The 42444-nt window shown below is 65.2% G+C and carries 35 protein-coding genes; 29 read left to right on the forward strand and 6 right to left on the reverse strand.

Annotated elements, in window-relative coordinates:
- The first annotated feature begins 178 nt into the window (after positions 1–178).
- The 24 genes from VGV07_RS26430 (at position 179) to VGV07_RS26545 (ending at position 27693) form a co-directional block, all read left to right on the forward strand.
- Entirely contained in the window at positions 179–604 is a 426-nt protein-coding gene (locus VGV07_RS26430) for a hypothetical protein (RefSeq protein ID WP_326871724.1), read from the forward strand.
- A gap of 5 nt (positions 605–609) precedes the next feature.
- Entirely contained in the window at positions 610–837 is a 228-nt protein-coding gene (locus VGV07_RS26435; protein ID WP_326871725.1) for a helix-turn-helix transcriptional regulator, read from the forward strand.
- Positions 837–1796 carry an NAD(P)-dependent alcohol dehydrogenase gene (locus tag VGV07_RS26440; protein WP_326871726.1) on the forward strand — a complete coding sequence of 320 codons (960 nt, stop codon included), beginning with the start codon at positions 837–839 and terminating at the stop codon, positions 1794–1796. The genes VGV07_RS26435 and VGV07_RS26440 overlap by 1 nt, the downstream gene beginning before the upstream one ends.
- Before the next feature lie 96 nt (positions 1797–1892).
- Positions 1893–2879: a 16S rRNA (cytosine(1402)-N(4))-methyltransferase RsmH gene (gene rsmH, locus VGV07_RS26445; protein ID WP_326871727.1), complete on the forward strand. Its 987-nt coding sequence runs from the start codon at positions 1893–1895 to the stop codon at positions 2877–2879.
- Entirely contained in the window at positions 2876–3250 is a 375-nt protein-coding gene (ftsL, locus tag VGV07_RS26450; protein WP_326871728.1) for a cell division protein FtsL, read from the forward strand. The genes rsmH and ftsL overlap by 4 nt, the downstream gene beginning before the upstream one ends.
- Complete coding sequence (locus VGV07_RS26455; RefSeq protein ID WP_326871729.1) at positions 3251–4975, forward strand: penicillin-binding protein 2; 1725 nt, start codon at positions 3251–3253, stop codon at positions 4973–4975.
- A gap of 19 nt (positions 4976–4994) precedes the next feature.
- Positions 4995–6443, forward strand: coding sequence for a UDP-N-acetylmuramoyl-L-alanyl-D-glutamate--2,6-diaminopimelate ligase (locus tag VGV07_RS26460; protein WP_326871730.1), 1449 nt, complete (start codon positions 4995–4997; stop codon positions 6441–6443).
- A gap of 5 nt (positions 6444–6448) precedes the next feature.
- Entirely contained in the window at positions 6449–7873 is a 1425-nt protein-coding gene (locus VGV07_RS26465) for a UDP-N-acetylmuramoyl-tripeptide--D-alanyl-D-alanine ligase (RefSeq protein ID WP_326871731.1), read from the forward strand.
- 35 nt (positions 7874–7908) lie between these two features.
- Complete coding sequence (mraY, locus tag VGV07_RS26470) at positions 7909–8994, forward strand: phospho-N-acetylmuramoyl-pentapeptide-transferase (protein ID WP_326871732.1); 1086 nt, start codon at positions 7909–7911, stop codon at positions 8992–8994.
- A gap of 345 nt (positions 8995–9339) precedes the next feature.
- On the forward strand, positions 9340–10500 hold the full coding sequence (locus VGV07_RS26475; RefSeq protein ID WP_326871733.1) for a putative peptidoglycan glycosyltransferase FtsW: 1161 nt from the start codon (positions 9340–9342) through the stop codon (positions 10498–10500).
- The gene (gene murG / locus VGV07_RS26480) at positions 10497–11600 is read left to right on the forward strand and encodes an undecaprenyldiphospho-muramoylpentapeptide beta-N-acetylglucosaminyltransferase (RefSeq protein WP_326871734.1); all 1104 of its coding nucleotides are present in this window, start codon (positions 10497–10499) and stop codon (positions 11598–11600) included. The genes VGV07_RS26475 and murG overlap by 4 nt, the downstream gene beginning before the upstream one ends.
- Positions 11597–13021 (forward strand): UDP-N-acetylmuramate--L-alanine ligase, encoded by a 1425-nt coding sequence (murC, locus tag VGV07_RS26485; protein ID WP_326871735.1) that lies wholly within the window; start codon positions 11597–11599, stop codon positions 13019–13021. The genes murG and murC overlap by 4 nt, the downstream gene beginning before the upstream one ends.
- Positions 13018–14010 carry a UDP-N-acetylmuramate dehydrogenase gene (gene murB, locus VGV07_RS26490; protein ID WP_326871736.1) on the forward strand — a complete coding sequence of 331 codons (993 nt, stop codon included), beginning with the start codon at positions 13018–13020 and terminating at the stop codon, positions 14008–14010. Before murC ends, murB begins: the two co-directional genes overlap by 4 nt.
- Positions 14011–14231: 221 nt before the next feature.
- Entirely contained in the window at positions 14232–15152 is a 921-nt protein-coding gene (locus VGV07_RS26495) for a D-alanine--D-alanine ligase (protein ID WP_326871737.1), read from the forward strand.
- Positions 15140–16132, forward strand: coding sequence for a cell division protein FtsQ/DivIB (locus tag VGV07_RS26500; RefSeq protein WP_326871738.1), 993 nt, complete (start codon positions 15140–15142; stop codon positions 16130–16132). The genes VGV07_RS26495 and VGV07_RS26500 overlap by 13 nt, the downstream gene beginning before the upstream one ends.
- A 5-nt stretch (positions 16133–16137) precedes the next feature.
- Entirely contained in the window at positions 16138–17451 is a 1314-nt protein-coding gene (gene ftsA / locus VGV07_RS26505) for a cell division protein FtsA (RefSeq protein ID WP_326871739.1), read from the forward strand.
- A 182-nt stretch (positions 17452–17633) separates the two neighbouring features.
- Positions 17634–19283, forward strand: a complete 1650-nt coding sequence (gene ftsZ / locus VGV07_RS26510; protein ID WP_326871740.1) for a cell division protein FtsZ — start codon at positions 17634–17636, stop codon at positions 19281–19283.
- Between the two features lie 107 nt (positions 19284–19390).
- On the forward strand, positions 19391–20347 hold the full coding sequence (lpxC, locus tag VGV07_RS26515) for a UDP-3-O-acyl-N-acetylglucosamine deacetylase (protein WP_326871741.1): 957 nt from the start codon (positions 19391–19393) through the stop codon (positions 20345–20347).
- Positions 20348–20430: 83 nt separating this feature from the next.
- The gene (locus VGV07_RS26520) at positions 20431–21270 is read left to right on the forward strand and encodes an outer membrane protein assembly factor BamD (RefSeq protein ID WP_326871742.1); all 840 of its coding nucleotides are present in this window, start codon (positions 20431–20433) and stop codon (positions 21268–21270) included.
- Between the two features lie 209 nt (positions 21271–21479).
- A complete protein-coding gene (recN, locus tag VGV07_RS26525; protein ID WP_326871743.1) occupies positions 21480–23150 on the forward strand; it encodes a DNA repair protein RecN in 1671 nt (556 codons plus the stop codon).
- Complete coding sequence (ligA, locus tag VGV07_RS26530; RefSeq protein ID WP_326871744.1) at positions 23147–25363, forward strand: NAD-dependent DNA ligase LigA; 2217 nt, start codon at positions 23147–23149, stop codon at positions 25361–25363. The genes recN and ligA overlap by 4 nt, the downstream gene beginning before the upstream one ends.
- Before the next feature lie 31 nt (positions 25364–25394).
- Positions 25395–26657, forward strand: a complete 1263-nt coding sequence (locus VGV07_RS26535) for a hypothetical protein (protein WP_326871745.1) — start codon at positions 25395–25397, stop codon at positions 26655–26657.
- A 13-nt stretch (positions 26658–26670) separates the two neighbouring features.
- Positions 26671–27123 carry a DUF3828 domain-containing protein gene (locus tag VGV07_RS26540; protein WP_326871746.1) on the forward strand — a complete coding sequence of 151 codons (453 nt, stop codon included), beginning with the start codon at positions 26671–26673 and terminating at the stop codon, positions 27121–27123.
- Between the two features lie 78 nt (positions 27124–27201).
- The gene (locus tag VGV07_RS26545; RefSeq protein WP_326871747.1) at positions 27202–27693 is read left to right on the forward strand and encodes a hypothetical protein; all 492 of its coding nucleotides are present in this window, start codon (positions 27202–27204) and stop codon (positions 27691–27693) included.
- Positions 27694–27976: 283 nt separating this feature from the next.
- Here VGV07_RS26545 and VGV07_RS26550 read toward each other — a convergent pair whose 3' ends face one another.
- On the reverse strand, positions 27977–29806 hold the full coding sequence (locus VGV07_RS26550; RefSeq protein ID WP_326871748.1) for an aminopeptidase P family protein: 1830 nt from the start codon (positions 29804–29806) through the stop codon (positions 27977–27979).
- A 133-nt stretch (positions 29807–29939) separates the two neighbouring features.
- Between VGV07_RS26550 and VGV07_RS26555 the strand changes: the two genes are divergently transcribed.
- Together VGV07_RS26555 and VGV07_RS26560 are read left to right on the forward strand one after the other, a co-directional pair.
- Positions 29940–30068: a hypothetical protein gene (locus VGV07_RS26555; protein WP_326871749.1), complete on the forward strand. Its 129-nt coding sequence runs from the start codon at positions 29940–29942 to the stop codon at positions 30066–30068.
- 141 nt (positions 30069–30209) lie between these two features.
- Positions 30210–30344, forward strand: a complete 135-nt coding sequence (locus VGV07_RS26560; protein ID WP_326871750.1) for a hypothetical protein — start codon at positions 30210–30212, stop codon at positions 30342–30344.
- Between the two features lie 252 nt (positions 30345–30596).
- Here VGV07_RS26560 and VGV07_RS26565 read toward each other — a convergent pair whose 3' ends face one another.
- The 3 genes from VGV07_RS26565 to cls form a co-directional block, all read right to left on the reverse strand.
- Positions 30597–31466: a 50S ribosomal protein L11 methyltransferase gene (locus VGV07_RS26565; RefSeq protein WP_326871751.1), complete on the reverse strand. Its 870-nt coding sequence runs from the start codon at positions 31464–31466 to the stop codon at positions 30597–30599.
- 69 nt (positions 31467–31535) lie between these two features.
- A complete protein-coding gene (locus VGV07_RS26570) occupies positions 31536–32249 on the reverse strand; it encodes an endonuclease/exonuclease/phosphatase family protein (protein ID WP_326871752.1) in 714 nt (237 codons plus the stop codon).
- Positions 32250–32267: 18 nt separating this feature from the next.
- Positions 32268–33725: a cardiolipin synthase gene (gene cls, locus VGV07_RS26575; RefSeq protein ID WP_326871753.1), complete on the reverse strand. Its 1458-nt coding sequence runs from the start codon at positions 33723–33725 to the stop codon at positions 32268–32270.
- A gap of 176 nt (positions 33726–33901) precedes the next feature.
- Between cls and VGV07_RS26580 the strand changes: the two genes are divergently transcribed.
- Positions 33902–34831 (forward strand): DMT family transporter, encoded by a 930-nt coding sequence (locus VGV07_RS26580; RefSeq protein ID WP_326871754.1) that lies wholly within the window; start codon positions 33902–33904, stop codon positions 34829–34831.
- A 92-nt stretch (positions 34832–34923) separates the two neighbouring features.
- Here VGV07_RS26580 and VGV07_RS26585 read toward each other — a convergent pair whose 3' ends face one another.
- Entirely contained in the window at positions 34924–35376 is a 453-nt protein-coding gene (locus VGV07_RS26585; protein WP_326871755.1) for a thiol-disulfide oxidoreductase DCC family protein, read from the reverse strand.
- Positions 35373–37772, reverse strand: coding sequence for an ATP-dependent helicase (locus VGV07_RS26590; protein WP_326871756.1), 2400 nt, complete (start codon positions 37770–37772; stop codon positions 35373–35375). Before VGV07_RS26590 ends, VGV07_RS26585 begins: the two co-directional genes overlap by 4 nt.
- 164 nt (positions 37773–37936) lie before the next feature.
- On the opposite strand from VGV07_RS26590, the gene VGV07_RS26595 reads away from it, so the two are divergent.
- Both VGV07_RS26595 and ilvD read left to right on the forward strand, forming a co-directional pair.
- Positions 37937–40096, forward strand: coding sequence for an esterase-like activity of phytase family protein (locus VGV07_RS26595; RefSeq protein WP_326871757.1), 2160 nt, complete (start codon positions 37937–37939; stop codon positions 40094–40096).
- A gap of 599 nt (positions 40097–40695) precedes the next feature.
- Positions 40696–42420 (forward strand): dihydroxy-acid dehydratase, encoded by a 1725-nt coding sequence (gene ilvD, locus VGV07_RS26600; protein WP_326871758.1) that lies wholly within the window; start codon positions 40696–40698, stop codon positions 42418–42420.
- Positions 42421–42444: the final 24 nt, after the last annotated feature.

A 42444-nucleotide genomic window follows, 5' to 3' on the forward strand; every position in this document is an offset into this window, starting at 1 on the left:
CCCTCCACCACGCTTGCGCGTGGTCCCCCTCCCCCGCAAGCGGGAGAGGTTGCGCCGACTGCCAGTCAGGTGCACGTCGTAAGTCACATATTTACGACTCTATGTATGAAAAACTTGACACTATGTCTGTTTCATCTTACATGCCTCCCAACACTGAGCTAAAGGCTGGGAGGCCTCGATGAGCTACAAGGAATGGGAAGCGGTGGTGGGCATCATCGCGTCGATCGTGATTGCCGCCTGGGTGATTTTCGAGGCGCTGACCAACCCACCTGCGACGGTCGTAACGGTGGCCAGCCGGCTGCTCTGGGCCATCCTCTACGGCGTGCTGTTCAATATCGCGGCCATGATCGTGACGGCGATCCTCGTCTCGATTGCGCGGCGCAGCGAGTTCAAGGACGAGAAGGCCGACGAGCGCGACAAGGCGGTGGGCCTGCGCGCCATGCGCAACGGCTATGTCATCGCCTCGATCACCGGCATCGCAACCCTGTTCTATCTGGCTTTCGGCGCCGACCCCGCGTTAGCCGCCTATGTGCTGTTCGGCGGGCTGATGCTGGCCGGGTTGGTCGATTCGACCTCGCGGCTGATCTACTACCGGATCGGTTGAGCGCCATGGGCAAGGGACAGGCGCGGATCGACAACACCATTCGCACGCTGCGCTTCAATGCCGGCGAGATGACGCAGGCGGCGCTGGCCGACAAGGTGGGGGTTACCCGCCAGACCATCGTCGCCATGGAGCAGGGGCGCTATTCGCCCTCGCTGGAAGTCGCCTTTCGGGTGGCGCGTGCCTTCAATGTGCCGCTCGAGGAGGTGTTTCAGTATCGTGGGGAGGGCGAGTGATGCGTGCTGCCATCGTCGAGCGCTATGGCCCACCCGAGGTCCTCGGCATCCGTGAGGTACCGACGCCGGAGCCCGGGCCGGAACAGGTGCTGGTCGAGATCCACGCCAGCGTGGTGACGCCGTCGGACATCGCTTTCCGCAGCGGCGAATTGTGGATCGCCAGGCTGTTCGCCGGTCCGTTCAAACCGCGCCTGCCGATCCTCGGCGATGCCTTTGCCGGAACGATCGTCCGGCTCGGCGCCGGCGTCACGCGCTTCGCGGTCGGCGACCGGGTGGCCGGTTCGACCGGGCCGGAACTTGCGGCGCATGCCGAGTTCGCAGCCGTCGACCAGAGCGGCGCCATCGTCAAGCTGGCGGATGGCGTGGCGTTCGGCGCTGCGGCGGGGCTCGCCGATGGCGGGCTCGTCGCCCTGCCGTTCCTGCGCGACCAAGGACGATTGCAGGCGGGCCAGCATGTGCTGATCAACGGTGCATCGGGCAGCATCGGCACGACCGCCGTGCAGATTGCGCGGGCCATGGGCGCGGTGGTGACCGGCGTTACCAGCACCGGCAACCTCGAGCTGGTCCGCTCGCTCGGGGCCGATCGCGTGATCGACTACACCGCCGAGGATTTCACCGCTGCGGACGCCGCCTATGACGTGATTTTCGATACGGTCGGCAAATCCAGCTTTGCCCGGTGCCACGATGCGCTGAAGCCGGATGGCGTGTACCTGACGCCAACCCCGATGCTGTCGCCGGCCATGCTGCGCAAGTCCGGTCGACGCGCCCGCTTCGCCGCGACCGGCCTGAGGAAGCCGGCCGACAAGGCCAAGGACCTGATCCAGCTGTTCGACTGGGTGCAGGAGGGCAGGCTGCGCACCGTCATCGAGCGCGAATATGCGCTGGCCGAAATCGCGGCAGCGCATGCCCGGGTCGAGACCGGTCACAAGGTCGGCTCCATCGTGGTGAACGTCTCGTAACCTCAATGGAACCTTAACCTAACCGCCGCAAAGTGCGCCGATACCCAGTATGGGTGATTTCTTGTACCGGCGGTGCCGGCGTGGAGTTCGAGCGGGATGAGTGAGCCCAAGGGCAGCGACAGCCAGGCGCCGCATGTGCCGGTGCTGCTGGCCGAGGTGCTCGATGCGCTGGCGCCGCTCGAGGGCGCCCGCATCCTCGATGGCACGTTCGGGGCCGGAGGCTATTCCCGCGCTTTGCTGGAAGCCGGCGCCTCGGTCGTGGCGCTCGACCGCGACCCCACCGTGCTGCCGCATGCCGAGCGGCTGGGCGCCGATTTCCCGAGTCGATTCAAGTTCGTGGCGGGAACCTTTTCCAACCTGGATGAGCTGGCGGGTGGCCCCGTCGACGGCGTGGTGCTCGACATCGGGGTCTCCTCGATGCAACTCGACCAGGCGCAGCGCGGCTTCTCGTTCATGCAGGAAGGCCCGCTCGACATGCGGATGTCGTCGGATGGCGAGTCCGCGGCCGATCTGGTGAACACGCTCGATGAAGCCGACCTCGCCAACCTGCTGTTCGCTTTCGGCGAGGAGCGCAAGTCGCGCCGCATCGCCAGCGCCGTTGTCGCGGCACGCGCCACAGCGCCGATTTCCACCACGACGCAACTGGCGCGGCTGATCGAAAAGACCATTGGCCGGAAGCCCGGCGATGCGCATCCGGCGACCCGCAGCTTCCAGGCACTGCGCATCGCGGTGAACGGCGAGTTCGATCAACTGGTCGAGGGGCTGTTCGCCAGCGAGCGGCTGCTGGCCGAGGGCGGGCGGCTGGCGGTCGTCACGTTCCACTCGCTCGAGGACCGGATCGTCAAGCGCTTCTTCGACCCGGAGAAGGGGGCGCCAACGCAGTCGCGTCACCTGCCGCAGGTTGTCCTCGAGGCGCCGCGCTGGGCGCGCGCCGGCAAGGCGCTGAAGGCGTCTGCCGCCGAGCTTGCGCGCAACCCGCGCTCGCGCTCGGCGACGCTGCGCGCCGGGGTGCGGACCGGTGCTCAAGCTCGGGCCACCAGCTATGCCGGGCTGGGCGTGCCGCTGTCGCGAGGTGCCGCATGATCAAGATGCTCAATGCCGTGATGGTCTGCACCAGCCTTGTCGGGCTGGTCGGCGTCTATGCGCTGAAATACTCGGTCGAAGATATCGCCAGCGACAAGGTGGCGCTGGAGCGCAAGATCGACCGGCAGGAGGGTGACCTGAGCCTGCTCAAGGCCGATTGGTCCTATCTCAACCAGCCGGCGCATGTCGCGCCGATCGTGGCGCGCCACCAGGAAGCGCTTGCCCTGGTGCCCACGGCGCAGGATCAGTTCGGCCGCATGGACAACCTGCCGATGCGACCGGCCGCACCCGATACCCAGGCGCTCGACGCGCTACTGTCCTCGCTCGATGCGGGCATCGACCCGATCGAGCAACTGATCGAGGCCAACTAGATGGCGATCATCACCGAAGGCGCCGAGACCATCTCGCTCGACGGCGGGCGGAAGTCCCGCGGCAACCTCACCAAGGCACGGATCCGCTGGGTCATCGTCGCCCTGCTGCTGGTGTTCGGCACCGTAGGCGGCCGGCTGATCCAACTCGGCGCCACCGTCACCGATTCCACCATCGAAGGCATCGAACGCGACGTCATCACCGCCAGCCGCCCGCCGGTGCTCGATCGCAACGGGTTGGAGATGGCGGTCGATATCCGCGTGCCGTCGCTGTTTGCCGAGCCGCGGCGCATCATCGACGTCGAGGAAGCGGTCCAGAAGCTCCGCACCGTGCTGCCCGACCTCAACGAGGATTGGCTGCGTAAGCGCCTCACCGGCGACAAGGGCTTTGTCTGGGTGAAGCGCGAGCTGACGCCGGCGATCGAGGAGAAGATCTTCCAGCTCGGCATTCCGGGGCTCGATTTCGTCACCGAGAGCAAGCGCTTTTACCCCTCGGGGCAGGAGGCTTCGCATATCCTGGGGTCGGTCAATATCGACAACCAGGGCACCATGGGCATCGAAAAGCACATGGACGACGACAGCCTGGCGCTGCTGCAGTCGATCGGCCTGGCCCGCGGCAATGAAATGACGCCGGTGAACCTGTCGATCGACCTGCGTGTGCAGCACGTCATGTACGAGACGCTGCAGGATGCGCTGGTGCGCTACAAGGCCATTGCCGCCGCCGGCGTGATGATGGACGTGAAGACCGGCGAGATCGTCGCCCTGGCATCATTGCCGGATTTCGATCCGAACAACCCCTCGACCCTGTTCCAGGACTATAACGGGGTAAAGAACGATCGCTTCAACCGCATCACCTCGGGCATCTACGAGCTCGGCTCGACCTTCAAGACGATAACGCTGGCCGGTGCGCTGGACAGCGGCAAGGTGCGGATCACCGATCGGTTCGACGCCCGTTTCGGGGTGCGCTTCGGCCGCTTCACCATCGACGATTTCCACGGCAAGCACCGCGTCTTGAGCGTGCCCGAGGTCTATAAGTACTCGTCCAATATCGGCACCATCAAGATCATGCAGCAGCTGGGCAAGGACGATTTCCGCGCCTTCCTCGGCAGGATCGGCATGGACAAGACGGTGCCGTTCGAGCTGCCGGAAATGCGCAAGCCCAAGGTTCCGGACAAGTTCTCCGAGATCGTGGCCGCGACCTCGAGCTTTGGCCACGGCCTGTCGGTATCGCCGCTGCACATGGTTCGGGCCGTGGCAGCCTTCGTCAACGACGGCAACATGGTGCCACCTACGCTTTACAAGCGGAGCGAGGCCGAGGCGCGCCAGCTCTACGAGCGGGTGATCTCGCCTTCGACCAGTGCCGAAATCCGCTACCTGATGCGCCTCAATGCGCTCGAGGGCTCCGGCACGCAGATGAACAAGCTGGCCAACGGCTATCGCGTCGGCGGCAAGACCGGCACCGCCGAAAAGGTCGTCGGAAGAACATACTCTTCGGACAAGACCTTCGCGGTGTTCGCGTCAGCCTTCCCGCTCGACAACCCACGCTATGCCATGGTGGTCATCGTCGACGAACCGCAGGACGAAAATGCCCAGTCGGGCCATACCGCCGGCTGGAATGCCGGCCAGGTGACCGGTCGCGTGGTGCAGCGGGTTGCGCCGATGCTTGGAATCGCGCCCGACTTCAGCGAAATGTTGGATACAAGCCTTGTCCCAGTCGAACTCCGCTGAAGCCATTCGAGAAGAAAGCGTGGACGTGCCTTTCGCGCTCACAGAACTGTTGAAGGGGGCAGGAGCCCCGTCGGTCCCAGCCATCGAAGTCGAGGGCATCAACGCCGACAGCCGCGCCATCGGGCGCGGTGAGGCGTTCTTCGCGTTGCCCGGCACGCGGGTGCATGGCGATGGCTTTGCGGCGCAGGCGGTTGGCCGCGGCGCCAGCGTGATGATCAGCGATCGCCAGCCGGAGGCCGATCCGGGCATTCCCGTGGTGCTGGTCGAAGATGTGCGCTCCGCCTATGCGCTGGCCGCCGCCCGCCAGTTCGCGCCGCAGCCCGACGTTTCGGTGGCCGTCACCGGCACCAACGGCAAGTCCTCGATCGTCTCGTTCGTGCGCCAGATCTGGGATGCCTGCGGGATCGCCGCGGCAAGCCTCGGCACGGTGGGCGTCGAAACCCGCGCCGGCATCCGGCCTCGCGAACTCACCACCTCGGACGCGCTGTCGCTGCATCGCGACCTCGGCGAACTCAGGGCCGAAGGCATCGGCCACATCGCTATGGAGGCCTCGAGCCAGGGGCTCGACCAGCGCCGGGTCGATGGCATCCGTTTCAACGCGGTGGCCTTCACCAATCTCAGCCGCGACCATCTCGACTACCATCGCGACATGGATGACTACCGCGATGCCAAGCTCCGGCTGTTCACCGACCTGATCGCCGATGGCGGCGCGGCGGTGGTCAATGCCGACGATCCCGAGCACATGCCATTCCTGTTCGCGGCGCTCGATCGCGGCGCGACGCTGATGACGGTCGGCAAGGAAGGCGCCTTCCTCGAACTCACCAACATCCGCAACGAGGGTTATGGCCAGCGGGTTACCGGCCGGATGGTCGGCGAGCCGGTCAGCTTCCTGTTGCCGCTCACCGGGGCCTTCCAGGTCAACAATGCCGCCGTGGCGCTGGCGCTCGCCGTCGCCACCGGCGCGCCGGCCGACAAAGCTGTGCGGGCGCTCGAACACCTGAAGGGGGCCAAGGGCCGGCTGGAGCTGGTGGGCGAGCACAATGGCGCGGCGATCTTCGTCGACTATTCGCACAAGCCGGTGGCGCTGGAGACCGCGCTCGAGTCGCTCAGGCCCTATGCCACGAACAAGCTGCGCGTGGTGTTCGGCTGCGGCGGCGACCGTGACAAGGGCAAGCGCCCGATCATGGGTGACGTGGCGGAACGGTTGGCCGACGACGTGATCGTCACCGACGACAACCCGCGCACCGAAGATCCGGCGACGATCCGCGCCGAAATTCTCGCCGCGGTGCCCAGGGCGCTGGAAATCGGCGACCGCCGCAAGGCGATCGAGACCGGCATCGCGCGCCTGGAGCCGGGCGATGTGCTGCTGATTGCCGGCAAGGGCCATGAGGACTATCAGATCATCGGCACCACCAAGCACCATTTCTCCGACCACGAAGTGGTGCTGGAGACGCTGAAAGGACTCTAGCGCCGATGCGACCGCTCTGGACCGTCGCCGAGGTCGTCAAAGCCACCGGCGGCCGGCCGGAAGGCCTGTCGGATGGCCCGATCTCTTCGATCTCGATCGACTCCCGCGAGATTGCTCCCGACGCCTTGTTCGTCGCCATCCGCGGCGACACCCATGACGGGCACGATTTCGTCGACAAGGCGATCGATGCCGGCGCGACCGCAGCGCTGGTCTCGGAGGCCTATCACGCCGCGCATGGCGGCAAGAACCTGATCGTCGTCCTCGATACCCTCAATGCCCTCGAGCAGCTCGGCATCGCGGCGCGGGCGCGCAATCGTGGCCAGATCATCGCGGTGACCGGCAGCGCCGGCAAAACCACCACCAAGGAAGCGATCCGCACCGTGCTCGCGGCCTTCGGCGAGACGCATTACTCGATCAAGAGCTTCAACAACCACTGGGGCGTGCCGCTGATGCTGGCACGCCTACCTCGCGAAGCGCAGTTCGGGGTGTTCGAGATCGGCATGAACCACGCGGGCGAGATCACCCCGCTGGTCAAGATGGTGCGCCCGCATGTCGCGGTGATCACCACGGTTGCCGCGGCCCATCTCGAGTTCTTCAACTCGGTTGCCGACATTGCCGTCGCCAAGGCCGAGATCTTCCTCGGGCTTGAACCGGGCGGCACGGCGCTGCTCAACGCTGACCACGATCACCTGCATATCCTGTTCGCCCATGCCCGGGCCGCAGGTGTCGGCAAGGTCGTGACCTACGGATTCGACGAAAGCGCCGACTGGCATATCGGGCGAGTAGACACCTCGGCCTCGATGACCCTCGCCGAAGTGACGCATGGCGCCGAGCACTATGACCTGCGCCTGCAGGTGCCGGGGCGCCATATGGTGGCCAATGCAGTGGCGGCGCTGGCAGTGGCGCAGATTTCGGGCGAGGGCACGCGCACCGCGGTGGCGGCGCTGGCGAAATTCGGCGCGCCCGAGGGCAGGGGGCTGACGCTGCGGCTCGGGCCCAACGCCAAGCCGTTGCTGCTGGTGGACGAGAGCTACAATGCCAATGTCGCCTCGATGACCGCGGCGATGGACCTCTACAGCTCGGTGCGGCCACCCGAGGGCCGCAAGTTCCTGGTGCTCGGCGACATGCTGGAAATGGGGCCGCAAGGCCCGCAACTGCATGCCGGGCTCGCCAGCGCGGTACTGAAGACCGGCGCCACCGAGATCTACCTCGTCGGGCCGGCAATGCGTTCGCTCGCCGATGAGTTGCGGCATCGCGCCGAAGCCGACCGCGAGATCCCCGGTGTGACGCATATGACGACCGCCGAGGAGATCAGTGATACCGTTCTCTCGGCGCTTGCCTATGGCGACGCAGTTATGGTCAAAGGGTCGAAAGGCGTCCGCCTCTCACCTTTGGTGCAGAAGATCCGCGAGCGCTTCCAGAACGCCTAGAGCGCTTTCAGTCCGACGGGTGGGACACCGACAGCATGCTGTATTTCCTCGGGCAGTTGGGCGATAGCCTCGCCGCCTTCAACGTGTTCCGCTACATCACTTTCAGGACGGCCGGTGCGGTGATGACCGCGCTGTTCTTCGTCTTCCTGTTCGGCCCCGGCATGATCGCGGCGCTGCGCATCCGCCAGGGCAAGGGCCAGCCGATCCGGGAAGATGGCCCGGCCGGGCACCTGTTGACCAAGAAGGGTACGCCCACCATGGGCGGCCTGATGATCCTGTCGGCGACGGTGATCTCGATCCTGCTTTGGTCGAACCTTTCGAACGGTTATGTCTGGGTGGTGCTTGGCGTCACCGTTTCGTTCGGCGCCATCGGGCTCTACGACGACTACCTCAAGGTAAAGCGCATGTCGCATGCCGGGTTTTCCGGCCGGCAGCGGCTGATCCTCGAGGCGATCATCGGCGCAGTGGCGTGCTACTTCATCTCGGTGCTCGGCGACCCCGCGACCTCGACCTCGCTGTTCTTCCCGTTCGTCAAGGGGCTGGCGGTGAACCTCGGCTGGTTCTTCGTCCTGTTCGGCGCTTTCGTCGTCGTCGCGGCCGGCAACTCGGTGAACCTCACCGATGGGCTCGACGGCCTCGCCATCGTGCCGGTTATGGTCGCTGCCGCCTGCTTCGGGCTGATCGCCTATCTCGTCGGCTCGGCCACCTTCTCGGAATACCTGTTCCTCAATCCGGTCCCCGGCACCGCCGAACTCTCGGTAGTCTGTGGCGCGCTGATCGGGGCGGGGCTCGGCTTTCTGTGGTTCAACGCCCCACCGGCGCAGATCTTCATGGGCGACACCGGTTCGCTGGCGCTCGGCGGCGCATTGGGCACTATTGCGGTCGCCACCAAGCACGAGATCGTCCTGGCCATCATCGGCGGGCTGTTCGTCCTCGAAGCCGTCTCGGTGATCGTCCAGGTGGTGTCGTTCAAGCTCACCGGCAAGCGGGTGTTCAAGATGGCGCCGATCCACCACCATTTCGAGATGATGGGCTGGACCGAAAGCCAGGTGGTGATCCGCTTCTGGATCATCAGTTTTGTGCTGGCGTTGATCGGGCTGAGCTCGCTGAAGCTGCGCTAGAGTATTCGCTATCGAGATGGAAGCGACGCGCAGTTGAATCGCGGAGCGGCTGCGCTATCGGGCAGCACACGGACGTCATTCCCGCGTAGGCGGGAACCCAGTGGGATGCTGCGGCGTCCGCTGAGGCTGAGAGATCCCACTGGGTCCCCGCCTTCGCGGGGATGACGCCGGTGGGCAAGGCCAGGGACGAGCACTGCGGCGACAGCATCACATCGCTCCGGCGCCTTTAGGCGCCCCCCGACTCGCAAAACGCGAGTGCCGTTGCGAACTTGGTAACCAACCGGGCGCTACAATTTGCATCTAGTTGTGCGTACGGGAGGCCGTCCCGATCAGGCGGCATCAAGCATGTTTTCACGCGAGCGTAAGACCCCCATCGCCGAGTGGTGGTGGACGATCGACAAATCTTTGCTGGCGGCATTGATCCTGCTGCTGCTGGTCGGCGTGCTGCTGAGCTTTGCGGCGAGCCCGCCGGTTGCCGAGCGCCTCGGCCTCGGGCCGTGGCACTTCATCATCCGCCAGGCGATCTTCGCGGCGCTGGCGGTGCCGGTGATGATCGCAGCGTCGATGCTACCGCACCGGGCGGCTCGCTTTGCGGCGCTGGGCGTGCTGGTGGTGTCGATCATCATGCTCTGGCTGACCTTGCGGTTCGGCGTCGAAGTGAAGGGCGCCAAGCGCTGGATCTCGATCGCCGGCAACACCGTGCAGCCGTCGGAATTCGTGAAGCCCGCCTTTGCGGTGATCGGGGCGTGGTTGTTCTCCGAAAGCATGAAGCGGCCGGGCGTGCCGGCCCGCATCATCGCCACCGGCATCATGCTGACGATCGTCGGCGGGTTGCTGCTGCAGCCCGATATCGGGCAGACGGCCCTGGTGCTCGCCACCTGGGGCGTGCTGCTGTTCCTCTCCGGCATCTCTTGGTTCGTGATCTTCGGGCTTGGTGCCGCCGGCGTCGGCCTGTTGTTCGCCGCCTATATGTTCTTCCCGCACTTCGCCAAGCGCATCGACAGTTTCCTCAACCCGGAAGGCGGCAACACCTACCAGGTCGACCGGGCGCTGAGCTCGTTGCTCGAGGGCGGCTGGTTCGGGCGTGGCCCGGGTGAATCGTTCGCCAACAAGCGCATCCCCGACGCGCATGCCGATTATGTGTTCTCGGCGGCGGCGGGCGAGTTCGGCGTGCTGTTCTGCCTGTTCATCGTGGCGCTGGTCGCCTTCATCGTGATCAAGGCGCTGATCGGGGCGCAGCAGCAGTCGAGCCTGTTCTCGCGGCTTGCGGCATCCACGTTGGCCATCCAGTTTGGCCTGCAATGCGCCATCAACCTGGCGGTCAATCTCAGCCTGATCCCGCCCAAGGGCATGACCCTGCCGTTCGTCTCCTATGGCGGCACTTCAATGCTCGCCATTGCCTTCGCCATGGGGTTGATGCTGGCCCTGACCCGCAAGAAGCCGGAAGAGCGCCTTGCGACCGGGCTTCCCGTCTATCGCAGCGGAGTGCTATCCCCCGCCGAATGAGCAGATTCGTCCTTATGGCCGGCGGTACGGGAGGCCATCTCTTCCCGGCAATGGCGTTGGCGCAGGAACTGCGTCGGCGAGGTCACGATATCCAGTTGATGACCGACCATCGCGTCGCCTCCTATGGCGACGGGTTTCCGGCCAGCGCCACCCATATCGTGCCCTCGGCGACGCCCTCGGTCAGCAACCCGATCCGTTTCGTTACCGCGGGCTTCAAGATTCTGAGTGGTATCGGTGTGGCGCACGGGGCGCTCGGGCGGGTGAAGCCCGATGCGGTGATCGGCTTTGGCGGCTATCCGGTATTTCCGCCGTTCGTCGCTGCGAGCCTCCGCGGTATTCCCGGGATCCTCCACGAACAGAATGCGGTGATGGGGCGGGCCAACCGGGCGCTGGCCAGGATGGCCAAGCTGATCGCGCTCAGCTTTGCGCGCACCCTCAAGGCCGAGGCCTTTGCGGAGAAATCCGTACTGGTCGGCAATCCTGTACGCGACCGGGTGCGCAACGTCGCCAAGGTGCCGTACCCCGATCTCGAAGCCGGCGGGTCGATCCGCCTGCTGGTGTTCGGCGGCAGTCAGGGAGCACGCGTGTTTGCCGACCTGGTGCCGCCGGCGATCGCTGAGCTGCCGCCCGAAATCCGGGCCCGCCTGCGCGTCGTGCAACAGTGCCGGGCCGAGGATCTCGACCGGGTGGCCGAGACCTATCGGCAGGCCAAGGTGAATGTCGAGCTGGCCGCGTTCTTCGACGACCTGCCGGAGCGCATGGCGGCGTCGCACCTCGTGGTGTCGCGCTCGGGCGCTTCGACCATCGCCGAACTCACTGCCATCGGCCGGCCCGCCATCCTGGTGCCGTTGCCGGGGGCGATCGACGCCGACCAGAAAAACAATGCGCTGGTGATGGAGGCCGCCGGCGGCGGCTGGATCGCCGAGCAGGCCACGCTTACGCCACTATCGCTTGGCACTCGCTTGGCATCACTTCTGGGTGACCGGGATGTGCTGCAGCGGGCCGCAGCCGCGGCCAGGTTGCTGGGCCAGCCCGACGCCGTCACCAAGCTCGCCGACGCGGCAGAACGCCTCGCGGCCAAGGGGAACAAACCACAATGAAGATGCCGCGCAATATCGGACCGGTGCACTTTGTCGGCATCGGCGGCATCGGCATGAGCGGCATAGCCGAAATCCTGCACAACCAGGGCTACAAGGTCCGCGGCTCCGACAGCGCCGAGAACCCGAACGTGCAGCGGCTCAGGAAAATGGGCATCGAGGTGGAGATCGGCCAGAGCGCCGAGAACCTCAAGGATGCCGCCGTGGTCGTCATCTCTTCGGCGATCAAGAAGGGCAACCCGGAACTGGCCGCTGCCCGGGCGCGCGGCCTGCCGGTGGTGCGCCGCGCCGAAATGCTGGCCGAGATCATGCGGTTCAAGAACGCCATCGCCATCGGCGGCACCCACGGCAAGACCACCACCACGACGCTGGTGGCGACGCTGCTCGACGCGGCGAATTACGACCCCACTGTCATCAATGGCGGCATCATCAACGCCTATGGCACCAATGCGCGCCTCGGCGACGGCGAGTGGATGGTGGTCGAAGCGGACGAGTCCGACGGCACCTTCGTCAAGCTGCCGGCCGATGTCGCCATCGTCACCAATGTCGATCCCGAGCACCTCGACTATTACGGCGACTTCGACAAGGTGAAGCAGGCCTTCATCAACTTCGTCGAGAACGTGCCGTTCTACGGCTTTGCCGTGATGTGTCTCGATCACCCCGAGGTGCAGGCGCTGGTCGGGCAGATCCGCGATCGCCGGGTCATCACCTATGGCCGCAACCCGCAGGCCGATGTGCGGCTGGTGGATCTCGAGAACCATGATGGCGTGCAGCATTTCTCGGTCGAGATCCGCGACCGTATCCGCATGACGCATTTGCGCATCGACGGGCTCGAACTGCCGATGCCGGGGGAGCACAATGCGCTCAACGCCACGGCGGCCATTGCCGTTGCCGACCAGCTGAAGGTGCCGGCAGAGGCGATCCGCAAGGGGCTGAAGAATTTCTCTGGCGTGAAACGCCGCTTCACCAAGACCGGCACGGTTGGCGGCATCACCGTCATCGACGATTATGGCCACCACCCGGTGGAGATCGGCGCGGTGCTGAAGGCGGCGCGGCAATCGAGCCGGCGCGACGTCATCGCGGTGGTGCAGCCGCACCGCTATTCGCGCGTCCACGACCTGTTCAACGAGTTCGCCACCTGCTTCAACGACGCCGATACGGTGATCGTCGCGCCGATCTATGCGGCCGGCGAGACGCCGATCGACGGGGTGACGCATGAAGAGCTGGTCGCCCGCATCCGGGCCCGCGGCCATCGCGATGCGCGGGTCATCGACCGGCCGGAAGCATTGGCGCCGCTGATCGCCTCGCGTGCTGCCGAGGGCGACTATGTCGTCCTGCTCGGCGCCGGCAACATCACGCAGTGGGCGGCCTCGTTGCCCGCCGAACTTGGCGCCCTGATCGGCAAGGAGCCTGAGCTCACATGAACATCCATGTTCCCCAGTGGCCTGACCTGATCCCGACGCTCGGCAGCTGGACCGCCGAGATCCGCGGGCAGCTGATCCCGAACCAGCCGCTCGACGAAATGACGACGCTGAGGGTAGGGGGGCCGGCGCAGCTGTTCTTCCGCCCGGTCGACGAAGACGACCTGGCGTTCTTCCTCAAGCACCTGCCGGCCGAAATCCGTGTCACGGTGATCGGGCTCGGCTCGAACCTGCTGATCCGCGATGGCGGGCTCGACGGCGTGGTGATCCGGCTGCCGGCCAAGGGCTTTGGCGCCATCGACATTCTCGAGGGCCACCGCGTGCGGGCCGGCGCTGCCGTACCAGACGTGAAGGTTGCGACCGCTTCGGCCGAAGCGGGCATCGATGGGCTGTGGTTCTATCGCGGCATTCCCGGCGGTATCGGCGGAGCGCTCTACATGAATGCCGGCTGCTACGGCACCGAGACGCGCAACCGCATGGTCGAGCTGCGCGCCGTGACCCGGCAAGGCGAGATCATCACGCTCACGAACGAGCAGATGGGCTACCTCTACCGCAAGTCGAACGGCCCGCGCGGCGCGGTGTTCACTTCCGCCACCTACCAGGGTTTTGCCGGCGATCCCGAGAAGATCCTCACCGAGATGCGCACCGTCACCGAGCGGCGCGAAAGCACGCAGCCGACCCGCGCCAAGACTGCCGGCTCGACCTTCAAGAACCCCGAGGGGCATTCGAGCTGGAAGGTGATCGACGAGGCCGGCGGCCGCGGCTTCACCTTCGGGCGAGCGCAGATGAGCGAGATGCATTCCAACTTCCTCATCAACATGGGTGAAGCGGATGCGTTCGAGGTCGAGACCGTCGGCGAGAGCATTCGCCAGAAGGTGCGCGACAAGCACGGCATCGAGCTGAAATGGGAAGTCCGCCGCATGGGACATTTCGTGCCCGGCCGCGAAGTTCGCGAGTTCATGGACGGCGCGCCGTTCACGGGAGCGGTCTGATTGGACATGCCGCAACCTATCGGTGATCGCCTTCTCCCCTTGTGGGAGAAGGTGCCCGAAGGGCGGATGAGGGGCGTCTCTCCTCCGCACGAGCCGTTCCTCACTTCGCTCGGACCGCGCAACCTGCGGTTGCGTACCCCTCATCCGGCCGTTGGCCACCTTCTCCCACAAGGGGAGAAGGCGATCGCAGCGCGCTCGGGGCGTGCGGACAGGACCAAACAATGACCAAGCACGTCGCCGTCCTGATGGGCGGCATTTCGAACGAGCGGCCGGTGTCGATCTCGTCGGGCACCGAGTGCGCGCGGGCGCTGCGCAATGCCGGCTATGCCGTCACCGAAGTCGACGTCGGCTACGACATTGCCGAAGTGCTGCGCGAGCTGAAGCCCGATGTCGCCTTCAACGCGCTGCACGGCCGGTACGGCGAGGATGGCACTATCCAGGGTGTGCTCGAGTTCCTGCGTATCCCCTACACCCATTCGGGCGTGCTCGCCTCGGCGCTGGCGATGGACAAGCACCAGGCCAAGATCATGTTCAAGGCGGCGGGTATCCCGGTCACCGATCACACCATTGCCAACCGCGCCGAAGTCGCCCGCGCCCATGTGATGGCGCCGCCTTATGTGGTGAAGCCGATTTCGGATGGCTCGAGCTTCGGCGTGTTCATCGTCAAGGCCGATCAGTCGCACCCGCCGCAGGAGTTGCTGCGCGAGGATTGGAACTCGGGCGAAGAGGTGATGGTCGAGCGCTATATCCCTGGTCGCGAGCTGACCTGCGCCGTAATGGGCGACGTGGCGCTCGGGGTGACCGAGATCGTGACCGACCTCAGCTTCTACAATTATGAGGCAAAGTACGCTCACGGCGGGTCGCGCCACGTCATTCCGGCTGAAATTCAACCGAAAATTTACGACAAAGTGCAGAAGATGGCGCTTAAGGCGCATGCTGCGCTTGGGTGCCGGGGCGTGTCGCGGAGTGACTTCCGCTACAACGACCAGGCAGGGCCGGACGGCGAGCTCGTCTGCCTCGAGATCAACACCCAACCAGGCATGACCGAAACGTCACTGGTTCCCGAACAGGCCCGCCATGCCGGCCACTCGTTCGAGGAGCTGGTTGCCTGGATGGTGGAGGATGCGAGTTGCAACAGGTAGGGGCCAAGAGTTTCGCCAACGCCCAACCTGTCGATCCCCGTCATTTCCCCGTTCCGCTTCCCCGCACCAGCCGACGTGCCCTGGTCAAGGCCGGTCACGTCTGGGTGCTGCACAAGCAGGTCATTACCCGCATCGTCGGCGTGATCCTCGCGCTGCTCGTTGCCTTCGGCCTCTATGAAGCACGCGACGTGATCGGCTCGGCGGGCCTTACTGCCTATCGGTTCGTGCAGGGCGAGTTCGCCCAGGCCGGCTTTGGCATAGACGCCATCGAGATCACCGGGCAGACGCTGACCGACGACAAGGACATCATTACGCTCTTGACCGTCGGCACCGGCAATTCGACGCTGACCTTCGATGCGCAGAAGGCGCAGGCGCGGCTCGAGTGGCTGCGCGCCGTCAAATCGGCCACCGTCCGCAAGGTCTACCCGAACCGGGTGATCGTCTCGATCGTCGAGAAGGTGCCGGTGGCGCGCTGGCGCATCGGCGATACCACCTGGCTGATCGATGAGACCGGCAGGAAGATCGGCACCGATATCAGCTCCTATACCGACCTGCCGCTATTGATCGGGGAGGGGGCCGGCGACGATGGCGTCGCCATGGTGCGGGTGCTCGCCCGGCATGAGGGGCTCGACGATGATCTGGCGGCGCTCAGCCGCATCGGCGATCGCCGCTGGGACCTGATCTATCGCAATGGCCTGCGGGTGCAGCTGCCCGAAAGCGGCGTGGCGCAGGCGCTGGACCAGCTCGAAATGTACCAGACCGACTATGCGCTGCTCGAGCGCGACGTGTCGGTGATCGACCTGCGCGTGCCCGGCCTCGTCACGCTGAAGCCCGGCGAGATTGCTGCGGCGCAGATCGCCGAAACCAAGGGCAGCAAGGGCAAGAAGCCCGCCAAGAAACTCTCCGCCCCTGCGACGACCGCTCCTGCTGCCGCGCCGCAGGCCGCGGCCCCCGTCGTGCCTGTAACCCGGACTCAGTGAAGACCATGATGACCGATGCCCTGACCGCGCGGCTCAAGCCAGTTCAGCCGGGCCGCACCTCGCTGGTGACGGTGCTCGATATCGGCTCGACCAAGATCTGTTGCGTCATCGCCCGGCTGGTGCCGCGCCCTGAAGGCAAGTCGCTGCGTGGCCGTACCCACAATGTCGAGGTGATCGGCTTCGGCTACGGCCCGTCCTCGGGCATCAAGAGTGGCGTCATTACCGACCTCGACAAGGCCGAGCAGGCGGTGCGTACGGTTGTCGGCATCGCCGAGCGGGCTGCCGGCGTCACCGTGCAGTCGGTGATCGTCAATGTCACCGCCGGCCGGCTCGGCTCGGAAACCTTCTCGGCCGGCGTCAACCTGGGTGGCCAGGAAGTGGAGCGGGCCGATATCCAGCGCGTGCTGCGCGCGGTCAACGAACGGTCGGTCCGTCCGGAGCGGTCAATCGTCCACGCGCTGCCGATCGGCTACGCGCTCGATGGCCAGAAGGGCATCAAGGATCCCAAGAACATGGTCGGCGAGAAGCTGTCGATCGATGTGGCGGTGATCTCGGCCGAAACGCTCGCCATGCGCAATATCGAGCTGGTGCTGCATCGCTGTCACCTGCAGATCGAAGCGCTTATGGCGACGCCCTACGCTTCGGGTCTTGCGACGCTGGTGGATGACGAGAGCTCGCTGGGCGTTGCCTGCATCGACTTCGGCGGCGCCACCACTACCGTTTCGGTGTTCTCCGAGGGGCAGCTCGTCTATGCCGATGCCATCGCCATTGGCGGGCACCACCTGACGCTCGACATTGCCCGCCAGCTGTCGGTCGGCATAGCCGACGCCGAACGACTCAAGACCATGTATGGCTCGGTGCTGCCGGGGCAGGCCGACGAGCGCGACATGATCGCGATTACTCCGGTCGGGGCGACTCGCGATGAGGCGCCGGGGCAGATTCCGCGCTCTCACATCACCCGCATCATCCGTCCGCGCGTCGAGGAAGTGCTCACCGCCATCAAGGATCGCATGCAGGCGACCGGCATGATGGATATCTGCGGACGTCGATTCGTCCTCACCGGCGGGGCCAGCGAGCTCACCGGCCTGCCGGAGGTGGCGCGCCGGGTGCTGGCCCGCAACGTGCGCAACGGCCGCCCCATGGGCATTTCCGGGCTGCCCGAGATGGCCAAGGGCCCGGGATTCGCGACTGTCGCGGGGATGCTGATCTACCCGCAGGTCTGCGCCCAGGAGTTCGTCGAGCCGCATCGCTCGGCCCGGCTCACCGGCACCGACGGGTACTTCGCCCGCGTCGGCAACTGGCTGCGCACGAGCTTCTGAGTCTCGGTCGTCCCGGCAGGGGACGGTACGATGCCCTCATCTTCATGCTTAACGTAAGGTCACCAAGCCGTTAGCTCGGCTTGCAAATTGCCATCACGTTAACGGTTTTGAGGGCATTGTTAGGGTCTGATTAACGAATTGGCGACTAATACTTGTCCCACACGCCACGCATGGGGCCATTCATGACCATCAACCTCACCATCCCGGACATTCAAGAACTGAAGCCGCGCATCACCGTCTTCGGTGTGGGCGGGGCTGGCGGCAACGCGGTCAACAACATGATCGCCTCGGGCCTGTCCGGAGTGGACTTCGTCTGCGCAAACACAGACGCACAAGCCCTGGCGCTCTCAAGCGCGCAGCGGATCATCCAGCTCGGCGTCTCGGTGACCGAAGGGCTCGGCGCCGGTTCCCACCCGGAAGTGGGCAGGGCGGCAGCCGAAGAGAGCTACGACGAGATCAACGATCACCTGAGCGGCGCGCACATGGTGTTCATCACCGCGGGCATGGGTGGCGGTACCGGTACCGGCGCCGCGCCGGTGGTGGCCCGTGCAGCTCGCGAACAGGGCATCCTGACCGTCGGCGTGGTGACCAAGCCCTTCCAGTTCGAAGGCAACCGTCGCTCCCGCCTGGCGGAAGACGGCATCGACGAGCTGCATCGGCATGTCGACACGCTGATCGTCATCCCGAACCAGAATCTGTTCCGGGTGGCCAACGAGAAGACCACCTTCGCCGACGCCTTCAAGATGGCGGACCAGGTGCTCTACTCGGGCGTCGCCTGCATCACCGACCTGATGGTCAAGGAAGGCCTGATCAACCTCGACTTCGCCGACGTGCGCGCCGTGATGCGCGGCATGGGCAAGGCGATGATGGGGACGGGCGAGGCCTCCGGCGAGGATCGTGCGCGGCACGCTGCCGAGGCGGCAATCGCCAACCCGCTGCTCGACGATGTGTCGATGCAGGGGGCGCGTGGCCTCCTGATCTCGATCACCGGTGGTCCGGACCTTACCCTCTACGAAGTCGACGAGGCGGCAAGCCGTATCCGCGAGGAAGTCGACTCGGACGCCAACATCATCCTCGGCGCCACGTTCGATCCGGATATGACCGGCACGATCCGCGTCTCCGTCGTTGCCACCGGCACCGATGCGACGATGGTCCAGGCGCTCGAGCCGATGAAAGCCAATCCGGCCCGCGTGCCGCTGCAGGCCGCAGTGATGCGCCAGGCCATGCCGGAACGTACTGCGGTGGTTGCGGAAGCCCAGCCCGAGCCCGAGTTCGAGACCCAGGTGGAGCAGGCGGTCGCCGAGGCGATCTCTTACGCCGAGCCGACTTACCAGGAGTACCAGGAAGACGACGGCATCACCGTCGAGCCCTATATTCCGCAGGCCAGCCACACCCACCTCGAAGAAGCGCCGCGACTCATCGAGGCGCCGATCCCCAGTGCCTACGTGCCCTCCAGTGCCGAGCGTCCCGACGGTCAGCGCCGGATGCCGCGCACCGAGGAGTTCCCGGCTGTTGCAAGGCAGTCACTCACGGCCCAAGAAAAGCAGGAACCGGAGCCACGCAATGCGCGTGCCCTGTTCAAGCGGCTGGCCTCCAATGTCGGCATCAGCCTTAAGTCGAATGAGCCGCAGCGGGCCGAGCCTGCCGTCGAGCCGAGCGCCGACGATGCCGCCGCGCGCAGCGCCATCGAGGCCGGAGGCGCCCGGAATTCGCGGGTTTCCGGCGGTGCAGAAGGCGCCCGCGGCAATGCCGACCAGTATGGTCGTGCACAGTCGCAGCCGGCTCAGAAAGAGCACATCGAGATTCCTGCCTTCCTCCGCAAACACGGCTGATCGTCGCGGGGGAAAGCCCGAATACACGCACCCGGCGCGGCTTCCGCGCCGGGATTTTATTGTCTATGACTGCACCGGGTCGCAGACGGGGCTGGAGTCCTTAGAGCATGCATAAACTTTCGACGCGGCAGCGGACTTTGGCCGATGCGCTCGAATTCAGTGGGTTCGGTGTTCACTCCGGCGCCCCTGTTACCCTCACTCTCGAGCCTGCTGCGCCCGATAGCGGTTATACCATCACGCGCCTGCTCGATGACGGTCGCCGTCATGGCCCGGTGCCGGTGCATTTCTCCCGCGTGACTCGTACGACGCTGTGCACCACGCTCGACCTCGGCGACAGCGTCTCCGTCGCGACCGTGGAGCACGTGGTTTCGGCGCTGTCCGGCATGGGCGTCGACAATGCGCACATGGTGCTGACGGGCGGCGAATGCCCGATCCTCGATGGCAGCGCCTGGCCGTTCGTCGAAGCCATCCAGCAGGTCGGCCTCGTGGTGCAGCCGGCGCCGCGCCGCTATATCAAGATCATGCGCCAGGTGCTGGTGCGCAACAACGAGGCCTCCGCCGCGCTCGAGCCATATAATGGCCGGCTGCTGGACCTCGAGATCGATTTCGACAGCCGGGTCATCGGCCGCCAGCGGATGATCTTCGACTGGACGCCGCGCAAATACTACGAGGACGTGTCGCGGGCCCGCACCTTCGGGTTCGTGCGCGACGCCAAGATTCTCCGCCAGGCGGGCTATGCGCTCGGCTCCTCGATGGAAAATTCGATCACCGTGCACGAGGATCGGATTCTCAATCCGGGTGGCCTGCGCTACGAAGACGAGTTCGTCCGCCACAAGCTGCTCGACGCCATCGGCGACCTGGCGCTGTGCGGTCTGCCGATCTACGGCCGGTTCCGGTCCTACAAGGGTGGCCACGCCCTCAACGCCCTCGTGCTTCATGGCCTGTTCGCCAGCGAAGCCAACTATGAGATCGTCACGGCGGATCAGTTGCCGGCGGCTTTCGATGCGCTGGACGACATGCCTGAAGGGCTCAATGTACAATCCTACCTGCGGTCGGTTGGCTGATCTGCCAACGCCACAGTTTTGATCTTTTTTGTCAGTAGTTCGCCTGCCACGTTAGGGTAGTGCGTTAAGGGATGGGGCAGGTCGTGACGATCTCTCAGCATGCAGGTATTTCGAGCCGGTTCGCACGTTTTGTGCTGATGGGCGCTGTCGTGGTGCTGCTCGCCGGCTGCAACCTGTTTGGCCAGCCCAAGATCAAGGAAGAGGCGATCGTTCCGCCCGAGACCCTGTACCAGCAGGCGCTCGACGAAATGGACAAGCAGCGCTACGTCACTGCCGTCAAGACGCTGGAAAAGCTCGAGCGTCAGCACCCGTTCTCGGAGTTCAACGAGAAGGCCAAGCTGATGCAGGTGTACGGCAACTACCGTATCGGCAAGTTCGAAGAAGCGATTCTCGCCGCCGACCGCTACACTGCGCTGTACCCGGGCTCGAAGGAGCTGCCCTACGTGCTCTATCTCAAGGGCAACTCGTATTTCGGGCAGATCAAGGACATCACGCGCGACCAGCAGATCTCGAAGAACGCCATCGAGACCTACAGCCTGATCATCGCCAACTATCCTGACAGCAAGTACGCCAAGGATGCGCAGGAGAAGCTGGTCGTCGGTGTCGACCAGCTCGCCGGCAAGGAGATGTCGGTTGGCCGCTACTACCTCGGCAACGGCAATTATCCGGCCGCCATCAACCGCTTCCGTGTCGTCGCAGAGCAGTTCCAGACCTCGACCCATATCGAGGAGGCGCTGTTCCGCCTGACGGAAGCGAATCTTGCGCTCGGCCTCATTTCCGAGGCGCAGACCGCCGCCGCGGTGCTCGGCCACAACTATCCGCAGAGCAGCTGGTACAAGCAGGCGTTCGACCTCTTGGCCAAGCAGGGGATTTCGCCGCAGGTGAATGCCGGCAGCAGCCTGGCCCAGCTCAAGAAAAGCTAAGGCGTCCCGAAACGCTTCAAACAGGCAATTGAAATGTTGCCTGTTTGTTCCCCTTTAGGCTAGACTGGAGTGCCTTCAGGAAGAGTTGCAGACTTTTCCGGTTCGAAGGCGCGACAAATCCAGAACTGCGAGCATTTCCGCGAAATGCTCCAGACGGCGCGCGTTAGTTCGGCCTCGCTGGCCGGTCGACCATCGAGGGGCCATTCCGAATGCTCAATGCGCTTTCGGTTCGAAACATCGTCCTGATCGATCAGCTCGATCTCACGCTCGAAGAGGGGCTCACCGCGCTGACCGGTGAGACCGGGGCGGGCAAATCCATCCTGCTCGATGCCTTGACGCTGGCGCTCGGCGGCCGCGGCGACGCGTCCCTGGTGCGGGCGGGGGCGGAAAGCGGGCAGGTGGTGGCGGTGCTGCAATTGCCCCGCAATCATCCGGCGCGCGAGGCGCTGCGCGAGAATGCCATCGCCGACGACGAGGATGTCATTCTGCGCCGGGTGCAACTGGCCGATGGCCGGACGCGCGCCTTCATCAACGACCAGCCGGTTTCCGCCGGGCTGCTGCAGGCCGTGGGACGGCTGATCGTCGAGATCCACGGTCAGCATGACGACCGGGCGCTGATCGATGTGGCGACCCACCGTGCGGCGCTCGACGCGTTCGGCGGCCATGAGGCGATGGTCAGCGCGGTGTGGAGCGCCCACGAGGCTCTGGTCGAAGCCGATGCCGCCGTGGCGGGGCAGCGCGCGGTGATCGCCGAGGCCCTGGCGCGCGAGGAATATGCCCGTCACGTCGTCACCGAACTGGGCGAGTTGCATCTCGAAGTGGGCGAGGAGGAAATCCTGGCCGAGCGTCGGCAACGGCTGATGACGCTGGAGAAGGCCGCCGAGGAAGTCCGCGACGCCGACGAAATTCTCAATGGTCCGACTGCGCCCGGTCCGGTCCTGGCCGGGCTGATGCGGCGGCTGATGCGCAAGGCCGATGCCGGCGCGGCGGTGTTCCAGCCGATTGTCGATGCACTCGATACGGCGCTCGTCTCGCTCGACGCCACCTCGGACGCGCTTGAAGTGCTGAAGCGCGACATGGCGTTCGATCCGGCCGACCTCGAGAGGGTCGAGGAGCGGTTGTTCGCGTTGCGTGCCGCGGCGCGCAAGCACCACACCAACTGCGATGGGCTCAGCGAGGTGCTGGCCAAGTACCAGAACGATCTCGACATGCTGCAGAGCGGCGAGGCGTCGCTGAAGGCGCTGGAAGCCGCTGCGGAGGCCACCCGCGGGGCCTACACCGCCGCCGCCTCTGCCCTCAGTGCGGCGCGGGAAAAGGCGGCCACGGCCCTTTCCAAGGCCGTGGAGGCAGAACTGCCCGACCTGAGGCTGGGCGCTGCAAAGTTCATCGTCGACCGGCAGGTCGACCCGTCGCGCGTCGCCGCTTCCGGCCACGACCAGATCGCCTTCCACGTGCAGACCAATCCCGGCACCCAGCCCGGCCCGATCCTCAAGGTCGCCTCTGGTGGCGAACTCAGCCGGTTCCTGCTGGCGCTCAAGGTGGTGCTGGCCGATCGCGGTTCGGCGCCGGTGCTGATCTTCGACGAGATCGATACCGGGGTGGGCGGCGCGGTAGCCGATGCGATCGGGCGGCGGCTGGCGCGACTCGCGGACAAGGTGCAGGTGCTCACCGTCACCCATGCACCGCAGGTGGCGGCGCGGGCGCAGAGCCATTTGATGATCGAGAAGCAGGCGATCGAAGAGGGGGCGTTCGTGCGCACCCATGTGCGCCGGCTCGACGGCAAGGCGCGGCAGGAAGAGGTGGCGCGCATGCTGGCGGGCGCCAAGGTCACCGACGAGGCGCGCGCCGCGGCCGGGAAGCTGATTTCGGAGGTATCGTGAGCGAGGCGGAACGTGAGATCGAGAGCTTCTCCGAAGCGGAGGCCAAGGCGGAGCTCGACCGGCTGCACGGGGTGCTGAGCGAGGCCGACCGCGCTTACTTCGAGAATGACGCCCCCGATATCACCGATGCCGAGTATGACGGCCTGAAGCGCCGCTATCAGGCGTTCGAGATTGCCTTCCCGCAGCTGAAGCGCGCCGACAGCCTCAGCGACAAGGTCGCCGGCGCACCGGTGGAGGGCTTTTCGAAGGTTCGGCACGCCGTGCCGATGCTCAGCCTCGCCAAAGCCTATACCGATGAGGACGTGATCGATTTCATCGAGCGAGGGCGGCGCTTCTTCGAGCGCGACAAGGACCTGAAGCTGGTGTTCACCGCCGAACCCAAGATCGACGGGCTCTCGGCCTCGCTGCGTTACGAGAATGGCGTGTTCGTGCAGGGCGCGACCCGCGGCGACGGCACGGTGGGCGAGGACATCACCGCCAATCTGAGGACCATCGCCGATATCCCGCACAAGCTCAAAGGCTCGGGCTGGCCTGAGAGCATCGAGATCCGCGGCGAGGTCTACATGACCATGGCCGAATTCGAGGCACTGAAGGCGCGCTCGGCGGCGGCCGGCGGTCAGGAATATGTAAACCCGCGCAACACCGCGGCTGGCTCGCTGCGCCAGAAGGATCCGTCCATCACCGCCAGCCGCAACCTCAGGTTCTTTGCCTATGCCTGGGGCGCCAGTTCGGCGGAACCCGCAGCGACGCAGTATGAGGCGGTGCAGAAGTTCGGCGAATGGGGCTTTGCCATCAGCCCATTGATGGTGCGCGCCAGCTCGATCGAAGAGCTGATCGCCCAGTACAAGAAGATCGAGGAGCTGCGCTCGTCGCTCGGCTACGACATCGACGGAGTGGTGTACAAGGTCGACAACCTCGAGCTGCAACGGCGTTGGGGGTTTTCGAGCGGCGAACCGCGCTGGGCCGTGGCGCATAAGTTCGCGGCCGAGCAGGCCTTCACCACCGTCCGTGCCATCGATATCCAGGTTGGCCGCACTGGCACGCTGGCGCCGGTGGCGCGGTTGGCGCCGGTGGGGGTTGGCGGCGTCGTGGTCGAGAATGTGACGCTCCACAACGAGGACTACATCGCCGGTATCGACTCGACCGGCGCACCGATCCGCGGCGACGAGCCGATCGACGTGCGCATCGGCGACACCGTGGTGATCCAGCGGGCCGGGGACGTGATCCCGCAGATCGTTCGTGTCGTGCTGGAGAAGCGGCCGGCCGATGCCGTGCCTTATGTGTTCCCGCATGTCTGCCCGGTGTGCGGGTCGCCGGCGACGCGCGAACTCAACGAGAAGACCGGCAAGGAAGATTCACGCCGCCGTTGCACCGGAGAGCTGATCTGCGCGGCGCAGGCAGTCGAGCGGCTGCGCCATTTCGTGTCGCGTGGCGCCATGGATATCGAAGGGCTGGGGTCGGAGAATATCGACCTGTTCTTCAACTCGGGCCTGGTCAAGACCGCCGCCGATATCTTCACCCTGCGTGATCGCCGGCCGGAGGTGCAGCGGGCGTTTGCGGCGCGGCGTGACGAGCAGGCGCGGCTGCGCGAGGAGGCCTCGGGCAAGGCGCGCAAGAATGTCCGCAGCGTCGAAGACCGGAGTTTCGAAGGCCTCGAGAAGCTGTTCGCCGCCATCGACGCCAGGCGCGAGCCGGAGCTCGACCGGTTCATCTTCGCGCTCGGCATCCGCCATATCGGGGAGACCACGGCGGCGGTGCTGGCCAAGACGTTCTCCACCATCGAGGAACTGATCCGCGTCGGCAAAGAGACCGCTGCCCATGCCGACGATCCGCATTCGGTGTTCCCGTCGGTCGACGGTATCGGCGACACCGTCATCGAGGCGCTGATCGATTTCTTCGGCAACGAGCGCAATGACGATGTGCTGGAGGCGCTGCTGCAGCAGGTGCGCCCCAGGCCCTATGTGGTCACCGTCTCCGCCACCAGCGAAGTGGCGGGCAAGACCATCGTCTTCACCGGCAGCCTCGAGAAGCTGACGCGCGGCGAAGCTAAGGCGATGGCCGAACGGCTCGGCGCCAAGGTGGCGGGCTCGGTGTCCAAGAACACCGATATCCTTGTCGCCGGCCCCGGCGCCGGCTCCAAACTGAAGGATGCCCAGGCGCTCGGCATTCTTGTGCTCGACGAAAATCAATGGCTTGAGTTGGCCGCCAAATAGCTGATTGCCAGCGCTCTGAGGGAGAACCGGGATGCTGAAACTGGCGACTGTCGCGTTGTGCGCGGCGCTGTCTTTCCCGGTGCTCGCCGACGAAGCCGGCGACCTCACGCGCAAGCATCTCTATGAGGGGACGATCGGGCAGGGGCTCACCGAGCTGAAGCCGTTCTACGAGCGGCAGGATCTCGAGGGGCGCTTCGGCGTCGGGATGCTGAGCTTCATCCAGGGCGTCGAACATTTTGCGCAAGGCCTCTATCGGCACGGCTTCGCCTCGCCCGATGCCGGCCCGATCATGGGCGCGCCGCTGGCCATGCCCGTGCCGGTCAACCCGAACCCCGAACCGCTCGACTACGACAAGTTTCGCGCCATCCTGCAACTGCTGGTCGACGACATGGACGCGGCGCGGGATGCGCTGCTGACTGCCGGCGAGACCGGCGACTATGTTGTGCCGGTCGAAGTTCTGAAAGTGCGGATCGATCTCGACGGTGATGGCAAGGGGAGCGACGCCGAGAGCATCGGCAACGTGCTCAACGCCATGTTCGGCGCCGCAACGGTGCCCGGCCCGACCGAGCCGGGCGCGCCGGCTCCAACTCCACCTGTGCCGCCCGATTCCACCATCGGCTTCGACCGCGCCGATGCGATCTGGCTCGCCGGCTACTCGCAGGTGCTGGCGGCGCAGGCGGATTTCCTCCTGGCGCACGATTTCCGGGCGCTGTTCGATACCACCTTCCACCGGCTGTTCCCGCGCGCCGGGCTGCCGATGCAGGAGTACACCCGCGCCACCGGGACGCTGATGCTCGATCCGGAATCGGACAATGCCATTGCCGACGCGCTGGCGGCGATCCACCACCTCAACTGGCCGGTGACCGATGCCGACCGGCTGAAGCGGGTGCTGGCCCGTTTCAAGGCCATCACCGATCTCTCCCGCCGCAACTGGGAGGCGATCCTCGCCGAGACCGATGACAACCGCGAGTTGCTGCCGAGCCCGAAGCAGACCGGCATCACCCCCGAGGCGAAGATCACCGACGCACAGGTGAAAGCCTGGATGGCGACGCTCGACACCGCCGACCTGATCCTCGACGGGAAGCTGTTGCTGCCGCACTGGCGCTTCCTCAAGGGTTTCGACCTGAAGGCCTATTTCGAGACGGCCAAGAAGACCGACCTGGTGATGCTGATCACCGGCTATGATGCGCTGCCGTTCCTCAAGGACGGACCGATTGCCAGCGCCGAGTCGTTCGCCGAGGCCAACGCGGTGTTCGGTGACGCGCTGATCGGCTATGCCTTCTGGTTCAACTGAGGGGATTTTGGCCATGCGCCTGCTGATCGCCATCTGCGCGCTGCTGTTGCTGGGGCAGCCGGCCTTCGCGCAAGCATTCTCCAATCCGAAGGCGCTGCTCGAGACGCTCTATGCCGGCTACATGCCGCCCAACGACTATCCGCCCGACGAAAAGCCGTTGCAGAGCGAGCGGCTCAACGGGCTGTTCGAGAAGGACCAGCAGGAAGCCAATGGGGAGATCGGCCGGATCGATTTCGGGCCTTACGTCAACGGGCAGGATTACCAGGTCAGCGACCTCGTCATCGGTGAGCCCTACATGGCTGGCGGCAAGGCCGTGGTGAAGGTGACGTTCCGCAACTTCGACACCCCGCAGGAACTGGGCTTCCTCCTCGTCAACGAGGATGGCTGGAAGATCGACGACGTGTGGGGCGGCAGCGCCGATTACAGCTACGACCTGCTCGATATCCTGCAATCGCCGCTGCCTTGATTGCGGCACGGCGCAGCCCTCAATGCGCCCAAACCCCTTGCTAGCCGGGTGCAATCGAAACCGGGCACGACGGGGCGCATGCGTCGCATCATAGCAAGTCTTCTGCTTATCCTTGGCTTTAGCGGCGCGGCGAGCGCCTATGACAACCCCAGGGCATTGGTCGAGGCGATCTATCAGCCCTACAGCGCCGGCGAAAGGCACGCGGATGGACTGGAGAGGTTCTACTCCTCGCGGCTCAAGGATCTCTACGCCGCCAATATCGAGCGACAGGGGGTCGACCAGAAAGGGGCGGCGGTCGATCCCGATGCGCCGGATATGCTGGCGTTCGATCCGTTCATCGAGGGGCAGAATTCCCTGTTGCTCGACGTGGTGATCAGCGAGCCGGTACTGAACGGCGACCGGGCCGTCTCCACCGTCAGCTTCCACAATTTCGACCACCTGAGTCTCATCAGCATCGCCATGGTGCGCGAGGCGGACGGCTGGAAGGTCGACGACGTCGCCTCGCTCGCCGGCAGCCAGAACTGGCTGCTGTCCTGGCTGCTGCAATATGATCCGTTTGGGGTGAACTGAGGGGTGGCGGCGCCCGGCTAGTGCTCGGCAATCGTAGATGGTAGCAGCCCACGCCGGTCTCCCTTCTCCCCTTGAGGTCAGCGGACGAGGGCGAACGCCCTCGCCGCGAGGTGGCGCGCAGCGCCGGATGAGGGGTACCGCGTCGCTTGCGACGCGCGATCCGGGCGGAGCGAGGAGCGACTTACGAGGCTAAACTGCCCCTCACCCGTCTCGGCTTCGCCGAGCCACCCTCTCCCTCAAGGGGAGAGGGGCAGAAGAGACGGGAGCTTGGCCGCAGCGAGCCTCAGATCTCCCGCGTCGCTTCCTTGAGCCACGCCTTGGCGTCGCCCTTCAGCTGCGGGCCGATCTCCTTGAACACGCGCTTATGGTAGGCGTTGAGCCAGGCTTTCTCCGGCCCGCTGAGTTGCGTTTCGTCGATCAGCCGTAGGTCGATCGGCGCGAGGGTCAGGGTCTCGAACTCGAGGAACTTGCCCTCGCCGACGCTGCTTTCCTGCACCACCAGCAGGTTCTCGATGCGGATGCCGTAGGCGCCGGCCTTGTAGTAGCCGGGTTCGTTGGAGGTGATCATCCCAACTTCGAACGGCACCGAGTAGCGGCTCGAAATGCCGATCGGGCCTTCGTGTACGGAGAGGAAAGCGCCGACGCCGTGGCCGGTACCATGGTTGTAGTTGATCCCATCCTCCCACAGGAACTGCCGCGCCAGCACATCGAGCTGCGCGCCTGTGGTGCCCCTGGGGAAGCGGGTCATCGAAATCGCCATCATGCCGCGCAATACGCGGGTGAAGCGGTCATTCTGCTCGGCCGTGGCCTTGCCAGTGAACATGGTGCGGGTGATGTCGGTGGTGCCCGACAGATACTGCGCGCCGGAGTCGACCAGCATCAGTTCGCCCGGCTTCAGCTTCCGGTTGGTCCTCTCGTCGACCCGGTAGTGGATCACCGCGCCATTCGGGCCGGAGCCCGAGATGGTGTCGAAGCTGACGTCGACCAGCCCCGATTCCTCGCGCCGGAAACTCTCCAGTGCGGTGGCGATGCCGATCTCGTCGAGCTTACCCTTGGGTGCCTCCTGGTCGAACCAGTGCAGGAACCGGGCCATGGCCACGCCGTCGAGCTTGTGCGCCTCGCGCATGCCGGCGAGTTCGGCTTCGTTCTTCCTGGCTTTGGGCAGCATTACCGGGTCGCGCCGCTCGATCAGCGTCGCTTCGCTGACACCGCTGATCGCGTTGGCGACCGCCACGGGCACGGTTGCCGGATCGAGCATCACCCGCTTGTCGCCGGCGCCGAGTTTGCGGAGTGCCGCAACCATGGTGGCGACATCGGCCACCTTGGCCAGCCCCTCGAGGCCATGGCGCAACTCGGGGGTGATTTTCTCCTTGTTGAAGAACAGCGTCGGCATGCCGGATTTCGGTACCAGCGCAAAGCACAGCACCACCGGCACATGCGGCACGTCGCGGCCGCGGAGGTTGAACAGCCAGTTGATCGATTCCGGCACCGTCAGTACCAGGGCGTCGGCGTTGTCCTCGCTCATGGCGGCGCGAATCTCGGCCAGCTTGTCGGGCGCGGTCTTGCCGGCGCGGTTATGGCCGAGGAACTCGATGGCGGCGTTGGGAGGGGCAGGGCGGTCGGCCCAGGTCTGGTCCACGAGGTTGGCCACCGGAACCAGCGTCGCCTTGCCGCCGAGCTTCTTTTCGAGATCGGCAATCTCGCTCGGTGTGTGCAGCCACGGATCGAACCCGAGCTTGCCGCCCTTGGGCACGAAATCGGCGAGCTTGGGCGGCAACCCACCCTGGCTGGCCTCCAGTACGGTGATCAGCCTGGTATCGGTCTCGGCCGGCGCCTGCAGGGTGTAGCGGCCATCGACAAACAGGGCGGCCTTCTTCAAGCCGACGATGGCGAGGCCGGCCGAACCGGTGAAGCTCGTGACATAGGCAAGGCGTGCCTCGCTCTCGGGCACCATCTCGCCGCGATGCGCATCGGTGCGCGGCACCAGGAAAGCGTCGACGCCGGCTTCCCGCATGGCGGCGCGCAACGCCTTGAGACGCGGCGCCACCGTCCTGGGATCGGTGCGGATATCGAAGCTCTGGTAGATGGTCGGGGCGAAGTCGCTGTCGGTCATGATGATTTGCCGGGGAAAGGAATGGCGCGGACCGTATCAGAGGCTCCGTCGCTTCCCAAGCCGCGCCTGCCATTCATTCCCGGTTCAGCGGTTCGGTGGCACTGGGACGCCGGGGCTCCTCAGGGAGTAAGACATGACTGAACGAAAGACCTTCTTCCGCCGCGTGTTCGAATCGATGATCGAAGGCCGCACCAGACAGGCGCAGCGTCACATCACCGAATACCTCCGGGCTCGCCCGGTGCGGGATGAGGGGCGACGCTGAGTCGATTCACCCGTTGTTAAGCCGCCCTGCACAATTGGCATGGCTGCCTTTCGCAACAACGACTTACCCGCGGGCTCCGTCCGCACTACATACCGAACGTCGAGAGAAGCTCGACTTAGAGAAAGAGACCGGGAGAACAAGATGCCCGAGAGCAAGAACGATTTCCGCAAGGCGCTCGGCGGCGTCATCGAAGCGCGGGGCCGCGAGGCGACCCGCAGCGTCGGTCGCAGCCGTGAACACCTGCTGCTCGGCGCGCTGACCAAGCGCCCGAACTAAGGCCGACGCGCGTCAGCGCGGGGTCTGGTATCTGTTATGACGAGTCCCCGGATCGCAAGGTCCGGGGACTTTGCTTTGGGTGCGACATACTGCTGGCAGACGGCCCCCTCCCATCCTCCCCCATGAAGGGGGAGGTGCCGCATCCCGTGTTTGGCACGATCGAGCCACAGCGCTTCTTTCTTCACCTCCCCCTTCATGGGGGAGGCCGGGAGGGGGCCGTCTCTATCAGTCAACGTAGACGCCAGCGGCGACTCAAACCCGCTCCAGCACCAACGTCGTCCATTCCTTCTTCACGATCCTCTGCCGCAGCACGATGCCCTGCTGCGAATAGGCCGAGATCACCCGGTTGGCCTGGGTGTTGAGGATGCCCGAGAGGATCACCGTGGCGCCGATGCCTGCGACCTTGCGCATGCCGGGCGCCAGGGCCACCAGGGGGCCGGCGAGGATATTGGCGACGATCAGGTCGTAGGGCGCGCCGGCGGCGATCTGCCGGTGATCGAGCCCGGTCGCCTCGAAGGCGATGATGTAGCGGCCAACCCCGTTGTCGCGGGCGTTCTCCACCGTAGTGGTGACGGCGATCGGGTCGATGTCGCTCGCCAGCACCGGCAGGTGGGTGCGCTTGGCCAACGCGATCGCCAATACGCCCGTGCCGGTGCCGACATCGAGCATGGCGCGGAAGCGCTTGCGCTTGAGGGCGCGGTCAATGGCTTCGAGACAGCCGGTGGTGGTCTCGTGATGGCCGGTGCCGAAGGCCTGCGCGGCGTCGATGCGGATGGCCGTGAGCCCGGGCGGGGGCGGATTTTCCTCGTGGCTGCCATGCACGAAGAAGCCGCCGGCGACCACCGGCTGGAGCCCCTCGAGCGATTTGGCCACCCAATTGACCGAGGGGTCGATCGCCTCGACGGCAAAGCTCACATCGCCGCCCAGCGTCGCGCGGGCGATCTGGTTGAACGCCTCGACATCGGGTTCGCTGTCGCAGGTCGCTTCGAACACCCACTCGCCGGTATCTTCGTTCTCGTGCGCCGAGGCGGTGATGGCGATGTCCTCACGCGCCATCACGGCGTCGACCAGTGCATAGGCCTGGTCCTTGGTCAGCGGAGTGGAGAGTTGTGAGAGTGTCATGCTGAATGTCCTGTTCGCCGCTGTTTCGGGGCAGCGGCGCCCTAAGTCAATGGTCCCGCCTGAGCAGCGTTAAGCGGCGGCTTCGGCGCGCTCGAGCGACAGGCTGGCCCAGACCGGCAGGTGGTCGGAGCCGGTGCGGGCCAGGGCCGTGCGGTGGACCCCCGCCGATTCCAGCTTGAAATCGCGACTGGTGATGATGCGATCGAGCTGCAGCATCGGCCGGCGCGAATGAAAGCTCGGCCCCAGCGGGATCACGTCATGGTGCTTGGCAAAGGCCACGAGGCACTTGCCGTCCTCGGCCCACTGGTTGAGATCGCCCATGATCACTGTGGGCATGCGCTGCTCGAGCTTTTCGAGATGGCCGACGATGGCATCGGCCTGCTTCATGCGTGAGTTGCCGAGCAGCCCCAGGTGCATGCCGACGACGCGCATGGCGGTACCGCCGATTACCACGTCGGCCATCACTGCGCCGCGCGGTTCGAACGCCGGCAGCTCGATGCGCTGCGGATTGCGCACCTCGATGCCCTTTTTCACCAGCAGCACGTTGCCGTGCCAGCCGAGGCTCTGCTCGCGGATGCCGAAACGCACCGGCATGTAGTTGGTGAAGTCGACGATGAGATCGGGCGAGAGGGTGGTGGCGCGCTCGCCGAAGCGCCGGTCCACTTCCTGCAAGGCGACGATGTCGGCATCGATCTCGGCGAGGATCTTCATGATGCGCTCGGGCTGGCGGCGCCGGTCTGTGCCGATGCTCTTGCGGATATTATACGAGGCGACTTTGATCATCTGTCCTGGGGGTATGAGCTAGAGGATGGGCGAGAGCAGGCGGGCCGCCTGGGCGATGAAGCGGGGGATCGGGTGGCGCTTTTCCACCTCTTCCTTGGTCACCTTGCGGCAATTGGCAAAGTCGGCCTCCAGCATCTTTTCCACTGACGCGATCATGTTGCGATCCGGCATCCACACCGTCATCTCGAAATTGATGGCGAAGGAGCGGTTGTCGAAGTTCACCGTGCCGACACTGGCGATTTTGTCGTCCATCAGCAGCACCTTCTGGTGCAGGAACCCCTTCTGGTAACGGTAGATGGCGATATCGTGTTCCACCATGGCGTCGGCATGGGCGTTGCTGGCGAGCCAGACCAGGAGGTGGTCGGGCTTGGCCGGCAGCATGATGCGCACATCGACACCACGCAGGATCGCCGCATAGAGCGCAGTCCGCATGTCGGTGTCGGGCACGAAATAAGGGCTGACGATCCACAGTCGCTGCCGGGCCTGGCCGATCACGTCGGCGAAGGCAATGGCGCAGGCTTCGAGCTTGTCGGCCGGGCCGGTGGCCATCACCAGCGCCGAAACATGGCCGGGCTCATCCACCGGATCGGGCGGCGGCAGGTTGAGGACTTCGCCCGTGGCCCACAACCAATCCTCCTGGAAGATCAGGGCCACCGAGGAGGCGGCCGGCCCTTCGAGCTTCAGCTGCGTATCGCGCCAGGCGCCGAAGCGTTCGTCCTCACCCAGATACTCGACGCCGATATTGGCGCCGCCGGTCCAGGCAACCTTGCCGTCGACCACGACGGATTTGCGATGGTTGCGGTAGTTGATCCGCATCGGGCCGAACAGCCTGAGGAACCGGTGCCGATGGTTGAAGCCGAAGATCCTGATGCCTTCGGCCCACATCCGGTCCTTGTATTCGCGGGAGAGGCCGCTGCTGCCGACATCGTCGTAGAGCATGTAGACGGCCACCCCGGCGCGCGCCCGTTCCATCAGCGCCGCGGCCAGCCGGTGGCCCAGCGCATCGGCCTTGAGAATGTAGAACTGCACCAGGATGTAGCTCCTGGCTGCCGCGATTCCCTCGAAGATCGATTCGAACGTCGCGTCGCCGTCGACCAGCAGTTCCGCCGCATTGCCGGCGAGGAACGGCATGCCGGCGGCGCGGCGCTGCACCGGCCACTCGGCGCCGGCCTCGCGATCGATCACCGCCAGGTCTTCGCTGCGGATCAGGCGTGAGGCGCGCACCTGCATGCGGGTTTGGGCATAGCCGTCGAAATGCTTCCAACCGAACACCAGGTAGATGATGGCGGTTGGGAAGGGGAGGAAGGCCAGCGACACCAGCCAGGCGATAGAGCCCTGCGCGGTGCGCGAGACGCTGATCTCGCGCACCGCGCAGATCAGCGCCAGAGCATAAAAGCCGGCGAGCACCAACGCGATGATCGGAATGCTCTCGACGACGGTCTCGACCGCTTCACTCATGTCGACGACGCCGCTCATTGCCGCTCCGCTGGTCCCTGTAAGACTAATAGCCGATGCACCGGGAACGGCCAGAGCCGAGTTCGGCGCGGGAAGATGGTTGCGCGCCGCGGCAAACCTCCGCAGAACTAGCAGCCGGACCTTTCCGGTCCGTCTTCCCGTCTTTGAAAGTCCCGCCAGTGTCGCCGCAACCGCCAATGCTCCGTCAGAACGCCATGACGGGAATTGCGTTCAAGCTGAGCTCGGTCTGCGTCTTTCTGGGAATGTCGAGCCTGCTCAAGGCCTCCGAGGGCGTGCCGTCCGGGCAACTGGTGTTCTTCCGCTCCTTCTTCGCCATCCTGCCGATCATCGCCTACCTGATCTGGAAGGGCGAACTCGGTGTCGGCCTCACGACCAAACACCCGGTGAGCCATTTGCTGCGCGGGCTTGTCGGCACCGGCGGCATGATGACTGGGTTCTTCGCGCTCACCCAGTTGCCGCTGGCCGAGGCGATTACCATCAGCTACGCCACGCCGCTGCTGATCGTGGTGTTCAGCGCCGTGTTCTACCACGAGCAGGTGCGGCTCTACCGCTGGAGCGCCGTGCTCGTTGGCCTCATCGGCGTCGTCATCATCATCTGGCCGCGCCTCACGGTGTTTTCGGGCGGCATCAGCGACATGAGCGGGGCGACGCTGGGCGCGGCTTCGGCGCTCGTCGCGGCGGGCTTTGCGGCAACGGCCATGGTATTGGTCCGCAAGCTGGTCGAAACCGAGCGCTCGGCCACCATCGTCCTCTATTTCTCCTTGACGTCGTCGGTGTTCGGCCTCGCCACCCTGCCATTCGGCTGGGTGATGCCGACGACCGAGCAGTTCGCCCTCTTGATCGGCGCCGGCATTTTCGGCGGCATCGGACAGATCCTGCTCACCGAATCCTACCGCCACGCGGACATGTCGGTGGTCGCCCCGTTCGAGTACGCCTCGCTGATCCTCTCGGTCGCCATCGGCTACGTGATCTTCCACGATATCCCGACCATCGAGATGCTGGTGGGCGGCGCGATCGTGGTGGGCTCGGGGCTGTTCATCATCTACCGCGAGCACAAGCTGGGCCTCGAGCGAAAGCGGGCCAGCGAGGTCAGCCCGCCGCAGTGAGGGCAGCCGATTGCGCAGTACGGACGCGGTGGAGGGGACATCGCGTTTGGGGTGGGCTCGATTGGGCAGTCCGGATCGCTCATGTTGACCTCCTAGGCGAGGAAACGGTCGCGCTCGTCGTGAGCCGGCAGGTGGCAGGTGTCGCGCCTGCCGAAGAACCGCATGCGATGCCTGGCAATCCAGAAATAGAGCCCATCGCGAACAGGGCGGGACAGGGCGCCGGCCACGGTAGCCATCGACCACGGCAGGCCGAGCCGTCGCCCGATCTCGAGCACTGCATCGGAGGCAAAGAACGGCAGCCCGTCGGCGAGGACGATGAAGGTTTCGTAGTCATGCGGATCGAGGCCGTAGTGGCGGTAGATCGAGGCGCCCAACTCGCTTTGTGCCGCGATGAAGCGGAACACCCGGCGCCGATCGTGGCGCAGCACGAACTGGACGGCGCTCGAGCAGAGCCCGCAATAACCATCGTAGATCATCACCGGATGGTCGTCGGCGAACCTGGCGACGCTATCGTCCTGCCGATAGCTGTAGGCCTCGGGCCTCACGGCTTCTGCACGAAGCTTTCGAGCACCTTCTTGCGGCCGGCCTTCTCGAACTCGATGGTCAGCTTGTTGCCTTCGATCTGGTCGATCCGGCCATAGCCGAACTTCAGGTGGAAGACGCGCTCGCCGACCGAATATTTGGAGCCGCGGCCATCGTCGACCGAGCGGGCGACGAGGTCGCCGTCGATGGTCACCGGACCGGCCGACTTGCGCGACGAGGCCTGGGCGCGGGCGCGTTGCCAGCCCGGGGTCTCGTAAAGGGAATCGAACGGGTCGCGGTTGTCGAAGCGCCCACCCGCGGTGCGTCCACCATAACCGTAGCCGCCATAGGCGGAGCCGGTGTCCTTCACCTCGACCGCGGCCGCAGGCAACTCGTCGAGGAAGCGGGACGGGATCGCCGATTGCCAGAGCCCGTGGGTCAGCCGGTTCTGCGCCACCGAGACGCGCAGGCGTTTGCGTGCCCGGGTGAGGCCGACATAGGCGAGGCGACGTTCTTCCTCGAGGCCGGCGCGACCGCTCTCATCGAGGGTACGCTGGCTGGGGAACAGCCCTTCTTCCCAGCCGGGAAGAAACACTGTTTCGAACTCCAGCCCCTTGGCGGAGTGAAGCGTCATGATCGACACGGCATCCTCGGCCTCGCCGGTGTCGCGGTCCATCACCAGCGAGACGTGCTCGAGGAAGCCGCCGAGCGATGAGAACTCGCCCATCGAGTTGACCAGTTCCTTGAGGTTCTCCAGGCGGCCTTCGGACTCGGCGGATTTGTCGTTCTGCCACATCTCGGTATAGCCGGATTCGTCGAGCACCTGTTGGGCCAGCGCCACATGCGGCGGGTCCCTGCGGGCCGGCGATGCCAGCTCGTCATCGAGCGAATCCTCGGAGGGCAGGGCGCGGGCACGCTGGTTCCAGTCGTCGAACTGATCCATCAGTTGCCGCAGCGTCGTGCGTTGCTTGGGTTTCAACTCTTCGGTCTGGATCAGCGTCCGCACCGCGGCGGTGAGCGACGAGCCCTGATGGCGGGCCGCATCGTGCAGGATCTGCAGTGTCGAGTCGCCCAATCCCCGCTTCGGGGTATTGACGATGCGCTCGAAGGCAAGGTCGTCGGTTGGGTTGAACACCAGCCGCAGATAGGCCAGCGCGTCGCGGATTTCCTTGCGCTCATAAAAGCGCGGGCCACCGATGACGCGGTAGTTGAGGCCGAGCGTGATGAAGCGCTCTTCGAAGGCGCGCATCTGGTGTGAGGCACGCACCAGGATCGCCATCGAATTCAATGCGTCGCCCTGGCGCTGGAACTGCTCGATCTCCTCGCCGACCTGGCGGGCCTCCTCGTCGGAGTCCCAGACCGAGGTGACCATCACCAGTTCGCCCGGCTCGCCGACATCGGTCTGCAAAGTCTTCCCCAGCCGGCTCTCATTGTTGGCAATGAGGTGCGAAGCTGCCTTGAGGATGTTGGAAGTGGAGCGGTAGTTGCGTTCCAGCCGGATCACCTTGGCGCCCGGAAAATCCTTCTCGAAGCGCAGGATGTTGTCGACCTCGGCGCCGCGCCAGCCATAGATCGACTGGTCGTCGTCGCCGACCACGCAGAGGTTGGCCTCCGGTGCCGGCTTGCCCTGGGCGAGCAGCCGCAGCCACAGGTACTGGGCGACGTTCGAATCCTGGTACTCGTCGACGAGGATGTATTTGAAGCGCCGGTGATACTCGGCCAGCACATCCGGGTTCTCGCGAAACAGCTTGATGCACAGCAGCAGCAGGTCGCCGAAATCGGTGGCGTTCAGCGTCTTCAGCCGATCCTGATACTGCTGGTAGAGATCAGGAATCCGGCCATTGGCGAAGGCCGAGCGGTCGGCCATCGAGACGTCGGCGGGCAGCTGGCCGCGATTCTTCCAGTTGTCCATCATGCCGGCGAACTGTCGGGCCGGCCAGCGCTTCCCGTCGATGTTGGCGGCTTCGAGCAGCTGCTTGATCAGCCGGATCTGGTCGTCGGTATCGAGAATGGTGAAATCGGAACGGAGGCCCACCAGCTCGGCGTGCCGGCGCAGCAGGCGCGCGCCGATCGAGTGGAAGGTGCCGAGCCACGGCATGCCCTCTACACCCGCCCCGACGAGCGCGCCGATGCGCTCCTTCATCTCGCGGGCGGCCTTGTTGGTAAAGGTCACCGACAGGATTTCGGACGGCCAGGCCTTCCTGGAATTGAGAATGTGGGCGATGCGGGTGGTCAGCACCCGGGTCTTGCCGGTGCCGGCGCCGGCGAGCACCAGCAGCGGGCCCTCGGTGGTCAGCACCGCGTCGCGCTGCTCTTCGTTGAGGCCCTTCAGGTAGTCGGGCGCAGCCGCTCCCCGGCCGAACTGGCTGGTGATCGAGCCCGCCTGCGGGCGGTCGAGGCGCTGCGGTTCTGCTGCCATCAGGGAAACGACGAATCCTGTTTCGTTCTCATTGGCGAATATAGGGAGTAGAGGCCCTGATGTATATGCGGCGGCGGCCTGTCACAGATCTGTCACCCGATTGTCATGTGGCCGTTGTGCGGCGTGCCTAAGCCGAAGCCCTCGATTTTCAGGGGCGCCAGCAAATGCAGTTCAAATCCATTCTCCTCGGCCTCACCGCCGGCCTTCTCGCCACCTCGGCCTATGCCGCGCCGGTGTTCAACCGCATCGCCAGCTTTCCGGTGGAGCTGAACAACCCCGAGGCGAAGGCAACCTCGTCGGAAATCATCACTGCTTCGGAAGACGGCATGACGCTGGTCTATTCCGACAGCCCGGCCGGCGGCATCGGCTTCATCGACATCACCGACGCCAAGGCGCCGAAGGCCGGCGGCTTCCTGGCGCTCGACGGCGAACCCACCTCGGTGACCATCGTCGGCAGCAAGGTCTACGCCGCGGTCAATACGTCGGAGAGCAAGGTCAATCCGTCGGGCAAGCTGGTGGTCGTCGACCTCGCCACCAAGGCCATCGAGAGCACCGTCGAGCTTGGTGGCCAGCCGGATTCGATCGCCCACAACGCTGCCGGAACGATCCTTGCCATCGCCATCGAGAATGAGCGTGACGAGGAACTGAACGATGGCGACATCCCGCAGGCACCGGGCGGCTACCTGGTGCTGCTGTCGATCAATGGTGGCGCGCTCGATCCCGAGAGCCTCGCGAAAGTCGAGCTGACCGGCCTTGCCGCCATCGCGCCGGAGGATCCGGAAGTCGAGTATGTCTCCTTCAACGGTCTCGACGAAGTGGCCGTGACGCTGCAGGAGAACAACGAGATCGTCATCGTCGACGGCAAGACCGGCACGGTGAAGTCGCATTTCTCGGCCGGCACCGTCAGCCTGGAGGGTATCGACACCAAGAAGGATGGCGCGCTCAAGTTCACCGGCAAGCTGGATGATGTCCCCCGCGAACCCGACGCGGTGAAGTGGCTCGACGACAACAGGCTGGTCGTCGCCAATGAAGGCGACTGGAAGGGCGGTTCGCGCAGCTTCACCATCTTCAACAAGGACGGCTCTGTCGTTTACGAGAGCGGCCCGTCGATGGAATACGAGGCGGCCCGCCTCGGGCACTATCCCGACGCGCGCAACAAGAAGGGCGTCGAGCCCGAGGGCCTCGAGGCCGCTACGTTTGGCGATGCCTCCTACCTGTTCGTCGCCGAGGAACGCGCCTCGCTGGTCGCCGTCTACAAGGACACGGGCGCCGATCCGGAATACCTGCAGTCACTGCCGTCGGGCATCGGCCCGGAAGGCTCGGTTGCCATCCCCTCGCGTAACCTGTTCGTTACGGCGAACGAGACGGACCTGCGCGCCGACGGCCTCGCCGGCTCGCACGTCATGCTCTACGAGCTGGGCGAAGGCGAAGCGGCCTATCCGCAGCTGATCTCCGACCTCGATGCCGACGGCAAGCCGATCGGCTGGGCCGCCATCTCGGGCGCCGTTGGCGATGCCGACAAGCCCGGTATCCTCTACGCGGTCAGCGACAGCGTGCTCAGCGCCCAGCCGGCGATCTACGAGATCGACGCCACCGCCAAGCCGGCGAAGATCGTCAAGAAGACCGTCATCACCCGCGGTGGCGATGCGGCGCAGAAGCTCGACCTCGAGGGCATCGCGCTCGATGGCGAAGGCGGCTTCTGGGTGGCCTCGGAAGGTCGCAGCGACAAGCTGACCCCGCATGCGCTTTATCGCGTCGATGCCGATGGCAAGATCACCGAGGAAGTGGCGTTCCCCGAGGCGCTGCTGCCGCACGAAATCCGCTTCGGCGCCGAAGGCGTCACCAAGGTCGGCGACACCCTGTGGGTCGCCATCCAGCGCGAGTGGAAGGACGATCCCAAGGGCCAGGTGAAGCTGCTTGGCTACAACACCAAGGAAAAGACCTGGTCGGCGGTCCGCTATCCGCTCGAAGCCACGGCCGAGGGCGCTTGGAACGGTCTCTCCGAGATCACCGCTCACGGCGACTATGTCTATATCGTCGAGCGTGACAACCAGATCGCGCTCAAGGCGGCGCTGAAGAAGCTCTACCGCGTGCCGGTGTCGGCGCTCGTCGGTGCGGAACTCGGCGGCGAGCTGCCGGTGGTGACCAAGCAAGAAGTCCGCGACTTCATCCCCGACCTCGCTTCGAACAACGGCTATGTGGTCGACAAGGTCGAGAGCTTCGCCATCGGTGCCGACGGTACGGGCTACGTGATCACCGACAATGACGGCGTCGCCGATAGCTCGGGCGAAACCTTCTTCTGGTCGGTCGGTACGATCCAGTAAGCGACAGCCTTCATTGCAGGGCTCAGGGCCGGGCCGAAAGGGCCGGCCCTTTTCGTTTGGAGGGAGCCATCTTCGCGCTCAGAACTCCCACCGACCGTCATCCCGACGAAAGTCGGGACCCAGTGCTCAGGCTTATCCCGCGGTACGATCTCTCCGACCTTGCTGTGATGGACCGGTGAAGCTTGCGTTGAACCAAACTTCCGAGCAGTGGGTCCCGGCCTTCGCCGGGATGACGGCCGGTGAGGTGGAGGATCAGGAGGTAGCCGGCTTGGTGCGTCGGCACTTCAACGCCGATGGCTCGTTTCCTGCCCACATCCTGAACGCCGGATGAATCGTACGTGACGTTTTTGCAACAGCAAGATTGAATCCAGATTTTGCCGCTTGGCGGTCAACGTTTTGCTGAGGATCGTCGCCACAATCTGACCCTAAAAGAAGCAGAGGACAAATCTCGGACGGGCTGTGACGAATACGGAAGCCATTTGCTTTCGCACCGAACCATTCGTGTGCTCCCCGCCCTTGTGCCTTGTCAGGCCGAACCCCATAAACGGCGCCTTCTGAGGGGCGCCGGAGTACACCGGCCGGACAAGCGGGACCAGGAAATGGCATCGAACTACGTCGATAAATCGCGTCTTCCCAGCAGGCATGTGACAGAGGGTCCGGAGCGCGCTCCGCACCGCTCGTACCTTTACGCCATGGGCCTGACCAGCGAGCAGATTCACCAGCCGCTGGTCGGCGTGGCGACGGCCTGGAACGAGGCGGCGCCGTGCAATATTTCGCTCGGCCGGCAGGCGCAGTCGGTCAAGAAGGGCGTTGCCGCCAACCACGGCACGCCGCGTGAATTCACCACCATCACCGTCACCGACGGCATCGCCATGGGCCATGCCGGCATGAAGTCGTCGCTGGCGTCGCGCGACGTGATCGCCGACTCGGTCGAGCTGACGATGCGTGGCCACTCCTATGACGCGCTGGTCGCCATGGCCGGTTGCGACAAGTCGCTGCCCGGCATGATGATGGCGATGATCCGCCTCAACGTGCCGTCGATCTTCATCTATGGCGGCTCCATCCTGCCGGGCCGCTTCCGCGGCCGCGACGTGGTGGTGCAGGACCTGTTCGAGGCCGTCGGCCTCCATTCGGTCGGCCAGATGGACGATGAGACCCTCGACGAGCTCGAGCGCGTCGCCTGTCCGTCGGCCGGTTCCTGCGGCGGCCAGTACACGGCCAACACCATGGCCATGGTGGCCGAAGCTATCGGGCTTGCATTGCCGTATAGTTGCGGCGCTCCGGCTCCTTACGAAATTCGCGATGCGCTGTGCGCCAAGGCCGGCGAACAGGTGATGGAACTGCTCAAGGTGCAGCTCCGCCCGCGCGACATCGTCACCCGCAAGGCGTTCGAGAACGCTGCCATGACCGTCGCCGCTACCGGCGGCTCGACCAATGCCGCGCTGCACCTGCCGGCGATGGCGCATGAGGCTGGCATCGACTTCGACCTGTTCGACGTCGGCGAAATCTTCAAGAAGACCCCCTATATCGGCGACCTGAAGCCGGGCGGAAAGTACGTCGCCAAGGACCTGTTCGAGGCCGGCGGCATCCCGCTGGTGATGAAGGCGCTGCTCGAGGGCGGGTACCTGCACGGCGACTGCATGACGGTCACCGGCAAGACCGTCGCCGAGAACCTCGAGAAGGTGAAGTTCAACACCGAGCAGGACGTGATCCGTTCGACCTCGAACCCGATCTCGCCGACCGGTGGTGTGGTGTCGCTGCGCGGCAACCTTGCTCCCGATGGCGCCATCGTGAAGGTCGCCGGGCTCAAGAACCTGCGCTTCGTCGGCCCGGCCCGCGTCTTCGACACCGAAGAGAAGTGCTTCGAAGCGGTTGAGAAGCGGACCTACAAGGAAGGCGACGTGCTCGTCATCCGCTACGAAGGCCCGAAGGGCGGTCCCGGCATGCGCGAGATGCTGTCGACCACGGCGGCGCTTTATGGCCAGGGCATGGGCGACAAGGTTGCGCTCATCACCGACGGTCGCTTCTCCGGCGCCACCCGCGGCTTCTGCATTGGCCATGTCGGCCCGGAAGCAGCGATCGGCGGCCCCATCGCCCATATTCAGGACGGTGACATCATCACCCTCGACGCCACGACCGGCGAGATCTCGGTCAACGTGTCGGAGGAAGAGTTTGCCCGGCGCAAGACGAGCTGGGCCCCCCGCGAGACCGAGTATGGCTCGGGCGCGATCTGGAAGTATGCCCAGCTGGTGGGGCCGGCGCGTTACGGCGCGCTGACCAACCCCGGCGCCAAGGGCGAGAAGGAGCAGTATGCGGACATTTAGGGCAGGAGCCCTTGTTTCCGTTGC

This window comes from Devosia sp., assembly GCF_035944845.1.
Taxonomy (GTDB): Bacteria; Pseudomonadota; Alphaproteobacteria; order Rhizobiales; family Devosiaceae; genus Devosia_A.

Bases quoted from the DNA above. Each gene is read 5' to 3' on its own strand.
- murC (WP_326871735.1), top strand. From the start codon at position 11,597: ATGAAGATGCCGCGCAATATCGGACCGGTGCACTTTGTCGGCATCGGC.
- VGV07_RS26590 (WP_326871756.1), bottom strand. From the start codon at position 37,772: ATGGCAGCAGAACCGCAGCGCCTCGACCGCCCGCAGGCGGGCTCGATC.
- VGV07_RS26435 (WP_326871725.1), top strand. From the start codon at position 610: ATGGGCAAGGGACAGGCGCGGATCGACAACACCATTCGCACGCTGCGC.
- ftsZ (WP_326871740.1), top strand. From the start codon at position 17,634: ATGACCATCAACCTCACCATCCCGGACATTCAAGAACTGAAGCCGCGC.
- VGV07_RS26475 (WP_326871733.1), top strand. From the start codon at position 9,340: ATGTTTTCACGCGAGCGTAAGACCCCCATCGCCGAGTGGTGGTGGACG.
- recN (WP_326871743.1), top strand. From the start codon at position 21,480: ATGCTCAATGCGCTTTCGGTTCGAAACATCGTCCTGATCGATCAGCTC.
- VGV07_RS26430 (WP_326871724.1), top strand. From the start codon at position 179: ATGAGCTACAAGGAATGGGAAGCGGTGGTGGGCATCATCGCGTCGATC.
- VGV07_RS26440 (WP_326871726.1), top strand. From the start codon at position 837: ATGCGTGCTGCCATCGTCGAGCGCTATGGCCCACCCGAGGTCCTCGGC.
- murG (WP_326871734.1), top strand. From the start codon at position 10,497: ATGAGCAGATTCGTCCTTATGGCCGGCGGTACGGGAGGCCATCTCTTC.
- VGV07_RS26555 (WP_326871749.1), top strand. From the start codon at position 29,940: ATGACTGAACGAAAGACCTTCTTCCGCCGCGTGTTCGAATCGATGATC.
- VGV07_RS26560 (WP_326871750.1), top strand. From the start codon at position 30,210: ATGCCCGAGAGCAAGAACGATTTCCGCAAGGCGCTCGGCGGCGTCATC.
- VGV07_RS26570 (WP_326871752.1), bottom strand. From the start codon at position 32,249: ATGATCAAAGTCGCCTCGTATAATATCCGCAAGAGCATCGGCACAGAC.
- murB (WP_326871736.1), top strand. From the start codon at position 13,018: ATGAACATCCATGTTCCCCAGTGGCCTGACCTGATCCCGACGCTCGGC.
- VGV07_RS26595 (WP_326871757.1), top strand. From the start codon at position 37,937: ATGCAGTTCAAATCCATTCTCCTCGGCCTCACCGCCGGCCTTCTCGCC.
- VGV07_RS26565 (WP_326871751.1), bottom strand. From the start codon at position 31,466: ATGACACTCTCACAACTCTCCACTCCGCTGACCAAGGACCAGGCCTAT.
- VGV07_RS26550 (WP_326871748.1), bottom strand. From the start codon at position 29,806: ATGACCGACAGCGACTTCGCCCCGACCATCTACCAGAGCTTCGATATC.
- VGV07_RS26455 (WP_326871729.1), top strand. From the start codon at position 3,251: ATGGCGATCATCACCGAAGGCGCCGAGACCATCTCGCTCGACGGCGGG.
- VGV07_RS26495 (WP_326871737.1), top strand. From the start codon at position 14,232: ATGACCAAGCACGTCGCCGTCCTGATGGGCGGCATTTCGAACGAGCGG.
- VGV07_RS26580 (WP_326871754.1), top strand. From the start codon at position 33,902: ATGCTCCGTCAGAACGCCATGACGGGAATTGCGTTCAAGCTGAGCTCG.
- ilvD (WP_326871758.1), top strand. From the start codon at position 40,696: ATGGCATCGAACTACGTCGATAAATCGCGTCTTCCCAGCAGGCATGTG.
- VGV07_RS26545 (WP_326871747.1), top strand. From the start codon at position 27,202: ATGCGTCGCATCATAGCAAGTCTTCTGCTTATCCTTGGCTTTAGCGGC.
- ftsA (WP_326871739.1), top strand. From the start codon at position 16,138: ATGATGACCGATGCCCTGACCGCGCGGCTCAAGCCAGTTCAGCCGGGC.
- ftsL (WP_326871728.1), top strand. From the start codon at position 2,876: ATGATCAAGATGCTCAATGCCGTGATGGTCTGCACCAGCCTTGTCGGG.
- cls (WP_326871753.1), bottom strand. From the start codon at position 33,725: ATGAGCGGCGTCGTCGACATGAGTGAAGCGGTCGAGACCGTCGTCGAG.
- lpxC (WP_326871741.1), top strand. From the start codon at position 19,391: ATGCATAAACTTTCGACGCGGCAGCGGACTTTGGCCGATGCGCTCGAA.
- mraY (WP_326871732.1), top strand. From the start codon at position 7,909: ATGCTGTATTTCCTCGGGCAGTTGGGCGATAGCCTCGCCGCCTTCAAC.
- VGV07_RS26535 (WP_326871745.1), top strand. From the start codon at position 25,395: ATGCTGAAACTGGCGACTGTCGCGTTGTGCGCGGCGCTGTCTTTCCCG.
- VGV07_RS26465 (WP_326871731.1), top strand. From the start codon at position 6,449: ATGCGACCGCTCTGGACCGTCGCCGAGGTCGTCAAAGCCACCGGCGGC.
- VGV07_RS26540 (WP_326871746.1), top strand. From the start codon at position 26,671: ATGCGCCTGCTGATCGCCATCTGCGCGCTGCTGTTGCTGGGGCAGCCG.
- rsmH (WP_326871727.1), top strand. From the start codon at position 1,893: ATGAGTGAGCCCAAGGGCAGCGACAGCCAGGCGCCGCATGTGCCGGTG.